This is a genomic window from Albidovulum marisflavi, assembly GCF_025751435.1.
Lineage (GTDB): Bacteria > Pseudomonadota > Alphaproteobacteria > Rhodobacterales > Rhodobacteraceae > Albidovulum > Albidovulum marisflavi.
Window position 1 is genome coordinate 52,945 of sequence record NZ_JAOWKY010000003.1, and the last position, 56,348, is coordinate 109,292.

The following is a 56,348-nucleotide window of genomic DNA, read 5'->3' on the forward strand; positions in this document are numbered from 1 at the left end:
CGGCCGCAGAGCCCACGCCGTCGCCCACGGCCTACCTGCGGCTGAACCGCTATCTGCGCTCCGGCGGCATGATCCTGTTCGACACCCGCGATGCCGATGTCGCAGGCTTCGGGACCGCGACGCCCGAGGGGCGGAGGCTGCAGGCTCTGGCGGCCCCGCTGGACATTCCGCCGCTCGAACCGATCCCCTCGGACCATGTGCTGACCCGGGCCTTCTACCTGTTGCAGGACTTTCCCGGCCGCCATGCCGGCCCGCCGGTCTGGGTAGAGGCCGCGCCCCCCGACGCCGAGCTGGCCGAGGGCATGCCCTTCCGCAACCTCAACGACGGCGTGACGCCCGTGATCATCGGCGGCAACGACTGGGCGTCGGCCTGGGCGGTGGACGATGGCGGCTGGCCGATGTTGCCGGTAGGGCGCGGGCTGAGCGGTGAACGTCAGCGCGAGATCGCCTATCGTTTCGGCGTGAACGTCGTGATGCATGTGCTGACCGGAAACTACAAGTCTGATCAGGTTCATGTGCCCGCGCTGCTGGAAAGGCTGGGGCAATGAACGGATCGACGATCATCTTCGACCCGCTTTTGCCCTGGCCCGCGATCTGGGTCGCCGTGGGATTGGGCCTGGCCTTCGCCGGGCTTGCGCTGTGGCGCGGCCTGTCGGGCTGGTGGCTGCGCGCGCTTGCCGCCGCGGCGCTGGTATTGGCGCTGACCCAGCCCGCGCTGCAGCGTGAAGACCGCAAGCCGCTGTCCGACATCGTCATCCTGGTTGTCGACCGCAGCGCGAGCCAGTCCCTGCCGGGACGGGCCGCGCAAACCGATGCAGCCGTCGCCCGCGTGACGGCCGAGGTGGCCGCGCTGCCAAATACCGAGCTGCGCGTCGTCGAACCAGGTGACGGTGACGGAGATTCCGGCACCCGAGCGATGACGGCGCTGTCACAGGCCCTTGCCGAAGAGCCGCGCGGGCGTGTCGCGGGCGCGATCCTGATCAGCGACGGCCAGGTCCATGACATCGACCTGGCCCCGGCCTTGCCCGCTCCGCTGAATGTCCTGCTGACGGGCCGCCAGACCGATTGGGACCGGCGCATCGGCGTCCTTTCCGCGCCGGCCTTCGGCATCATCGGCGAAGAGTTCTCGATACGGCTGAGGATCGAGGATCAGGGCAGCGTGCCCCAGGCCGAGGCAGGTGGAATCGTCCGGCTGACGGTCGCCGTCGACGGAGGAGAGCCGCAAACGGTGCTTGTTCCCGTCAACACGGATATCGAGCTGCCTCTTACCTTGGACCACGGCGGGCGCAACCTGATCCAGTTTTCCGTCGCCACCGCCGAGGGGGAACTGACGGACCGCAACAACATGGCGGTGGTCGAGATCAACGGGGTGCGCGACCGGCTGCGGGTGCTGCTGGTGTCCGGCGAACCGCACGCGGGCGAACGAACCTGGCGCAACCTTTTGAAATCTGACAGCGCCGTCGATCTTGTCCACTTCACGATCCTTCGCCCGCCCGACAAGCAGGACGGCGTGCCGGTCAGCGAGCTGTCGCTGATCGCCTTCCCAACGCGAGAGCTGTTCGTCGAGAAGATCAGCGAATTCGACCTGATCATCTTCGATCGCTACAAGCTTCGTGGCATCCTGCCCGCGTCCTACTTCGACAACATCCGTGACTATGTCCTGGGCGGCGGCGCGGTCCTGGTGGCTGCGGGGCCGGATTTCGCCTCGGCCGAGAGCATCTACTATTCGTCGCTTGCCGAGATATTGCCCGCCGCGCCGACCGGCCGCGTGATCGAAGGCGGATACAAGCCCGGCCTGACCGAGCTTGGCCATCGTCATCCCGTGACCGAAAGGCTTGAGGACTTCGCGCCCGGCCCGAAGGCTGCGGACGGGAGCCCCGGCTGGGGGCGCTGGCTGCGCATCATCGATCTTGACCCGCCCGAGGGCCAGGTTGTCATGCAGGGGTCGGACGCGCGGCCGCTGCTGGTTCTGAACCGGGTCGGAGAGGGCCGCATCGCGCTGATCGCCTCGGACCAGGCCTGGTTGTGGAATCGAGGATTCGAAGGCGGCGGACCGCAGCTTGAACTGCTGCGCCGGCTAGCGCACTGGATGATGAAGGAGCCAGAGCTCGAGGAAGAGGCGCTTCTGGCCGACGCGCAGGGCCTGGACCTGACCATCACGCGCAGGTCGCTCGCCGAAGGCGCGCGCGAGGTGACGGTGACGGGACCGGGCGGCTCGGAAACCGTTTTGCCGCTGGACGAAACAGAGCCAGGGCGTTTCACCACAACATGGGCCGCGCCCGGCATGGGGCTTTACCGTCTGAGCGATGGGGACATGACGCAGGTCGTCGTCCTTGGGCCCGCTTCCCCCAAGGAGTTCGAGGAGACGATCGCGACGCCTGACAAGCTTGCGCCCGTGGTGGATCCGACCAATGGCGGTTTCCTTAGGCTTGAGGAGGGAATGCCGGATCTGCGGCAGGTGCGCGCTGGCCGTCCGGCATCGGGGCGCGGATGGATCGGTGTCACGCCGCGCGAAGCCTTCGTGACGCAGGACATCCGCATCCTTCCGTTTCTGCCGGCGTGGTTGCTGCTGCTCCTGTCCGCCGGGCTCAGCATCGCGGCCTGGCTGCGCGAGGGGCGACGTTAGCCGGCGCGTCAGCGGGGCAGTTCCAGCCAGATCAATCGCGGCGACCATCCGTCAAGATTGCAGCGCACGCGGATCAGCACGTGATCGAAGCCTTCGGGGATGACGACGTGATCAATTGATCGCGTGAAGGGCTGCTCCTCGACATGCGGGTGCGTCAGCGTCCGGGTTCCAAGGACGCTGTCATCGGGGGCGAGGACCTGCCAGGCGTTGGCATAATGGTCCCAGCCGGTATCGGGATGGGAAAGCGTGACGGAAATCGACCAGGCATGATCCAGGCGGTTGGCTTTCGCGGCGATCACTTCGGGCGTGTCGGCCAGGACCGGAGCTCCGGCAAGGACGATGGACAGGGCGGCGATGGGCAGGACAAGGCTGAGCCGATTCATGCGCGCCATTCTGGCACAAGTTGGGCCGCCGTGGGCTTCACTTCGGCGTGCCCCGCATCAGCGCCTGCTTGGAGTGCGAGGCGAATTCGCGCCGCCAGAGGACCGAACCCGTCACGATCGTGCCAAAGACAAGCGCCCAGGGGCTTGCCAGCCAGGCAAGTGCCCCGAGGGAAAAGTAGATCGACCGCATTCCGCGATTGAAGTTCTTGGCGGCCGATATGTTGATCTCGGCCGCCTGTTCGACCCTGAGCGATGCGTCCGCGTGCCCCGCGTCGTTCGGGACCGCCGCCATGATGATCGCGCAATAGCCGAACAGCCTGTGCGCCCATACGAACTTCAGGAAACTGTTCGTCAGGAACAGAAGGACCAGCAGGATCTTGACCTCCCAAACGATGGCGGGGGCGCTGGACAGCGTCAGGTCCTGTGCCAGTCCCAGCAGCCGTTCGGTGTTGCCGATCAGGGCGAGCCCCCCGCCGATTGCGATCATGCAGGCGGATGCGAAGAAACTGGTTCCCTGCCGAAGGTTGGCCATGATCGCGGCATCGAACATGCGCGCGTCGCGGGCGACGAATTGGCGCATCCATTCGCGCCGGAATCCCACCATCAGCGTCGCGACAGAGGGGTTTCGGGTGGAGGGATTTTCGATTCGCCAGCCGATCGCCAGCCATGCGGCAAGGATGAAACCCACCGCGGCGAAGTCGATTGCGCCAAAATGCGCGAGTGCAGATTGCAGGTTCATTTGCGGGGACAGTATCGTGTCGCGAGTTTGCTTGCCATACGCTTATATTGGTAATATTATTTTACCAGATTATACAGGATTTCCAATGCACCTGCCCCAACCCGATCCTGCGGTCCTGTCGAACAAGGAGCGAATTGTCCGTCGCCTGAGGGAGGTACTGCCCGAGGACGCCGTGATCGATGATCCGTCGGAAACACGCGCCTATGAATGCGACGGCTTGTCGGCCTATCGCTGCCCGCCGCTGGCCGCGATCCTTCCAAGGACGACGGCGGAAGTGTCGGCTGCGCTGAGGATCTGCCATGAAGAGCGCGTTCCGGTCGTGCCCAGGGGGTCCGGCACCTCGCTTGCCGGGGGGGCGCTGCCGACGGCAGATTGCGTCGTGCTGGGCATTGCGCGCATGAACCGTGTGCTTGAGGTCGATTATCCCAACCGCTTCGTCCGGGTCGAGGCGGGACGAACGAACCTGTCGGTGACAGGGGCAGTGGAATCCGACGGCTTCTTCTATGCGCCAGACCCGTCAAGCCAGCTTGCCTGCGCGATCGCAGGCAACATAGCGATGAATTCGGGCGGGGCGCACTGCCTGAAATACGGTGTGACGACCAACAACCTGCTGGGTGTGACGCTCGTCCTTATGGACGGCACGGTCGTGGAACTGGGCGGCGCGCAGATGGATTCCGGCGGACTTGACCTTCTGGGCGTGGTCTGCGGATCGGAGGGACAGCTTGGGGTCGTGACCGAAGCAGTGCTGCGCATCCTGCCCAAGCCCGAGGGCGCGCGACCCGTGCTGATCGCCTTCGGTTCGAACGAGGTGGCCGGGGCCTGCGTCGCCGACATCATCAAGGCCGGCGTCCTGCCCGTCGCGATCGAGTTCATGGACCGCCCCTGCATCCGCGCCTGCGAGGATTTCGCCCATGCCGGCTATCCCGACTGCGAGGCGCTGCTGATCGTCGAGGTCGAGGGCAGCCCCGCCGAGATTGACGAGCAGCTTGGCCTGATCCGCCAGATCGCGACACGGCACGATCCGCTTGAGTTCCGCGAAAGCGGCTCCGAGGCCGAAAGCGCCAAGATCTGGCTGGGTCGCAAGTCGGCTTTCGGGGCGATGGGGCAGATCAACGACTACATGTGCCTTGACGGCACGATCCCGGTTTCGGCGCTGCCAGAGGTCTTGCGCCGCATCGCAGAGATGAGCCGCGACTACGGCCTGGATGTCGCCAACGTGTTCCATGCTGGCGATGGGAACATGCATCCGCTGATCCTGTTCGACGCCAACAGACCCGGCGATCTGGAACGGTGCGAATCGCTTGGGGCCGCGATCCTGAAACTATGCGTCGAGCTGGGCGGGTGCCTGACCGGCGAACACGGGGTGGGGATCGAGAAGCGCGATTTGATGACCGTGCAGTTTTCGCCGCAGGACATGGAGGCGCAGATGTGGGTGAAGGATGTCTTCGATCCGAAGTGGCTGCTGAATCCCGCCAAGGTCTTTCCGCTGTCGGTCAGCGCCGGACGGCGCGCGGCATGAGTTGCGGGTGGCAAGGGCGTCGGCTTGATCCGACCCAGGGAAAGTCCGCAATCAGGAAGGACAGCGCGTGAGGGTTTCAGACGAGGCGGAACTGGCCGACGCGGTGCGCGCCGCCAAGGGCCCCCTGATTGTCAGGGGCGGGGGCACGCGCGACATCGGCTGCCCGGTCGCGGGCGCGGTGATTGAAACGTCCGGTCTGACAGGGATCAGGCTTTACGAACCGGGCGCCCTGACGCTGGTCGCCGGTGCCGGCACGCCGCTTGCCGAAATCGAGGCGGCGCTGGCGTCTGAGGGCCAGCGGCTGGCCTTTGAGCCTGCGGACTGGAGCGCCCTGCTGGGAAGCCAGGGCACGCCGACCCTGGGCGGGATGGTGGCTGCCAATGCGTCCGGCCCCCGCCGGGTTCAGGCCGGCGCGTGCCGGGATTCGCTTTTGGGGGTGCGATTCGTCGATGGCGCGGGCACAATCATCAAGAACGGCGGCCGTGTGATGAAGAATGTCACCGGATACGACCTTGCCCGGCTGATGGCGGGGTCATGGGGCACGCTTGGCGTGCTGTCCGAGGTGTCGCTGAAGGTCCTGCCCGCAGCGGAAACCTCGGCCACGCTCGTCCTGCCCGGATTGACCGTCGCCAACGCCGTTGCCGCGTTGTCGGCGGCGCTCTCTTCCCCCTACGACATCACCGGCGCGGCGTTTCTTCCGGGCACCGGCGCGTTGGTCCGTGTCGAGGGTTTCGCCGGTTCTGTCGCCTATCGCGCTGGGCGTCTGGAAACGCTTTTGTCGCCGCATGGCGAGGTTCATCGTGCCGAGAATGGTGCAGCCCTGTGGCGCCAGGTGGCGGAGGTCACGCCTTTCCACGGGCGCGATGGCGATGTCTGGCGATTCTCTCTGAAGCCGTCCGAGGCGCCGGAGGTGGCCAATCGACTGGGCCAGCAGGTGATGCTGGACTGGGGCGGCGGGCTCTTGTGGGCGCTCATGCCCGAGGGCACCGACGCGCGTGCGCTTGCGCGCCCCTATCATGGGCATGCGACCCTGGTTCGCGCGGCAACGGAGACGCGCGCGCGTCTTTCCGTGTTCGAACCGGAAGCACCGGCGGTCGCGGCGATCACCAAGGGAATTCGGGCGCGTTTCGATCCCAGGGGCATATTGAATCCGGGGCGGATGGGCTGATGCAGACGAATTTCACCGAAGAACAACTCAAGGATCCGGGTATCGCGCGCGCGAACCAGATCCTGCGGTCCTGCGTGCATTGCGGGTTCTGCACCGCGACCTGCCCGACCTACCAGGTTCTTGGCGACGAACTGGACAGCCCGCGCGGGCGCATCTACCTGATCAAGGACATGCTGGAAAATGGACGGCCGGCCGATGCCAAGACCGTCAAGCATCTTGACCGCTGCCTGTCCTGCCTTGCCTGCATGACGACCTGTCCGTCGGGCGTGCACTACATGCACCTCATCGACCACGCCCGCGCGCATGTCGAGGCGACCTACCGCCGGCCCTGGCGCGACCGCGCGTTGCGCTGGGTTCTTGCCAGGGTGATCCCGAACCCGATGGTGTTCCGCCTTTCGTTGCTGGGGGCGAAGATCGCCCGGCCTTTCGCCGGGGTCCTGCCCGACGCGCGGCTCAGGGCGATGATCGCCATGGCGCCCAAGACCATTCCGCCGGTCAGCCGCAATGACGATCCGCAGGTCTTTCCGGCCCGGGGGGAGCGGAAGCTGCGCGTCGCCCTGATGACCGGCTGCGCGCAGAAGGCGCTGAACACGGACATCAATGACGCCACGATACGCCTGCTGCGCCGCCTTGGGTGCGAGGTGGTCGTGGCCAAGGGCGCGGGCTGCTGCGGGGCGCTGACCCACCACATGGGCCGGACCGACGACAGCCACAGGTCCGCCGAGGCCAACATCCACGCCTGGATGGCCGAAAAGCGCGCGGCCGGGCTGGACGCGATCGTGATCAACACATCGGGCTGCGGGACCACGGTCAAGGACTACGGGCACATGTTCCGCACCTCGGCGCTGGCCGATGAGGCGGCCGAGGTCGCGGGGCTTGCCTGCGACATCACCGAGCTTCTTGCGCGTCTGGCGCCCGAGGCCCGCGCGCCCGAGCGGCTGCGCGTGGCGTATCACGCGGCCTGCTCGCTCCAGCACGGGCAGAAGGTCAAGACCGCGCCGAAGGACCTGCTGAAGGCGGCGGGTTTCGAGGTGGTCGAACCGGCGGATTCCCACCTGTGCTGCGGGTCGGCGGGTACCTACAACCTGCTGCAGCCTGAGATTTCCGGCGAGTTGAAGCGGCGCAAGGTCGCCACGCTGGAAGCGAAGGCACCCGATCTGATTGCCGCCGGCAACATCGGCTGCATGATGCAGATCGGGTCGGGGACCAAGGTGCCCGTGGTCCACACCGTCGAACTGATCGACTGGGCGACTGGCGGGCCCAAGCCGCGCGCGCTGGCGTAGGGCTTGCGATTCGGCGGCTTGGCCATAATCTTGCCCGAACTGCCCGCCAGCATGGGGGCACGAAAAGGATGCCCGATGCGCCGCCTTGTCTGGACTCTTTTGCTGGCGTTGCTGCCGTCCTCTGCCCCGGCGCAGGACGCGGCGCTGCGCGCACTCACGACGCTGGATTCCGTGCGCGGCTGGGAAGCGGTCGGCCGGATCGACATCGGCCACGGCCGTGGCTTCTGCACTGGAACCCTGATCGAACCCGACCTTGTCCTGACCGCGGCGCACTGCCTTTACGATCCTGGCAGCAAGATGCTGATGCCGCCCGACGCGTTCGAGTTTCGCGCAGGCTGGCAGACCGGCCATGCCGCCGCCGTGCGAAAGGGACGGCGGGTGGTGCCGCATCCCGACTATGTCTTCGGGGCGGAAGACTGGGTTTCGAGGGTCTCGGCCGATCTTGCCTTCATCGAGCTTGACCTTCCGATCCGGGCGCCCACCGCCAATCCGCTCCCCACCGGATCCAGCCCGCGCCGGGGCGACAGGGTCGCGGTCCTGTCCTATGCGCGGGAGCGTTCCGAAACCCCGTCCTTCCAGTCCGAATGCCGGACCAGAGAGCGCGCCCGAGGCGTGATCATACTGACCTGCGAGGTTGATTTCGGCGCCTCCGGTTCACCCGTGCTGAGCTTGGCGGATGGCGCGCCGCGGGTCGTCTCGGTCCTTTCGGGCATGGCCGAGACCAAGGAGGGCACGGTGGCGCTTGGCATGTATCTTGACCAGCGGCTGGGCGAATTGCGCGCGGTTTTCGACCGGAGCGGAATCAAGGGCTTGCCGGCCTTCACCAAGGGCACTGCAGGGGCCAAGTTCCTCAAACCCTGAGGGCTTGAAAGCCCGCGCCTCATTTCCCAAATCCTGAGTGTCGGGACGCCACAACGGGTCCCGGAAAACCTGCCCGTCCCAAACCGGGAGGGCGTCAGCATCGCTCGATGGAGGATGAACATGCGCAGTTACGATTTCGCCCCGCTGTACCGTGCGACCGTCGGTTTCGACAGGATCGCCGACATGATGGACAGGGTCCTGTCCACCGATGGCGGGCAACAGACCTATCCCCCCTACAATATCGAGAAGACGGACGACAACGCCTATCGGATCTCGATCGCGGTGGCCGGATTTTCGGCCGATGAGCTGAACGTCGAGGTCAAGGAAGGCGCGCTTCTTGTGACGGCCCGCAAGTCGGCAGAGGAAAGCGAGCGCAAGTATCTTTACCGCGGCATCGCCACGCGCGCGTTCGAACGCCGTTTCGCGCTGGCCGATCATGTGCGGGTCACGGGCGCGAGCCACGTCGACGGCATGCTGCACATCGATCTCGTGCGCGAGGTGCCAGAGGCGCTCAAACCGCGCCGGATCGAGATCGCCAAAGGCGATACGGTCGAGGCGAAGGCCGTGGAAACGGTTCAGGGCTGATCCGCCCCTTTACGATGTCGAAGGGCGCGCGGTTGCGCGCCCTTTTTTCATTGCGCTGCACGGATGGCAGGGAAAGCGCCGGTCACTGGCGGGCAAGGCTTTGCGCAAGCCTCATCAGTTGCACGGCCTCTGCCCTGTAACCGAACGAGTCTTCGCCCTTGGCGCCGTTGGCCAGGCTGATCGCGTCATCCCAGCCCCAGTCGCCCAGATACCTGGCGCCTGTCAGAAGCTGCCCCATGCCGGCGACCGCCGCCGCGAACCGGGCGTCGTCGTCGGCGTTGTCCATCGCAGCAGGGATCCGCGTTTCGATCAGCACGGACGCGTTCTTGCCGGGCTCCTTGTAGCGCAGCTTGAGAAAGCCTAGTTCGCCTGCATCGCCCTGAACCGGCGTCAAGCCATACCGCAGCGGGTCGTTCAGGATGGCCGGGCTGCCGACGGGCGTCACCTCGTAAAGCGCGGTGACCTGATGGCCAGCGCCGATCTCGCCCGCGTCGACCTTGTCGTTGTTGAAGTCCTCGCGTGCCAGCGCGCGCGTCTCGTAGCCGATAAGACGGTATTCGGCGACGGCGGCGGGGTTGAATTCGACCTGGATCTTGACGTCGTTGGCGATCGGGAACAGCGCGCCCGAAAGCTGGTCGACCAGGACCTTCTGCGCCTCGGAAAGCGTGTCGATATAGGCTGCCGTCCCGTTGCCGTTCTGGGCAAGCGCCTGCATCGTGGCGTCGTCAAGATTGCCGCGCCCGAAGCCCAGGACGGACAGGTAGATGCCGCCGTCGCGCTTGGCCGCAACGAAGTCCTTCAATTCCTCGGGATCCGAGATGCCGACGTTGAAGTCGCCGTCGGTTGCCAGAAGGATCCGTCCGACATGCCCGTCGCCGCCCATCGTCTCTGCCACGCGATACGCGAGCGCCAGCCCCTCCGCCCCAGCGGTGGAGCCGCCCGCGTCAAGCCGGTCCAGCGCCGCCAGGATCTGTCCGCGGTCGGACGCCGCGGTGGCTTCGAGAACCTGGCCAGCGGACCCCGCGTAGGTGACGATCGCGATCCGGTCTTCGGGGCGCAGTTCGGACAGCATCAGGCGCAGCGACTGCTTGAGCAGGGGCAACTTGTTCGCGTCCTGCATCGACCCCGAGGTGTCGATCAGGAACACCAGGTTCAGCGGCGGGCGGTCGTCCGTGGCGGGCAGCGCCCCCTGGATGCCAATGCGAAGCAACCGCGTGTCCGCATTCCAGGGCGTCTGGAACAGGCTGACCGCAGCGCGGAAGGGCGCCGTGCCCGCTTCGGGGGCGGCGTAGTCGTAGGGGAAGTAGTTCACCATTTCCTCGATCCGCACCGCCGCGGGGTCCGGCAGATAACCGCTGCTGATCGAGGATCGCAGGACCGCCCAGGCCGCCGTGTCGGTATCGATCGAGAAGGTCGAAACCGGGTCCTCGACCGTGACCTTCACCGGGTTGCGATCAGCGTTGGCAAAGGTCTCGGTGTCGGCTTCGGGCATCGGCGCGATCACATCCGGCGCGATCCGTTTCGCGCCAAGTGTCGGGGGCGGGGCTGCGGGGGGGGCGGGCTGGGCCTCGGACGAAAGGCCGCTGGCGGCCAGTCCCTCTACCGGCGCCCGCAACTGCGCCTGCGGTGCCATTTCCATCGCGGGCTCGCCTACGGCAAACGCTTCGGCCGCGTCGCTTTCCGTCCGTTCCGCGGACTGGGGCGCGACCGACTTTTCCGCCTCGGACAGAACGGTGTCGTCCAACTGGGTTGTGGCCCCTGTCATCGTGCCGTCGGCCGGGGCCGTTGCGGGCCTGGGCTGGGAAGCCGTGGGCATCGGTGCTTCGGTCCGCAGTTGCGGATAGATCGTCAGCGCCACCGCGAGGGCGGCAAGCGAGGCGGTCATGGTCAGCGCGGGGCGTGTGGTCAGTTTCGTCAGCATCTCGCGTACTCCTGTCAGGAAGCCCGCCCGTTTGGGGCGGTCCGAGATGGGACGCCGGGCGTCCGCGGTTTCTTGGGCGCGGTCGAAACTTTCCATTGCGCGGGCCAGGGCTTTGGCCTTTGCCGTCTGGTCGGGCACCGGGTGCAGGGACTTGAGCCCCGCGCGCAGTTTTTCGAGATCGTCGGTCATAGCATTCCCTCCGCCCGCGCGAAGTCCCGCAGGCGTTTCTTCACCTCGCTCATCCGCCAGGCGACCGTGCCCTCGGAAACGCCGAGGATCTCGGCCGCCTCCTTCTGGTTCAGTTCCTCTCCCAGCGTCAGCGCAACCGTGTCCCTCAGTTCCGGGGAAAGCCGCGCCATCGTGGTGGTCAGCCAGTCCTGCGCCTCGGCCGCTTCGGCGATACCGGCGCGGCGATTGATCTCCCAGTCGCCCCAGCCGTCGGCGGCCCTGGCCTGGGTAGCAGCACGGCGGCGGCGATCGTGCGCGGCGTTCACCGTGACGCGGTAGAGCCAGGTCGTGAAGCGCGCCTCCTGTCGATAGCTTGCAAGTTTGGCGGGCAGGGCGCAGCAGATGTCCTGCGTCAGGTCCTCGGCCTCTGCCCGCCGTCCGGTCAGGCGGAACGACAGAGCGAAGACCCGGTCGTAATGCCGGGAAATGAGCGCCGCGAAAGCCTCGCGGTCTCCGTTCGAGGCGGCAATCGCCAGGGCTTCGTCCGGGGTTTGCATGCGCATGACGGAACTATGACGCGCGGGCCGCGTCAATCCTTGGGCGGCGTGACGCTTTTTTTGAAGTGTGCCGCAACGAACAAGGCGCCCGCCCTTTTCGGAGCGGACGCCGCGGGATGCGCTAGGGCAAACCGGTCAGTAAAGCAGGCTGTTGTAGACCTCGTAGGCGCCGTTGACCGACGAAAGTTTCTCGGTTCCCAGCGTTGCCCCGGCATAACCCGAGATCGCCTGGTAGGTCTGCGGTCCGAAGCTGCCGTCGATCGAGCCGCGATAGTAGCCGTAGGCCCGAAGCTTGTCCTGGATCCGGCGCCGCTCGGTCGCGGAATAGCTGTTGAAGGCCTGGGACGCGGCGCTGGTCGAATAGGCGGGCTGCGTCGGCTGGTAATAGGTCGGCTGCTGATAGGACGGCTGCCGGTAGGTCGGGGTCTGATAGGTGGGCGCACGGTAGGCTTGCTGCGCCTGCGCCTGCTGCTGGTTCTTCAGGTAGAGCGAGCCAAGCAGAAGCGCAGCGCCCGCGCCCAGAAGGAAATTCTTTTCGTTCTTGCCAAGCGCGTGAACGGGCGTGGCCGAGGCGGCCGCCAGCGACAGGGCAGCGGTCGCGGCGATGGCGGATTTGCGCAGGTTGATCTTCATGACTGTTCCTTTCGGGGTCGTGCGGCGCGTCCCCAGGTCTGTGCCTTTGCGCCGCGCTGTTGTTCGATGACCCCAACCTGCGATCGGGCGCCGTGATAGGCAAAATCGGGCGGCTGCTATCGGATAACGCTGGCGGTTTGACCGCCGGCGCGTTCTCTCAGTGCTTGAAGTCGCAGTTGCGCTCGAGATACCCGACGACCTTCGCCGTTTGCCTCGTGCTGAACTTGTAGCTCTTGCCGGAACCATCTGTCACAGAGACCCTGTTCTGACCGCCCTTCTCGGCGTCGAGCAGGGCATTCACGATCTGAATCGCTTCCTTCTCGTTGCGCGGCGTAAGCACCGGGTCGGGCCCTTCGGAACCGGTCCCCAGCTTGAAACCCGCCTTGCCAATCGTCAGGTCTGCCTGGGAATTCGGCGGAAAATCCGCTCGGCCCTGATACTGCACCCAGGGGCCGGGATCCTTGCCGCCTACGACCGACAGGATCGACAGTCGCGGCAAAGTGTAGTTTGCGCTCAGGTTGTGCGCGAAGCAGACGCGCGAACCGTCGGCAAAAGTGGTCTTGGTCATATACCACGGCCCGAACCAGCCGATGAGGGCCGAACCGCCCTTTGGCTTGATGGTTTCGGAAGACACGGGTGCGGCAGATATCGCCAGCGCAGTGGCAAGGGCCAGAAATCTAGTCAGTTTCATTCAAGAGAAGCCTCTCAAAAGGAAAGAAAATCATACGGGCCTTTACCGTAGGTCGGTCTGTGTTGCGTGTCTATGTGGCGAAACCGCAGGTGGTGCTGCCGGGTGATGCCGCAATCCGCCATCCCTCTCGGCGGGCATCTCAGGCTGAGGCAGGTCCGGTTCCAATCCGGCCTCTTGAAAATAAAACGGGGGCCAGGCGGCCCCCGCTTCGGGTCATGCTGTCGCCCGATCCGTCAGACCGACAGGCAGATGTATTTCATCTCCAGGTAGTCCTCGATCCCGTGGTGGGACCCTTCGCGGCCAAGGCCCGACTGCTTGACGCCGCCGAAGGGCGCGACCTCGGTCGAGATCAGGCCGGTGTTGACGCCGACCATGCCGTATTCCAGCGCCTCTTGCACGCGGGTGATACGGCCGATGTCGCGGGCGTAGAAGTAGGACGCGAGGCCGAAGATCGTGTCGTTGGCCAGCCGGATGGCCTCTTCCTCGGTCTCGAACTTGAAGAGCGGCGCGAGCGGGCCGAAGGTTTCCTCGGTCGAAACCTTCATGTCCTGGCGAATGCCGGTCACGACGGTCGGTTCGAAGAAGGTGCCGCCCAGCGAATGACGCTTGCCGCCCGTCACGATCTGGCCCCCGCCCGCCACCGCGTCGGCGATGTGTTCCTCGATCTTCACCACGGCGGCCTCGTTGATCAGCGGTCCGGTGGTCACACCGTCCTCAAGCCCGTCGCCGACGTTCAGCTTGTTGACCGCCGCCGCCAGCTTTTCGGCGAAGGCGTCGTAGACGCCCGCCTGCACATAGATCCGGTTGGCGCAGACGCAGGTCTGGCCGTTGTTGCGGAACTTGGAGATCATCGCGCCTTCGACCGCCTTGTCGAGGTCGGCGTCGTCGAAGACGATGAAGGGGGCGTTGCCGCCAAGCTCCATCGAACATTTCATGACCTGGTCGGCGGCCTGCTTCAGCAGGATGCGCCCGACCTCGGTCGAGCCGGTGAAGGTCAGCTTGCGCACGGCGTGGTTCTCGCAGAACTCCTTGCCGATGTCCGACGACCGGCTGGAGGTGATGACCGAGAAGACACCAGCCGGCAGGCCCGCGCGCTCGGCCAGAAGCGCCATGGCCAGCGCCGACAGCGGCGTTTCCGCAGCGGGGCGGGCGACGAAGCCGCAGCCGACCGCCAGCGCCGGGGCGACCTTGCGTGCGATCATCGCGTTGGGGAAGTTCCAGGGCGTGATCGAAGCAGCGACGCCGATCGGCTGCTTGATCACTGTGATACGCTTGTCGCGCTGGTGGCCCGGGATCGTCTCTCCATAGACGCGCTTGGCCTCTTCGGCGAACCATTCCACGAACGATGCGCCATACAGGATCTCACCCTTCGCCTCGGCCAGCGGCTTTCCCATCTCGGCGGTCAGGATCGCGCCCAGGTCATCGGCGTTGGCGACCATCAGGTCGAACCATTTGCGCAGCACTGCCGCGCGTTCCTTGCCGGTGCGGGCGGCCCATTCGTGGCGCGCCTCATCCGCGGCGGCGATCGCGCGCGCGGTTTCGGCGCGCGTCAGGTCCGGCACCGTGCAGATGACATCGCCGCGGGCGGGGTTGGTCACGGTAAAGGTCTTGCCGTCGTCCGCGTCGATCCATTGGCCGGCGACATAGGCTTTGGTAACCAGAAGCGACGGGTCCTTCAGACGCGCGCGAAGATCGGTGGCGGAATCGAGCATGGCAGCCCCCTCATGTTTGCATTTGATCATCTGCACCGGCATTGAGCTATTGTCCTGCGGTGCAACGAACGGGTGACTGCGATGAGATATGACGATGCGTTCGCAAATGCAAAATATATTATCAATGGTGCTAATTTTCCTCATCGCTGGACGGAGGCGGCGATGGCGTTCCGCGCGGCCTGCGGCGACCGCGCGCGCCTGGGGCTGACCTATGGCGACGCGCCCGCCGAGTGGTTCGACCTGTTCCTGCCAGAAGGTGAACCGCAGGGGCTGGCTGTCTTCATCCATGGGGGCTTTTGGCGCGCGTTCGGGCCGCGCGACTTTTCCCACCTTGCCAGCGGCGCCGTCGACCGTGGCTGGGCTTGCGCCTTGCCCGGCTACACGCTGGCGCCCGAAGCCCGGATTTCGCAGATCACCCGCCAGATGGCGCGGGCGCTGCCCCGCATCGCCGATCAGGTCGCCGGACCGATCGTCCTGACCGGCCATTCCGCCGGCGGGCACCTGGCGGCGCGACTGGGCAATATCGGCGCGCCGCTTGACCCGGATATCACCGCGCGCCTCAGACGGATCGTTCCGATCTCGCCGCTATCTGTTCTTTCTCCGCTGATCGAGACCGGGATGAACGCGGACCTGCGCCTGGACCGGGCAGAGGCGCGGTCTGAAAGCCCCGCGCTTCTGCCCCGTCGCCCGGGCGTCAAGGCGCATGTCTGGGTGGGCGGCGCGGAACGGCCCGCCTTCCTGGACCAGGCGCGCCGGCTTGGCAACGCCTGGACATGTCCCGTGACGATCGATCCCGGCCGCCACCATTTCGATGTGATCGAGGGGCTGGAAAGCCCCGAAACGCCGCTGATGCGCGCGCTCCTGGGCTGAGCGGCAAGTGCCGGAGCCGTGCTCTCAAAGGGCATCGAAACGGCTGCGCCAGGCAGGCAGCAGATCGCCCGCCATCGGCTCGGCCAGATAGGCCGCGCGGGCGATCGCGCGGGCAAGGCAGCACGCGGCGGCGTGGCCCAGTCGGAAGGGGCTGGCGACCGGATCGGGCAGCGGGCGAAGGCCGGTCGAGGCTGCGAAGACCAGGTCACCGTCAAAGGGCGTGTGCGACGGCACGATGGCGCGGGCCATCCCGTCATGCGCCGCGACAGCCATCCGCAGCGCTTCGGGCCGTGTCAGCTCGGCGTCCGTCGCGACGATGGCAATGGTCGTCGCAGCCCCGGGCTGCTTCTCGGGCAGGGGCTCCGCGCCCGGATCCAGGTCGCGGCCCAATCCCAGTCCCCCGAACTCTTCCCCCATTTCCCATGGCGCGGCCCAGAACTGTGGCCCCGCGCCGACCGTGACGGCTCCAAGCGCGTTAACGGCGACCAGCGCGCCGACGGTGATCCCCTCCTCCATCACGACCGAGGCGGAGCCAAGTCCGCCCTTCAGACCCTTCACCGTGGCGCCCGTTCCCGCGCCGGCGGTGCCCAGCTTGAACTCGCGCCCCGCCGCCTGCAGCGCGCGCTGGCCAAACCCGCGGTAGGGGTTTTCATGCCAGTCCTTGTCCCCGCCGTTCAAGAGGTCGAACAGGATCGCGCCCGGCACGATCGGCACCTTCTGCCCTCCCACGTCGAAACCACGCCCCGCCGCGCGCAGCGCGTCCGCCACGCCCGAGGCCGCGTCAAGCCCCATCGCGGACCCCCCCGACAGGACCAGCGCGTCCACCTTCTGGACCAGCCGGTCAGGCGACAGCAGGTCGGTTTCCCGCGTGCCCGGCGCGCCGCCCATCACATGGACCGCCGCCGTGAAGGGCCGTTCGCCCAGCAGCACCGTCGCGCCGGTGCGGACGTGATGATCTTCCGAGTTGCCGACAAGCAGCCCCTCGATGTCGGTGATCAGGTTCCTGGGGCCCGGACGCATTCTTGTCTCTCTTCTTTTCCCAAATATCCCGGGGGTCCGGGGGCAGCGCCCCCGGGGCGCGGTTTCATATGCAGCGACCGCCATCCACTTCCAGCGCGACGCCCGTGATCATGGACGCCTCGTCCGAACACAGGAAGGCGGCAGTATTGCCCATGTCCTCGGGTGTCGAGAAGCGCCCGATCGGGATGGTGGACAGGAACTTCCTGCGCATCTCTGGCGTATCCTCGCCCATGAAGCTTTTCAGAAGCGGGGTCTCGCCCGCGACCGGGCAGATCGCGTTGACGCGGACGCCATGGGGGGCCAGTTCCACCGCCATCGCCTTGGTCGCGGTGATCATCCAACCCTTGGAGGCGTTGTACCAGCTCAGCCGCGGCCGCGGCGAAAGCCCGGCGGTCGAGGCGACGTTCAGGATCGCGCCCGCTCCGCGCGCGCGCATCGCCCCGACAAGGACCCGCGCCGTCAGGTAGACCGACTTGCAATTGACCGCGAAGACGCGATCGAAATCCGCTTCGCCGACCTCGTCCAGGGCGGCCGGCAGATGGGTGACACCGGCGTTGTTGACCAGGATGTCGAGCGGACCGAGGCATTGGCGCGCGGCCTCGGCCATCGACGCGACGCTTGCCGCGTCAGAGACATCGACATGCCTGGCGTGCCCGCCGATCTCGGCTGCGACCGCCTGCGCTGCCTCGAGGTTGATGTCGGCCAGCATCACGCGTGCGCCTTCGGTGGCAAACTTGCGCGCGATCCCGGCGCCGAATCCCGATCCCGCCCCGGTTATGATGGCAGTCTTTCCGTCAAGCCGCATGTCCGCCATCCCTTCTTGCTGCGTCAGGGGCGTCGTCGGGCCTATCCATGCCTGGCCGCGACGGTCTTCAGCGTCGAGAACCCGTAAAGCGCCTCGAACCCCTTTTCGCGGCCGTGGCCCGACTTGCCGACCCCGCCGAACGGCAGTTCAACCCCGCCGCCCGCGCCGTAGTTGTTCACGAAAACCTGACCTGCCCGAAGCCGCCTGGCAAGTCGCATCTGACGCGCGCCGTTCTCTGTCCAGACCGAGGCGACCAGCCCGTAGTCGGTCCCGTTCGCGATCGCGACGGCCTCGTCCTCGTCCTCGAAGGGAAGCACGACCTGCGCGGGGCCGAAGATTTCCTCGCGCGCAAGCCGGTGATCGGGGCCGATGCCCGCTATCAGCGCGGGCGCGACGTAGTGTCCGGCTTGGGGCAGGTCGCTGGGCATGCGCGCACGCGACACGATCCGCGACGCATCGGCCAGCGCGAGATACCCCTCCACGACCTGCTTCTGCCGGTCCGAGATCAGCGGTCCGACGTCGCGGTCGGCCAGCGCCGGCCCCACGCTGAGCGCGCGGTAACGTTCTGCCATCCGCGCAACGACCTCGTCGTGGCGCGACCGCTCCACCAGGATCCGGGACGAGGCCGAACAGGTCTGGCCCGCGTTCTGGATGCCCGCGTTCACCAGGAACGGAAGCGCCGCGTCCAGATCGGCGTCGGCGAAGACGATCTGCGGCGACTTGCCGCCAAGCTCCAGCGTCACCGGCACGACGTTGCGTGCGGCCGCCGCCTGCACTTGCGCGCCCACCGCGACAGATCCCGTGAAGCTGATGTGGTTCACGCCGGGATGGGCGGCCAGCGCGGCGCCCGCTTCTTCGCCCAGCCCCGTCACGACGTTCAGGGCGCCGGGCGGCAGGCCCGCTTCCGCCGCGATCCGCGCAAAGGCAAGTGCGGTCAGAGACGCCTCTTCCGCAGGCTTCAGCACCGTCGCGTTGCCCATGGCCAGCGCCGCCCCGACAGACCGGCCGATGATCTGCATCGGATAGTTCCACGGCACGATATGCCCCGTGATGCCATGGGGTTCGCGCAGGGTATAGACCGTGTAGCCGTCCAGGTAGGGGATGGTTTCGCCCATCAGCTTGTCCGCCGCGCCGCCGTAGAATTCCATGTAGCGGGCCAGCGCAAGCGCATCCGCCAGGGCTTGCTTCAGCGGCTTGCCGACGTCCGTCGCCTCCAGAACGGCCAGATCCTCGGCGCGTTCCAGAACCAGCCGGCCGATCCGCGTCAGGACCCGGCCACGCTCTGCAGCCGTCATTCGGCCCCAGTCTCCGCGCCCCGCGGCTTGCGCCGCGGCCACGGCTTCGTCGATGTCGGCGGCGGTACCTCGCGCGATGGTCCCGATCTGACGCCCGGTCGAGGGATCCTCGATGGGCAGCGCATCCGGGGCCGGTCGCCAGGCCCCGCCGATGAGCAACTCGGTCGGGTCGAACCACAGGCGGTCAATCGGCATGGGCATGCTCCTTCCAGGCGTCGGGAATCGTTGGCGCCGCCGCGATCAGGCGGCGGGTGTAGGGATGTTCGGGGCTGGCAAAGACCCTTGCGGTCTCTCCCGCCTCGACGATGCGACCGGACTGCATCACAAGCACCCGGTCCGTCACCGCGCGCACCACCGACAGGTCGTGGCTGATGAACAGGTAGGCCAGCCCGTGGCTTTCCTGAAGACGGGCGAGCAGGTCCAGCACCTGCGCCCGGACGCGGACGTCAAGGGCCGATACCGCTTCATCAAGGACGATGAGGTCGGGCCGGATGATCAGCGCGCGGGCGATTGCGATGCGCTGGCGCTGTCCGCCGGAGAATTCGTGGATGTACTTGTGCCGGTCGGCAGCACTCAGCCCCACCTCTTCCAGCGCGGCGGCGATGCGATCCTCGGCATCCGGCGGCAACCCTATCAGGTGGAAGGGTTCCGCCACGAGCCGATCGACGCGGTGACGCGGGTTGAAGCTGCCGTAGGGGTCCTGGAACACCGCCTGAACCCGAGCCCGCAGCGTGGGCGACATGCTGCGGCCCGCGATCACGGGCGCGCCGCCCAGGCGGATGGTGCCGCCCTGCAGCGCATCAAGCCCCAGGATCGCGCGTGTCAGTGTGGACTTGCCGCAGCCGGATTCCCCCACCAGGCCCAGGCTTTCCCCCGGTCTGATGGCAAGGCTGACCCCGTCCACGGCGCGCAGGCGGGGATGCGCGGCAAACGCCGAAGGTCGCGGCAGGACGTATTCCCTGACCGCGTTGTCGACGCTAAGCAGCGCCTGGGGATTGGACGTGGGCATTTGCGGCTTGCGGGCCGGGCGGTGGTCGGAGGCCGCCAGAAGCTGGCGGGTATAGTCCTTGCCGGGCGCGCGAAAGATGCGTTCCACCGGCCCGGTTTCGACGATCCGGCCATGCTGCATGACGGCGACATGACGCGCCATGCCTGCGACGACGGCAAGATCATGCGTGATCAGCAGCAGCGCCAGCCCTTCGTCGCGCACCAGACCCTGAAGCAGGTCAAGGATCTGCGCCTGCGTGGTCACATCCAGCGCGGTTGTCGGCTCATCCGCGATCAGCAGCCTGGGGCGCAGAGCGATGGCCATGGCGATCGCGACGCGCTGGCGCTGACCGCCCGAAAGCTCGTGCGGATAAAGCGAGAGCGGGAAACGGTCGGGGGGCAATCCCACGCGCTCCAGCTTTTCCCGCGCGACCCGGCGCGCGTCTGCGCGCGAGGCGGCGCGGTGGATCAGCAGGGTTTCGGCGACCTGATCCCCGATCGTCTTCATCGGGTTTAGCGCGGTCATGGGCTCTTGGAAGATCATGCCGACGTCGCGCCCCCGCAGTCGGGTCATCGCCGCGTCGTCCTGCGCCAGAAGGTCGATATCCCCGAAGTGGGCCTGACCCTCGGTGCGGGCGGTTCCGGGCAGCAGCCCCATCAGGGCAAGGGCCGTCATCGACTTGCCCGAGCCACTTTCCCCGACCAGGCCGAAGACCTCGCCCGTAGCGATGTCGAAGGTGACATCGGACAGGATCGGCGTCGGACCGATGCGAAGCGACAGGTCGCGGACCGCCAGCAAGGTCATGCCCGCGCCCTCAGCCTTGGGTCCAGCCGGTCGCGAAGGCCATCGCCCAGCAGGTTCAGCCCGAACACCGTCAGCACGATGGCAAGGCCTGGGAAGATCGCGACATGGGGCGCGAGCGTCACCATCGTCTGCGCCTCGGCCAGCATGCGGCCCCAACTGGGCGTGGGCGGTTGCGCGCCCAGTCCGACATAGGACAGGCCCGCCTCGGCCAGGATGCCCAACGAAAACTGGATGGTCCCCTGAACGATCAGCAGGTTCGAGATGTTGGGCAGGATGTGCTCTGCGGAGATGCGCACCGCGCCCTTGCCCGCGACCTCGGCGGCGCGGATGAAATCAAGGGTCCAGAGAGACAGGGCCCCGCCCCGTGCGACGCGGGCGAAGACCGGGATGTTGAAGATCCCGATCGCCAGGATCGCATTGAACGCCGACGGACCGAAGACGGCGGTGATCAGGATCGCGATGACAAGCGAGGGGAAGGCGAAGATCAGGTCGTTGCCGCGCATCACGACCTCATCCGCCATGCCGCCGTGCCGGGCTGCGGCCAGAAGCCCCAAAGGCACGCCAAGGCCCATGCCGATGCCCACCGCGACCAGCGCCACCGCGATCGAGGTGCGCGCGCCCGCCATCAGCATCGCGGCGATGTCGCGCCCGAAGTGATCGGTGCCAAACCAATGGGCGGCGGAGGGCGGGCGAAGCTTTTCGGCGATGGAAAGGGCCGCGGGATCATAGGGCGTCCAGAGGAGCGACACGCCCGCTGCCAGAAGCGCCGCCAGCGTCAGGGCGAGACCGAGATGCAGCGAAAGCCTCATGCGCGCCGCCGAAGCCGGGGGTCGACCAGCGCATAGGCCAGATCGACGAGGAAGGTCACGAGGATCACCGCGAAGACAAGGATCATGACGACGGATTCCACCACGATCAGGTCGCGCTGGGTGATTGCCTGGAAAATAAGGCGGCCGAGGCCCGGAAGGTAGAAGACGTTCTCGATGATGATCGCGCCGGCGAGCAGGAAGGAAAACTGCATGCCAAGGATCGTCAGCACCGGGATCATCGCGTTTCGGAGCGCATGGCGGATCAGGGTCTGCGTGCGCGTCAGCCCCTTGGCACGGGCAGTGCGGATATAGTCCTGACCCTCGGTCTCGATCAGGGCCGAGCGCAGGACGCGCGCAAGGATCGCGGCCTGCGGCAGGGCCAGCGCGATCGCGGGTAGCGTCAGGGCGGCAAGCCCGGCCCCGATGCCGCCGTCCCATCCGGGAAAGCCGCCTGCCGGGAAGATCCGCCAGTGCAGCGCGAAGACCAGCACCAGCAGCATCGCGAACCAGAAGTTCGGCAGGGCAATGCCCAGTTGCGTCGCGCCCATGATCGCGGTGTCCGTGGCGCGCCCGCGCCGGGCGGCGGCCAGAAGTCCCGCCGGAAAGGCCACAAGTGCGCTCAGCGCCAGCGCGAACAGCGCCAGCGGCAAAGAAACCTGAAGCCGCTGCGCCACCAGATCGGCCACGGGCACCCTGTAGGTGTAGGATATCCCGAAGTCCCCGCGCATCATGCCGCCCACCCAGGAAAGGTAGCGCGCGGGTGGGGCGGCGTTCAGGCCCAGCTGGTCGCGCAGCGCCGCGACCGTTTCCGGGCTTGCGTTCAGGCCCAGCATGTAGGACGCGGGATCGCCCGGCACGATCTCGATCGCCAGGAAGATCACGAGACTTGCAGCCAGAAGGCTCAGGGCCAGTGAAAGCGTGCGTCTGAAAAGATATCGAGTCATGCCCGGCCCCTTCACGAGGCGAGGCTATGGCGAAGGGGCCGGGTGGTCCAGAGGGCGCGTGACGCGCCGGGTCCGTTCATCGTGCAGTCAAGATCGTGGACGCGCCCGCCGATGCCCAAGTCCCGCGACGGGAAGACAGCGGGAATGTCGTTTTTGGGCGTGCCAGACCACAGGATCGAAGCTAAGAACGGTGCCGAGCCCGTGGCGATGGCGTCGCCGCAGGGGTCTGTGCCCCAATGCTTGCGGAGCGATCCGCTCAAGTCCTGTACGCCGGGACCTTTCGGGGTTCCGCGACATATTCGGACCCCATCAAGTGAGGTCTGATGAAATGACGGAACGTCCCCAGCAATACCGTTTCCACCAGGGCGAGAAGATCCTGCCCTTCGCCGCATCCGAATACGAGGCGCGCCTGGCCGGTCTGCGCCGCAGCATGGCCGAGCAGGGCGTGGACGCCTGCGTGCTCACCTCGATGCACAACATCGCCTACTACTCGGGCTTCCTCTATTGCTCGTTCGGCCGGCCCTACGGCCTGGTCGTGACGGCAACGCAGGATGTCACGATATCGGCCGGGATCGACGCCGCGCAGCCCTGGCGGCGCTGCCACGGCGACAACATCACCTATACCGATTGGCAGCGCGACAACTACTGGCGCGCGATCCTTTCGGTGACTGGACCGGGCAAGGTCATCGGTTACGAGGCCGACCACCTGACGCTGCTGCAATCCGAAAAGCTCAAGGCGTTCCTGTCGCCGTCGAAGACGATCGACATCGCGCCCGCGACGATGAAGCAGCGGATGATAAAGTCGCCTGGAGAAATCGCGATGATCCGTGCCGGCGCCAACACCGCCGACGTGGGCGGCTATGCGATCCGCGAGGCCGTCGCGGTCGGCGCGCGGGAAATCGACGTAGCCATGGCGGGCCGCGACGCGATGGAGCGCGAGATCGCCCGCCGCTTCCCCAACGCCGAGTACCGTGACACCTGGGTCTGGTTTCAGTCGGGCATCAACACCGACGGCGCGCACAATCCCGTCACCGCGCGCAAGCTTGAGGTTGGCGACATCCTGTCGCTGAACACCTTCCCGATGATCTCGGGCTATTACACCGCGCTGGAACGCACGATGTTCGTGCGCGAGGTCGACGCCGCATCCCTGAGGATCTGGGAGGCGAACGTCGCGGCGCACGAATACGGGATGAGCCTGCTGAAGCCCGGCGCGTCCTGCGCCGAGATCACGTCCAAGATCAACGACTTCTTCGAAGAGCGTCAGTTGCTGCAGTACCGGACCTTTGGCTACGGCCATTCCTTCGGCGTTCTCAGCCACTACTACGGCCGCGAGGCGGGGCTGGAACTGCGCGAGGATATCGACACGGTGCTGGAACCCGGCATGGTTATCTCGATGGAGCCGATGCTGACGATCCCCGAGGGCCAGCCGGGTGCTGGCGGGTACCGGGAGCACGATATCCTTGTCATCACCGAGGACGGGGCAGAGGACATCACGCACTATCCCTACGGCCCCGATTTCAACGTCGTCGGCTGAACGAAGGAGGAGCGTCGCACAAGGGGTCTTTTGATTTGGGGCAAAATCTTGCTAGGGATGCGACTACAGACAAAAAGCGCGGACCCAAGATGCCTGACATGAACCCGAAGCCTTCGCGGCGCTCCTTCCTAGCCTTGACCGGATCAGCGGCGCTTGCGGCCTGCGCCCCCGCGCCGACGGTCAGCCCGGACGATCCGGTCAGCCGCTACGGCTTCGCGCCGATCGAAGGCTACGGGCCCTTGCAGGACGGTGGCTACGACCTGCCGCCGGTTCCGCCGCAGTATCTTGCCTGGCCGAACCGGCGTCAGCTTGTCTTCTATGAAGGCGAGCGCCCGGCCGGGACGATCGAGATCGATCCCTATGCCAAGTTCCTTTACTACATCCTGGGCGACGGCACCGCCTGGCGCTATCCGATTGCGGTTGGCCGTGCGGGACTGGCGCTGCGCGGGCAGACGACGATCCGGCAAAAGAAGGAATGGCCGGGCTGGACGCCGACCAAGAACATGCTGCGCACGCAGCCCGATGTCTACGGCCCCTTCGCGGGTGGCGTTCCCGGCGGCGTCGCGAGCCCACTGGGCGCGCGCGCGCTGTATCTTTATCGCGGCGGTCGTGACAGCTACTTCCGGATCCACGGAACGAACGACCTCAGGTCGATCGGCAACTCGGGGTCCGCCGGCTGCATACGGCTTTTCAACCACGACATCATCGACCTTTACGACAGGGTCTCGATCCCGACCGAGGTCAATGTGCGGACCGAGGCGGATTCGCTTCGCCTGCTCGGGCCCACGCTGTCACCAAGGGGTGTCGAGCTTCCGCCGACGATCGTGTCGCCGGAATCCATCTATGGCGCGACCGAGGTTGCGGTAGAGGATCCCGGCGTCTGAAGGATCTAGGAGCCTTTGACCCGGATCAGAGAAGGATGACGTACTCCTTGCGGATCGTCTCGATCACTTCCCATGTGCCCGAAAAGCCCGGCCGCAGGATGAAGCTGTCGCCGGGGCCCAGCGGGTATTCGGTGCCGTCGTCCAAGGTGATGACGGACCGGCCTTCGAGGATGCGGATGTATTCCCATTCCTCGTAGGAAATCCGCCACTTGCCGGGGGTCGCCTGCCAGATGCCACAGTAAAGGCCGCCGCGTTCCTCAAGGTTCCAGGTGGTGAACTGGGGATCGCCCGAGATCACCTTTTCGGGCTCGGGGCGTTCGTGTTCGGGCGTGGCCGCCTCGGCGGACATGCGCAGGAAGTTTGTCATGGTGTCTCCGTTGTTGCCGGGCGGACCCGAGCGTGCGGATCCGCTTGTGACCGCTTGCGGTCACTCTGTCCAGTGCACGGCCGTCAGATCGTTGGCCTGGGTGGGCGCGTTTTCCCAAAGCCCCTCGATCTTCGCATTCGCGACACCTGTCTTGGCAAACTGGAACAGGTATCCGTTCACGAAGTCCCTGGCGATCATCTCCTGCGCCTCCTTCACGATAGCGGAGCGTTCGGCGTCTTCGGTGGCCAGGTTCAGCCTGTCCATCAGCGCCACGAACTCCGGCTTTCCGTACTGGAAATAGTATTCAGGCCGGGCGTAGATGTTGATGTCGGCCGGTTCGGTATGGCTGACGATGGTCAGGTCGAAGTCCTTGCCCTTGAAGACCTGTTCCAGCCACTGCGCCCATTCGAGATTGGTGATCTCGGTCCCGATGCCGACCTCCGCGAGCTGCGCGGCGATGATCTCGCCCCCCCGGCGCGCGTATGTGGGCGGCGGCAGCGCAAGGCGCAGCGTCAACTCGCCGACCCCGGCCTCGGCCAGAAGCGCCTTCGATCTTTCCGGGTCGTAGGCCGAAATCCCGGTCAGGTCGACATAGTCGGGATTGTGAGGCGCGAAATGGGTGCCGATCGGCGTGCCGTAACCGAACATGGCGCCGTCGATGATGTCCTGACGGTTGATCGCATGGGCGATGGCTTCGCGCACGCGCATGTCGTCCAGCGGCGGCTGCTTGTTGTTCATCGCCAGGATCGTCTCGCCCTCGGTCGAGCCGACGATGACCTTGAAGCGCGGGTCGGCGGCAAGCTGCGGCAAGGTTTCGGGCGCTGGGAAGCTTGGGAAGGCATCCACATCGCCGGCCATCATCGCGGCGAACGCGGCGGTCGGATCCGAGATGAAGCGGAAGGTGGCCTTCGACAGGGCAGCGGGTTCGCCCCAGTAATCGGGGTTCCGCTCGATCGTCACGTGATCGCCTTGCACCCATTCGACGAACTTGAACGGCCCGGTGCCGACCGGCATGGTCGCGTCCGTTTCGACGGATTCGGGCGCGACGATCACCGCGTCGCCCCAGGCCATGTTGAAGGGAAAGTTGCCGTTCGGCGCGGAAAGCGTGACCCTGACGGTCAGCGGGTCCACCACCTCGACGTTCTCGATCCCCGCGAACAGCGCCTTCTGCGCGTTGGCGCTGTCCTCGGCCCGCGCCCGGTCAAGCGAGAACTTGACGTCCTCGGCGTCCATTGCCGTCCCGTCGTGGAAGGTCACGCCCTCGTGCAGGTGGAAGACGTAGGTGCGGGCGCCATCCTCGACATCCCAGCTTGCGGCCAGCGCGGGGCGGATCGAACCGTCGGGGCCGAAGCGCGTCAGGCCCTCGAAGATGTTGGCATAGACGACCTCGTCGATCGCGGCTGCCGCGCCCGCGGTCGGATCCAGGTTCGGCGGCTCAAGCACCATTCCCACGGTGATCGTGTCCTGCGCGGCAAGGGCCGCAGAGGCGGTCATCGCGATCAGCGCGCTCAGGCTCAGGCGGTTCAGCATGGGCGTCCCTCCATCCGGCCCGCGCCGTCCGGCGGGCGATGGTGCAAGAGTGTCGGGCATTCACGCTACGATCAAGTCCCGAGAAACAACGAAGGACTGGCGACAATGCTGCGTCGCAGCTAGAAAGGACCCGCAATTGCGAGGGGAGGGACCGCGATGAGCGCGACTTCAGACCAAAGGCACCTGACGCCGCCCGATATCCGCGCCCGCAAGGGCGGCACGCCTCTGGTCACGCTGACGGCCTACACGACGCCCATGGCGCGGCTGGTCGATGCGCATTGCGACATCGTTCTTGTGGGGGACAGCGTGGGCATGGTGCTGCATGGCCTGCCATCGACGCTGGGTGTGACGATGGAGATGATGATCCTGCACGGACAGGCCGTCGCGCGCGGGCTGTCGCGGGCGCTGATGGTCGTGGACATGCCCTTTGCCAGCTACGAGGAAGGCGCGGCCCAGGCGTTCCGGAACGCCGCCCGCCTGATCGCCGAAACGGGCGCCGCCGCCGTCAAGCTGGAAGGCGGGGCCCACATGGCCGAAACCGTGGCCTTCCTGACGGCGCGCGGCATCCCGGTCATGGGCCATGTCGGCCTGACGCCACAGGCCGTCAACCAGCTTGGCGGTTACCGGGTGCAGGGCCGCGGCGCGGACGCCGAGCGCATCCGCCATGATGCGGTCGCGGTTGCCGAGGCGGGCGCCTTCGCGGTCGTCCTGGAAAAGGTGCCCGACGCGCTGGCCCGCGAGATCACGCAAGGCCTGGATGTGCCCACGATCGGCATCGGCGCCTCGGCCGATTGCGACGGGCAGGTGCTGGTTGTCGATGACATGCTGGGCATGTTCACCGAGTTTCGGCCGAAGTTCGTTCGGCGCTACGCCGAACTGGGCGGCGAGGCCGACCGCGCCATCGCGGCCTATGCCGAGGACGTGCGCGCGCGCCGGTTTCCCGCGCCCGAGCACGTTTTTGGCGAGGAGCCCGGAAAATGACCGAGGTGATCCGAAGCGCCGAGGCACTGCGCGAGAAGGTCGCGGGATGGAAGCGGTCGGGCGCGCTGGTCGGCGTCGTGCCGACCATGGGCGCGCTGCATGACGGTCATCTCAGCCTGGCGCGGGCCGCAAGGTCCCAGTCGGACCGGGTGATCGTGACGATCTTCGTCAATCCCATGCAGTTCAACAATCCCGAGGACCTGAAGAAATACCCCCGCGACGAGGCGCATGACCTGGCGCTGCTGGAAGCGGACGGCGTCGACGTGCTGTTCGCGCCGGGCCCGGACGAGGTCTATCCGGAGGGCTTCGCCTCGAAGGTTTCGGTGACGGGCGTGTCCGGCCCGATGGAGGGGGCGCATCGCCCCGGCCACTTCGACGGGGTCGCGACGGTGGTGACGAAGCTGTTCGGGATGACCCAGGCCGGGCGGGCCTTCTTCGGCGAAAAGGACTGGCAACAACTTCAGGTCGTTCGCCGGCTGGTGAGGGATCTGAACATTCCGGTCCATGTCATCGGCTGCCCGACGAAAAGGGAGACCGACGGGCTTGCGATGTCATCGCGCAATGTCCGGCTAAGCGCGGCAGAGCGGGCGATCGCGCCGGCGCTGCACCGCGCCATGCAGGATGCCGCAAGGGCCATCAGGGACGGAGCGCCGGTCAAGGCGGCATTGGATGCGGCGCAAGGGGCCATCATCCGGGCGGGCTTCGCCACCGTCGAGTACCTGGACCTGCGCGACGCCGAAACGCTTGAGCCGCTGCAGGACCTTCGGGCGCCGGCGCGGCTTCTGGTAGCGGCAGTGCTGGGTGACGTTCGGCTGATCGACAACATCGCCGTCTGAGGTTTCGGCGTCGAGCCGGCCGTCCTGGGTGGGGGCGCTGCCCCCACGCCCCCGGGATATGTGTGAAAAGAAGAAGCTCAGGGGCCAAGAAGATCGGCAAGGACCAGCGCCATGACCTTTGCGCTGTCCATCATGTCGCCGATCCCAACCCATTCGTCCGGCTGGTGGGCAAGATCGAGGATGCCCGGCCCATAGGCGATGCAGTTCCCGAGCCGCCCGATCCGGTCGATGTGCTTCTGATCGTAGGTGCCGGGCGACACGACGTAGTCGGCGCTGCGGCCCAGCACGCGTTCGATCGCCGCGGCGGTGGAGCGAACCACGGGCGCATCGCGGTCCGTCATTGTCGGGCGCACCTCGAAAAGATCGCGGATTTCGTACAGAAACGATGGGCGCGCGGCCTTGACCCGTTCGAGCATGGCGGCGACCTCCCGCTTCACCTCGGCAAGGTCCTCCTCGATCAGGTAGCGGCGGTCGATGACGATGCGGCAGCGGTCGGGCACACAGGGCGCGGGCAGGCCCGTGTAGCCCTCCGCTTGTTCTTTCTCGCCGCCGTGGATCGAATTGATGTTCAGCGTGGATTGTTTCGCCCCTTCCGGGACCACGGGCATTTCGGTGCGCTTGGTGGCGAGAAGCGGAAAGAGCGTCGCCTCCATCTCGGCCAGGACCGCCCCCATGTGACGCACGGCGCTGTCGCCCAGGAAGGGCATCGAGCCATGGGCGATGCGGCCCTTGGTCTCGATCTCGGCCCACCAGACGCCGCGGTGGCCCAGGCAGATGCGGTCCTTGTTCAGGGGCTCGGGGATGATGACATGCTGGACGCGATCGGGCGAAAAACGCCCCTGTTCCGCCAGGTAGGCGACGCCGCCGTATCCGCCGGTTTCCTCGTCCGCCGTGGCGGAAATCTCGATCGCGCCGCGATATCCCGGGCAGGCCGCGATGAAAGCCTCTGCCGCGATGATCGAGGCCGCAAGGCCGCCCTTCATGTCGCAGGCGCCACGGCCGTAGATGCGATCGCCGGCAATCTCTGCGCCGAACGGGTCGCGGGTCCAGCCGTGGCCGACCTCCACCACGTCGTGATGCGAGTTGAAATGCACGCAGTCGCCGGCGCCTGCGCCCGTGGCGCGCGCGACAAGGTTCCAGCGCGGGTGATCGGGCCCGTCGCCCGGCGCGCCTTCGGCGCGGATCAGTTCGACCGAAAATCCCGATGCGCCGAGGCGGGCGGCCAGGAAATCGCAGATCTCGCGATAGTTGCGTCCAGGCGGATTGAGCGTGGGTATGCGGATCAGGTCACGGGCCAACCGGATCAGATCGTCGCGCCGGGCGGCGATTTCTTCGGCGATCCGTCTGTCCAGCGCTTGTTCCATGCTTCGACGCTAGCGTTCGGGCGATGAAGCCGCAACCCGGCGGCCAATTATGGCGTGACGGGGGGGAGGTGTTCTGGAATATTCCCCGCAAAGGGATCTTCATCGCGGCTTCCGGCTGCACATATTGTAACGATAATTAACATCGGAGGAGCAGATGGCCGATTTCGACGCACAGATCCGCGAAAGCCAGAAACAGGTCGCGGATGCGCAGGCCAGGATTGCCGAGCTGACCGGCAAGATCGACACCGCGCGCGCGAAGCTGAAGTCGGGCGATGATATTTCGATCGACATCGAGAACGCCACGCTGGAAGACGTGCATCGGCACGCCGAGGTCATGAACGCCAACATCGCCGAACTGATCATGGGGCTGGATGATGTGACGGCGGGCTTTTCCAAGGACTTCGACGAGATGCGCAACAAGACGGGCTGGGAAAGCTTCGTCGGCATCTTTTCGCGCGGCAAGTCGGAGTCGCTGCGCCAGGAACGCCTGAGAAGCGCCTCGATTGATGACAAGCTGCAGGACCTGATCGGCAAGTCCGATATCATCGTCAAGCTGCTGGAAGGTCAGCTTGCGGTCCTGAACGATCACAAGGGCCGGGTCGAGACGAACCTGACCGAGACCTTGGACGAGCGCGAGGCAACGGTGGGCGAGCTTGAGCAGTTGCGCGCCGACATCCAGGCATTGGACCCCAGGATCATCGATCTTGAGAACCGGATCAGCGTCGAACAGGACGCGGCGGCGCGCACGCGGCTGGAAAGCGAACTGGCCGAGCTGAACACGCGCTACAACGCAATGGTCCAGGACGAGCAGGTGAAACTGGCCAAGTCGCAGACGCTGGAGCGCTATATCGAGAAGGGCAAGACCTGGGTCGACAGCCTTCAGAACCAGGCGGCGACGCAGATGGTCCTGATCAACAAGCTTCAGACCGACACGCGCCAGCGGGTGGTGCTTTACGATGCGCTGACCAAGTCGCTCAAGACCGCGCAGCAGCAGGACGTGGCGCACCGGATCAACGAGATCGGGGTGAAGACCGACCAGGAGGCGCAAGCCGCCATGGCCGGGATCGGCACCGCGACCAACCAGCGCATGGCCGAGATGATGGAGGCGCACGAGGACCAGATGGTCTTCGCCCGCAAGGTGCTGGAGCAGAAGGCGAAGGCCGACGAACGCTTCGCCCGGCGCTTTGCCGCGATCGTCGAGAAGCACGACAAGAACCTGTATGGTGGGTAAGTGCCCGACCTGGACCTCACAACCGATCACAAGGCGCTGGACGACGACCTGGCCGCGCGGCGGTATTTTGCGAAGTTCGAGCAGATCACCCGGCGTCTTGCCGGGGTCGCGGAGGCGATGGAGCGGGACCGGGCGCTTTCCGCGCTCGAAAGCGATGTGGTGGAGGCCTATGTCCGCGCGATTGCGGCGAGCTTCAAGGCGTTGAGCCTGAAGTACCTCGTTTCCGGCCGGATCGCGGGGATCGGGCAGCGGCACCTGACCATCGACCTGCACGAAAGCGGCTTCCCGATCTTCCAGGAGATCGTGACCATGGCCAACGATGCGGCCCAGGCGGGCAAGCATCTGGCCGGGATGCCGGACGCGGCGCGCCTGAAGGACGAGATGGTGCGCCAGATCCTGGGCGAACGGACTGTGCCGACGCGCCTGCAATACGCCATGTCGCAGCGGCTTTACTACGAGGCGCTTGCGAAGGGCGGGCTGTATTTCGCGCAGATGCACCCCGAGGCGCAGTTCACCGAGGAAGGTCCGGGCGGGCGCCGGCGGTTTCTGATCCACTGGGGGATCTATGACAGCCAGTTGAACGTGCCGGTGCTTTACCTGATGGATGTCGAGGATTCCGGGCGCAAGGCGCTGCCGCTTGACGAGGGGCGCTGGCCGCAGGCGCAGGCGCATCTTCTGGCGCAGTCGGCGGGCGGGCTGAAGCTTCTGACCATGGCCAGGGGCTTTGACGCGGACTTTGCCGACCTGCACCCCAAGCGACTGCGCCGCCTGCATCTGGGGCCGATGTATTCCTCGGTCTTCACGCTGCAGACCGGTCCAATCCGAGAGGTGCTGGAAGAGGCGCGATCACCCGCGGGGGAGGACTGGGCCTTGGCCTGGACGGTCGAGGAGCTGGAAAGCGAGCGGGTCGAGGTCGAGAAGGGCTGGTTTTCCTCGACCGAGCGGGAGGTCTTTCGTCTCGACCCGCTGGCCGGTGTCGGTTTCGAGACGGGGGCCACGCGCATCACCCGGTCACTTATCCTGCCGCAAAGGCCGTTCCAGGTGCTGGCGGAAAAGGACCCGGAAGGGTTCCGGGCCGTCAGGAAGTTCGTGGTCGGCAAGGAAGGCCGAGTGCTGGTCTACGACTGAGGTCGCCGGGGGGCTGTCTGCCCCCCGGACCCCCCGAGGATATTTGTGAAAAGAAGAGCAGGATCGAGGGCATTGGATGACGACGCCGCTGAACGAGATGGAGCTGAAGGAAGAGGAGATCCGGGCGCATTATCCGGCCGCAACCGAGATGCTGATGGGGATCGACCATACGCCCCGGATCGGGACCGCGCGCCTGACCCTTACCTCTGCCGAGAAGTCGCCCGAGGTCGCCTCGATGCAGCGGCGCTTCCGCTCGACCACTCCGGGGCTTGTCACGCGGTCGATGGCGCGGACCGAGGGCGTGCGGATCCTTGATCGCATCGCGAACACCGATGACGACGACCCGCTGACCTCGGCCACGCAGGCGGCGGTGGCGCACGGTCTGCGCCGCGCACTTGCGATCGCGCTGGCTGTTGGCGAGCATTTTTCGGGTCAGACGGCGCTGGTCGAACTGAAGAAGGCCAACCTGGAAAACCGCATGCCGCGAGAGCGGGCGACCGAGTTTTCCGAGCTGCTTTCTGCCGAGGCGCTGGCGGTGCTTTACACCTTCGGCAATGCCCTTGCCTTTCTTCTGTCTGCGCAGGCGAGCGAGCAGGCGGTCGAGGTCGGCGCGGTCGAGGAGGTGCTGACCGACAATGCGCCGCTGGCCCTGCATGGCGCGCTTTGGGAGCTGGACCAGAAGATCGGCATCCACGCGACAAGCGAGGCGCTGCTGGTCGCGACGATCCTGGGCTATGCCGAGCAGTTGATGGCCCGGGTTCGTGCCCGTGCCGAGGGGGCGCCGCGGCTGGCCGCCTTTTCGGGTGCGAACTACCGCGTCAAGGCGGACGATTTTCCGATCTCTGGCTTCGAACCCGCCCGCAAGGCGCGGGGATCGACGCTTGTCATGTCGTTCAAGAGGCCGAACGAGGTCGTGGGCAACCACATCGCGAAGTACCAGGCGATGCGGCTGGCCAAGATGCTGATGGCCTACGACTTCGAAAAGCGCCTGAATCCCTTTGCCGAGATGGGCGGCTTCATCTTCACCTTCATGGGCGACGGCAAGCCGGGAACCGGCAAGACAACCCTGATCCAGATGATGGCCGGGCTTCTGAACGACTACTGCCAGGCCGCGAAATACCCGTTCCGCTACCAGAACCTGTCGATCGACAACGTCGACAGCTACCAGGGCAAGTCGGGACAGAACGCCAAGGCCTTCATCCAGAACGTCATGGACCCCGCCGTCATCGGATTCGGCACCATCGACGACATCGACCAGATCGCGGGCAAGCGTGGCGACCGGCAGTCGAGCGCCGGCCAGCAGGAGATCACCGCTGTGCTGATGGAGGCCTTCGCAGGCGCCAATACCGTCGTGCGCGGCAACTGCACCTTCGGCATGTTTTCGAACTTCCCCGAGAACGTGGACGACGCGCTGCGCCAGCGGGCGGGCGCGCGTTTCCTGGTCGATGGGCCCCAGACGCGGGAGGATTATGTCGACATCCTCGCGCTGCTGCTGGGGCGCAACCACCAGATCCCGCTGGGCGATCACGACCTTTACGCCGCGCAGGAGATCAAGCGGGCGGTGTCCGAAAGCTTCGAGAACCATTCCCGCCCCCACGAGGACGGCTTGGTGCGGGTCTATGAGGCGGTCCGCGGCCGGATCGGGGAGTTGGACACCATCGCCAAGCTTGGCACCTACCTCAAGGCGATCCAGGACGCGGACGAACGCTTCACCGGCCGCGCGATCAAGAACATCACCGACGCGGTCAAGGTCCGCGCGATGGACTTCGAGCTGCCCGACGAATGGATGGAGAACCCGGACCTGTTCCTCTTCAAGCCCTACGACGAAAAGCGCGCGATGATCGGCGAGCTGCGCCGCCCCATCACGGTCGAGATGGTGGTGCAGGAAATCAACCGCTACGCCGACAGCGAGTTCCGCTATGCCGACAAGTCCGACGAGGTGGCCATCGAGGGGGCAGTCAGGGACATGCGGCGGATGGACGAGGCGAAGAAGAGGTATTTGGAGGGGCGGGGGTGATGCGTCGTGAGTTGATAGCGGCTTTGTTTTTTGCGATTCTCGCGCTAGTCGCCCTTCTCCCGCCTGTTCTCATTGAGTTGGGGAGTTATGATGGTGGTAATCTTGAAAAGGTGGAGTCACTATTAAGCGACAGACAAAGCACGATAATTTCTCTAGGAACTCTTTTCTTGGTCTTGGGGCTCTCTGTTTGGAGTGCTCATTTGACCAACAAATCAGCAGAAAAACGCGAAAGTATTAATAGGCGCACGCAAGCTGAGATTAAGATTTCAGATTTTCGGCAAGCATGGATTAATGACCTAAGAGATGACTGCGCACGGTTGATATCGATAGCCGACGATGACATGGACCCAATAGAACTGCGGGAATATCAATACTTGTGGACGCGAATTCAGCTCCGTTTGAATACAGCGGATAAGGTGCATGCTGATCTGGTTGTGGCATTGAAGAATCTGACAGCAGCGATGCATTCCAAATCAAAAATCGCTGATGCGCAGTCAAATATCCAAATAGAAGTAAACTCGCTTCTGAAAAACGAGTGGGATCGCCTCAAGAGTGACTTAAAGAAGGCACAAGATAACGAGGTGAGCGAGCCATGAACCGCCTCATCGCCAAAGGCCTCATGTTCGGCAACCTCATCGCGGTGGACAGCCCCGCGCTGGTCGAACGGTATAACCGCGCGCTCAAGGCGTTGACGGGGAAGACCACGGGTCTGACGGACTTCCACATCGACCTGTCGGGCTATTCGCCGGAGGTGGGGGATGAGTTGGGCGATGACCTTTACCTCAACCCGAACGGCTGCAACCGGCAGTTCATCCTGCTGACCACCGACCAGAAGACCGCGCCGCTTCTGAATGCCAAGTTCTCGACCTCTCGCGGGATCCTCACCCGCTTCATCGAAGAGAACGAGACGGAGTTGTTCACGCTGACCGCCCGCGACGCCGTGGCGGGGGAGTTGGAGAACACCGTCTTCGACCTGACCGAGCCGAGGCGGCTTTTCGACATCCGCCGCGTCACCGTGGTGGCCGACACCACCGGCAACCACATCGCCGAGGGGCGCAAGCTCGCGGGTCTGATCGAGCGCTTCCGGACCGAGGAGGACGGCTGGTGGGACGACGTGCTGATCGCCGAGATGATCGGACTGGCGGAAAAGACCGGCGACGTGACCCGCAACCCGGTGACGCTGAAATCCACCACCTTCGACCAGGGCAACTTCTGGACGGCGCATTTCGGCGGCGTCTACCTGTTCCGCGATGTGGAGCATCCGGCGGCGATCTCGGTCGGGCCGAAGGAAAGGCTGGGCGCATTGCCGATCAGCTATGTCTTTGACCCGCGCGACCGGAAAGACATCGCGCAGTTCCTGGATCTGAACGATCTGGTGGAGCCGATCGCGACGGCGCGCGGCCTGGATGCGGGCGCGGTGCTGAGGCAGAAGATGGATTTCATCCTGATCGACGCGGCGACCCGTCTTGGCCTTGACACCGGCGCGGGCACGCGGCGCGAGCTGCGGCAGGTCGCGAACACCCTTGGCCACAGGTTGCCCGACGAATTCCAGGGGTTGGCAGCCCTTTTGCGATGGGTGGAAACCGGGGGGAAAAGGCCGCGCATCACGCCGTCGCATCCGGCCTACTTCTACACGCTGCGGTCGCGCCCCCACAAGGATCGGGACCTTGTGAACATGCTGCTGTCCGAGCTCGCGCCGCTGGACATCCGGCAGCTTTTCATCTGCCACAAGGAATTGTTCTACGACACCTACCGCAGCTGGCCCGAGGCGAAGAGGGCCTATGTCGCCGACTTCCTTGCCCGCGAATACCAGATGGACAAGGATGGGACGCGCCGCGCGCTGTTCGGGTCGGAGCCGCAGATGGCCCCCGGCCCCTGGGATCGCGATGACGTCGAGCTTGTCGGCCCCTGGGGTGCGGTCAGGAGGGAACGCAGATGATCGCCTTCGTCCGGCTTGCCGTCTTCGGCTTCATCGGCATGACGATCGCCTATGTCTTCATGTCGATCTATGCGCGTTCCGTTGAACGCGAGCGGTTGGAAAAGGAATGGGACGCCGACCCGGCGGCCGGGGATGACCCCGCGGCGCGCGACGCCTATATCGAAGCCGGAATGCGCGAGTACCAGACAAGCCTTCGACGCAAGCTGATCTGGCTGGTCTATGTGATCCCGACCGTGATCGTGCTGCTGCTGATTTATCTGAACGAAACCTGAGGCGAAGATGAAATACGCGAAATGGACCATCCTGACGCTCTTGGCGCTGACCGTCTTCGGCTTTTTCCACTACACCTTGCCGCAGCATGACATCGTCCGGATCGTGAACACCTACCAGGAACGGCAGGACCTGGATGACTGGACGCGGATTTTCTGGGCGACGCCTGACGACCAGGCGACCGGGCTTATCAACCGCGACGTGCAGTTCATCCAGGCGGTCGACGCTGACGGCGATCCCCATGTCTACCGCAACGAGGATACCGGCTGGCACTGGCCGCCCTATTTCAAGTTCGACACCGCCAACCTTCAGACCGAGGCGGAGGATTTCAAGTCGACGTCAGCGGCGCCGCAGTGGGTGTCGATCACTCACTACGGCTGGCGGATCGTCTACCTGTCGACATTCCCCAACGCCATCGCGATCACACCTGTCGACGGACCGGATGCGCGGATCATCCCCTGGGTGAACATTGTCATCCTGACGTTCCTTGCCGTGATCCTGTTCATGCTGCGACGCATGTGGCTCCAGTTCCGCGAACGCATGATCGACCCGGTGATCGAGGATGTGGAGGAGGCCTGGGACAACGTCGATGCGCAGGCCGACCAGGCGGCCGCGCGGGCGCGCGGGATCTGGGGCCGGTTCAAGGCCTGGCTGGCGACCTGGAAAAGCAAGCCTCGGCGCTGATTTCTGACCAATTGGTCAGGTGGCCGATTGCGGATCCGTGCGACTCTCGCTAGCCTCGAAGGCCACGATCCGTGCGATCGCGCACCCCAAAGGAAGTGCCCATGCAGGCCGAAGCGGTTCATTCCCTGTCCCGTAACGAGCGCAATCCGGGCGTTCCGCTTGCGCTGGACTGGTTTGATCATGTTGCCGTCAACACGCCCGCCGCCGAACGGCGCGCGGCGACGCTGACCACCCGGCGAACGGTCAAGAAGCAATGGCAGGCCGCATGGCTTGTGAACGCGATCCGCTGCATGGACCTCACGACCCTGTCGGGCGACGACACGCCCGACCGCGTCCGCAGGCTTTGCGCCAAGGCGCGCCAGCCGCTTGCGGATCACATCATGGAAGGGCTGGAACTTGACCGGCTTACGACCGGAGCGATCTGTGTTTACCCCACGATGGTTTCGGCGGCCGTCAGGGCGTTGGCGGGATCGGGCATTCCCGTGGCCTCGGTCGCGACCGGGTTTCCCGCGGGTCTGATGCCGCTGAACCTGAGGCTCGCAGAAATCCTGTACGCCGTGGATCAGGGCGCCGAGGAAATCGACATCGTCATCACGCGCGCCCATGTGCTCGACGGGAACTGGTCCGCGCTTTACGACGAGGTCGCCGCGATGCGCGAGGCCTGCGGCGCCGCGCATCTGAAGGTGATCCTTGCGACGGGCGATCTGAAGACGCTGCGCAACGTCTACAAGGCCTCGATGGTCGCGATGCAGGCGGGGGCGGATTTCATCAAGACCTCGACCGGGAAAGAGGGTGTCAACGCCACCCTTCCGGTTTCGCTGGTCATGGCGCGCGCGCTGCGCGACTACGGCGCCCGCGCGGGATACCGCATCGGCTTCAAGCCTGCGGGGGGGATGAAGACCGCCAAGGATGCCATCGCCTGGCAGATCCTGATGAAGGAGGAGCTGGGCAACGACTGGCTCCGCCCGGACCTGTTCAGGCTTGGCGCATCGTCGATGCTGGGCGACATCGAACGGCAACTGGAACACCACGTGACAGGGCGCTATGCGGCGTCCTCCCGTCACGCGCTTGCTTGAGGGATCCCATGGCTTCCGTCTCTGAAATCCTGGAAACGATGGACTACGGGCCTGCCCCCGAGGCCTCGGGCGAGGTGATGAAGTGGCTTTCCGCCCGCGGGGCCTTCGGCCACTTCATCGGCGGCCGCTTCACGGAACCGGGACCGACCTTCGACGTCATGAACCCCGCCACCGGAGAGCTTCTGGCCAAGGTCACCCAGGGAACCGGGTCCGACGTTCAGGCCGCCGTGAAGGCCGCGCGCGCAGCACTTCCCCGCTGGTCAAAACTTTCGGGGCACGACCGCGCGCGATACCTCTACGCGCTCGCCCGCCACATCCAGAAGCGCGAGCGGTTCCTGGCGGTGCTCGAGACCATCGACAACGGCAAGCCGATCCGCGAGTCGCGCGACATCGACGTGCCGCTGGCCGCCCGCCATTTCTATCACCACGCCGGCTGGGCCGAGATGCTGGCCGACGAGTTCCCCAGCCAGGGTCCGGTGGGTGTCTGCGGGCAGATCATCCCCTGGAACTTCCCCCTTCTGATGCTGGCCTGGAAAGTCGCGCCGGCGCTGGCCGCCGGGAATACCGTGGTCCTGAAACCCGCCGAGTACACGCCCCTGACCGCTCTTGCCTTCGCCGAGATCTGCGCCGAGGTCGGGTTGCCCAAGGGCGTCGTCAACATCGTCACCGGCGACGGTGCAACGGGTGCCGCGCTGGTCGAGGCCGATGTGGACAAGATCGCCTTCACCGGCTCGACCGAGGTCGGGCGCGCGATCCGCAAGGTCACCGCAGGTTCCGGCAAGAAGCTGACGCTGGAGTTGGGCGGCAAGTCGCCCTTCATCGTCTTCGCCGATGCCGACATCGACGCGGCGGTCGAAGGTGTGGTGGATGCGATCTGGTTCAATCAGGGCCAGGTGTGCTGCGCGGGGTCCCGTATCCTGGTCCAGGAACGCGTCGCGCGCGATTTCGCGGAACGGCTGGCAAGAAGGATGGCGCGGCTGCGCGTCGGCGATCCGCTGGACAAGTCGACGGACATGGGGGCGATCGTCGATCCCGTGCAGCTGCGCCGCATCCGGGACCTTGTCGCGCAGGGGGAAGCCGAGGGGGCCGTCCTGCACCAGGCCCCATGCCAGCTTCCTGCGACGGGCAACTACTTCGCGCCGGGCTTCTTCACCGAGGTCGCCCCCGCAAACATCGTGTCCGAGGTCGAAATCTTTGGTCCCGTCGCGACCTTGACGACCTTCCGTACCCCGGACGAGGCCGTGGCGCTGGCCAACAACACCCGCTATGGCCTTGCGGCTTCGGTCTGGTCGGAAAACGTCAACCTTGCACTCGATGTGGCGGCGCAGGTCAAGGCCGGGGTCGTCTGGGTGAACGCCACCAACATCTTCGACGCGGGCGCGGGCTTTGGCGGGTATCGCGAATCCGGTTTCGGACGCGAAGGCGGGCGTGAAGGCATGGAGGAATACCTGGCCGAGCCGCCGGTCCCGGCCAAGGCCGAACCGGTGCCCATCGCGCCCGAAACCGCCCCCACGCCAGAGGCACCGGCAGCTGCCGACGCCATCGACCGCACTGCCAAGCTTTACATCGGCGGCGCGCAGAAGCGGCCCGACAGCGGTTATTCCTATGCGGTACGGGGAAAGGCCGGCGTCATCGGCCTGGCAGGCCTTGGCAGCCGCAAGGACATCCGCAACGCGGTCGAGGCAGCCCACAAGGCGTCCGGTTGGGGCAGGGCAACCGGCCACAACCGCGCACAGGTGCTTTACTACCTTGCCGAGAACCTCGTGTCACGAGAGGCCGAGTTCGCCAATCGCCTGAAGTCCGCCGGAAGCCCCAAACCGGCCGAGGAGGTCGCGACCGCGATCCGCCGCGCGTTCTGGTACGCGGCACAGGCCGACAAGTATGACGGCGCCGTTCATGCCACGAAGTCGGCGCATGTGACGCTGGCCATGCCAGAGCCCTTTGGGGTCATGGGAATTGCCTGCCCGACCAGCGCGCCGCTTCTGGGGCTTCTAAGCCTCGTGCTTCCGGCGATCGCGATGGGCAACCGGGTGGTGGCGTTGCCCTCCCAGAACATGCCCCTGTCCGCGACCGACCTTTACCAGGTCTTCGATACCTCGGACCTGCCGGGCGGCGTGGTCAACATCGTCACCGGCGCGCGCGACGAACTGGCCAGAACGCTGGCGGCGCATGATGACATCGCGGCGATGTGGTACTGCGGCAGTACCGAGGGCGCGCGGATGGTCGAGACAGAGAGCGCCGGAAACCTCAAGGCCACCTGGACGGTGCGGAACCGCGACTGGCTGGGGGCAGAGGGGCAGGGGCGGTCTTTCCTGAAACATGCGACCCAGATCAAGAACATCTGGGTCCCCTACGGCGAGTGACGCGGCGGTTGCAGCAGGCTCCAGCTTGCGACACTGTCCGGGCATGAAAGTGATGGCGATCCGGTTCATGTTCCTGGGTCTCGCGGCACTGGGTTTGCCCGGGGTGGCGTTTGCACACGCGACGCAGCGTGCCGTGCTGCATGTCCTGCCGACGGCGCCCTACGTGATCGGCGCAGGGATTGCCGTCGCGCTGTCGGCACTGATCGTGGCCTTTGCCCCGCGCGTTCCCGCGCCGCGCGCGGTCACGCTGCTTTCCCGCCCGGTCGTTCCTCGCGACATCGGCAGCTGGCTTTCCGCGCTTCTTCTGGTTTTCCTTCTTGCCGCTGGCTTCTTCGGGAGCCGTGACCCCTATGGCAACATGCTGACCCTGACGGTCTGGGTTGTCCTGTGGGTCGCGCTGACGCTGGCCGTCGCGGTCTTCGGCGACCTCTGGCGCGGGCTCGATCCATGGAGCGGTCCGGTGCGCGCGGCACGCCGGATGCTGGGGCTGACCGGCGGCGTCGGTCTGTCGCGGCTGGGCCACTGGCCCGCGGTCGCTGGCTATCTGGCCTTTGCCTGGTTCGAAATCGTGTCGCTTGCGCCGGCGGATCCCGCGGTCTTGGCGCGAACGGCTCTTGCCTACTGGCTTGTCGTCTTCGCCCTTGCCGTGGCCGAGGGTGAGCACTGGCTGGAGAAGGGGGAGTTTCTGACCGTCTACTTCGGTTTCGTGTCAAAGATCGCGCCACTTTGGGCAGAGCGGCGCGATGGCCGGCTGACCTTCCACCTGGGCTGGCCCGGCGCGCAGATCCTCGGCATGCCGCCGCTTTCGTTGTCGCAGGCAGCCTTCGTCACCGCGATCCTCGCCTCGGTCAGTTTCGACGGCCTGCACGAGACGTTCTGGTGGCTGGCCCGGATCGGGATCAACCCGCTGGACGTGCCGGGACGGTCGGCGGTGATGGGCGTCAATACCGCGGGTCTGTTCCTGACCTGGGCCGCGATGGCGGGGCTGATCGCCGCGGCAATCCGGGCGGAACTGGCCCTGTCCAGCCCCGGCGCTCCCCGCTATGCCGACGCGGCGGGGCCATATGCCTTGTCCTTTCTACCCATCGCCACCGGTTACCATGTCGCGCACTACCTGGTCGCGCTGCTGACCTCGGGGCAATACGTCCTGGTCGCGCTGAACGATCCCTTCGATCTGGGCTGGGCGTTGCTGGGATTGCCGGAACACTGGGTGGGTTTCGGATTCCTGGCGCGCGAAAGCTCGGTCCGGCTCATCTGGCAGGCGCAATGGGCGATCATCCTGACGGCCCATCTGCTGGCGGTCCTGCTTGCTGCGCATCTTGCCCGAAGGTCCGGCCTCGAGCACCGCAGAATTGCACAACTTCCCGTCGCGGTGCTGATGGTACTTTACACCGTCTTCGGTCTGTGGCTCCTGTCGGCGCCTGCCGCAGGGTAGAAAAACATGGACTTTTTGTTCGTACACGCACAATCTTGAACCAAGGCGCGGGCGCGGAAAGCCGCGCGCCGGTTCCCAGCAGTGGAGATGACAGATGACATCCAGACTGATCGGAAAGACACCGAGCCGCCGCTCGGTTCTGACGGGAATGGCGGCAGGCGCGGGGGCGCTGGCGGTGCCGTCCTTCTTCCCCGGCTACACCCATGCGCAAAGCTCTGAGCCGATCCGGCTTGGCTTCCAGCTTCACCGCACCGGCATCGGCGCGTCCTATGGCCGGTGGTACGAACGCACAGCGACGGCTGCGCTCAACGTCCTGAACGAGGCCGGCGGCATCAACGGCCGCCCGGTCGAGATCCTGTTCGAGGATGACGGCACCGACCCGGCCCGCGGGGCCGAGGTCTTTGGCAAGCTCGCCACGCAGTCGAACTGCGACCTGGTGTTCGGCGCGCTCTTTTCCCACGTCGTCGTCGGAACCGCCCCGCGCGCGGCAGAGCTGAAGGTGCCATATCTTGTCTGTTCCGAAGGTCACCATGTCGCCTCGGGCATGCTGAACCGCTGGACGCTGCAGCCGGGCATCACCGACGTGAAAAGCCAGGTGCAGTCGATGGCACCCTGGGTGACGCAGAACCTTGGCAAGAAGGTCACGATGATCTTCCCCGACTATGCCTTCGGCCATGACCATCGTGACTTCTTCACCGCCGCGGTTGCGGCGCAGGGCGGCGAGGTGATCAAGCACATCGCGATCCCGCCGACCGAGACGTCCTTCACCCGCTACTTCCCGCAGATCCCCTCGGACACCGAGGTCCTGTATCATGTCATGGTCGGACCCGCCGTCCTGACCTTCGTCAAGGAACTGGGCGAATTCTACGGTTCGGGCGACCGGCCGCAGATCTTCGGCTTCATCGATTCGCTGGAAGCCGTCGACATCGCGTCGCCGGGGCTCGAATTCCTGGAAGGCACGCATTTCTGGGAAGGCCACCCGCGCTACAAGCAGGCCGACGCGTCCGAGCACGAGGTGTTCTATCGCGCCGCCGTCGGTGTCGACGACAACGGTGCCTCAGTGACCGATCCGGCGGATATCGCCACCTACGCCCACATGTTCTCTACCTGGGAGACACTATTCGTCATCAAGGCGGCGATGGAGGCTGCGGGCTACCAGGGTCCGGCGGATCGTCAGAAGCTGGTCGAGGCGATCGAGGCGATGACTGACTTCGCCGAAAGCCGGGAACATCCGCAGGGCGCCAAGACCTTCAACGGCAAGACCCATCAGGCCTTCGGACACCAGTCCATTTCGCAGGTCCAGGGCGGCAAGCTGATCCGCGTGCACCAGACCAGCCTTGAGGACGGCTACTATCCCGACGAAGTCGACTACACCACGCAGTCCTTCTGATACCCTTCGGACCCGCCGGGGGCGCTTGCCGCCCCCGGCATCCTGACGCCAAGAGACCTGTGTGAGCTTCGGACCCTTCCTGCTTCTGGCCCTGATGGAGGGCATGGTGACCTCGGCGGTGCTGGCGCTTGCCGCCGTGGGGCTGAGCCTGGTGTTCGGCATCATGCGCGTCGTGAACGTCGCGCATGGGGAATTCTTCATGCTGGGCGCGGTCTCGGCGTGGTTCGTGTCTCAATGGGTGCCGGGGCCGCCCGCGGTGGCCTTTGCCGCGGCGCTTGTCCTGTGCCCGCTGTTCGTCGGCGCCATCGCCGCGCTTGCCGACATGACCGTGCTCAAGCGCCTGAACTACGAACCCGAAGCGACGATCGTCGCGACCATCGGCCTTCTCTACATCCTGCAACAGGCGGCGCTGTCCTTCTACGGGCCCGACGCGCGCCCGGTGCCTGCGCCGTTCAGCTTTCGCGTCCAGCTGCCCTGGTTCGGCTATTCCGGTTACAAGATGGCGGTCGTGCTGGCCTCGGCGCTGGTGCTGCTGGGGGTTTGGCGGCTGCTGGCGAAAAGCCGCGTCGGGCTGATCATGCGGGCCACACAATACGACCGCGAAACCGCCCGCGCCTTCGGCATCAACGTGGACCGCGTCTATGCCGGGGTCTTTGCGCTGGGGGGCGGCCTGGCGGCGCTGGCCGCGGTGCTGATCGTGCCGATCCAGCAGGCGCATTACCTGATGGGCACGGAACCGCTGCTTCTGTCCTTCATCGTCGTGATCATCGGGGGGCTTGGGTCGCTGCGCGGGACCGTGATCGCGGCGCTGCTGATCGGTCTGTCGGATGGCGTCATTTCGACCTTCTTCGCGCCGACGCTGGCCAAGATCGTGGCGACGCTGGCCGTGGCGCTGGTGCTGGTCTTCCGCCCGCAGGGCCTGTTCGGGAGGCGCGCACTGTGACCGCAGCCACCCGCATCTGGGCGTTCCACCTGGCGGCGCTGTCCCTTTTGGCGGCGGGCGCGGCCTTCCTGCCCGCCTATCACCTGACCAACGTGGCCAAGGTGATGGTCCTTGCCACCTATGCGATGGGCTACAACATCGCCTTCGGCTACACCGGGCTCCTGAGCCTTGGGCACGCGCTTTTCTTCGGCGCGGGGCTTTACGGGGCGGGGATGCTGGTGCAGCACGCCGATCTGACTGCGGGGCCCGCGCTGCTGGCCGGGCTGCTGGCGGGGGGCGCGATGGCCGCGATCGCCGGGCTTCTGGCGCTGCGGACACAGGGCGTGGCCTTCATGATCGTCACGCTGATGTTCGCGCAGGCTGGCTATCTGACCATCCTTTACAACACCGCCTGGACCCGCGGGGACGAGGGCATCGTGATCGCGCGCGATGCCCGGGTCCTTCTGGGCTACGACCTGTCCGCCGATCTGCCGCGCTACTTCGCGGCTTTCGCACTGTTCGCCGCCGGGCTTGTGCTGAAGCTCTGGCTTGTGCGTTCGCCGGCCGGGCGGGTGATGATCGCGCTGCGCGAAAATGAGGAACGCAGCCGCATGCTGGGCTATGATCCCTACGCCCGCAAGCTTGTCGCGCTTGTCATCTCGGGGCTTTATGCGGGCGCGGCGGGGGCGGCCTACGGGCTTCTGTTCGGCTATGTCGGCGCCAGCCTTGCCTCGACCCAGTACTCGATCCTGCCGCTGCTGTGGGTGCTGCTTGGGGGCGCGGGCACGGTGCTTGGCCCCTTTGTGGGCGCGCTTCTGATGTTCTACCTGATCGACTATTCCAGCGCCTTCACCACCGCCAGCCTTCTGGTCGTCGGCGTGGCGCTTGTGCTTCTGGTGCTTTTCGCGCCCAAGGGCATCCTTGGCACGCTGCGTGAAAGGTGGCTGCGATGGCTCCCGTGACGTTGCTTGAGGCACGGGGCCTGACGCGCCACTTCGGCGGTCTCAAGGCCGTGGACGGCGTCGATTTCGACCTGGCGGAGGGGGAAGTGCACGCCCTCATCGGGCCGAACGGCGCGGGCAAGACCACCTTCGTCAGCCTGCTTTGCGGCCGCATCCCGGTCCAGTCCGGGGTGATCCGCTTTGACGGTGCCGACATCACGCGTCTGCCCGCACACAGCCGCGTCCGCCGGGGCATCGCCTATACTTTCCAGATAACGCAGGTGTTCGCCAACTTGACGGTCTTCGACAACGTCGCACTGGCCGTCCAGCGCCGGGGTGGTCCCCTGGACGGGGATACCCGCGCTGCCCTTGCCCGCGTCGGGCTTGCCGACCGGGCGGATCAGCGGGCGGGAACGCTGAGCTACGGGCACCAGCGCCTGCTGGAGATCGCCATGGGCCTGGCGCTGCATCCGCGGCTGCTGATCCTGGACGAGCCGACCCAGGGCCTTGCCAATGCCGAGATCGACACCTTCAAGGCGCTTGTGCGCCAGATCGTGTCCGACACCACGGTGCTGCTGATCGAACACAACATGGACGTCGTCATGGACCTTGCGCATCGGATCACGGTGCTGAACTTCGGTGAGGTCCTCTCAAGCGGCACGCCGGATGCGATCCGCGCCAACCCGGCGGTTCAAGCCGCCTATCTGGGGGGCTGAATGCTGACGCTGACAGGCATCGACGCGGGCTACGGATCCGTCCAGGTGCTTCGCCGCCTGACGCTTGAGGCGCGGACGGGCGAAGTGCTTTGCGTCATGGGCCGCAACGGCGCGGGCAAGTCCACCATGCTCAAGGCGATCATGGGGCTCGTCCCGGCTTCCGCCGGTTCGATCATGCTGGACGGTCTGGACATCATTCGGCTGCCCGCGCACGAAGTGCCCCGTCACGGCGTCGGCTATGTGCCGCAGGGCCGCCGGCTCTTCGCCGAACTGACGGTCGCCGAGAACATCGAGATCGGCCTGATGACCCGCCGCAGGGGCCAGCGCACGCGCGACGATGTGCTAAGCCTGTTCCCCCGCCTGCGCGAGCGTCTGAAACAGGTATCCGGCACCCTGTCGGGCGGCGAGCAGCAGATGCTGGCAATCGCCCGCGCATTGTGTCTTGAACCCAAGGTCTTGCTTCTGGACGAACCGACCGAGGGGTTGCAGCCCTCTATGATCGCGCTCATCCGCGACACGGTTGTCGCGCTGAAGTCGACGGGAGTCGCCACGATCCTTGTGGAACAGCGGGTTGATGCGGTCCTGTCCGTCGCGGATCGTGTGGCCTTCATGACCGGCGGCACGGTGGCCGAAACCGTCGAGGCCGCAGGTCTGACACCCACGGCGCCGCAGTTCGCGGCCTATGTCGGCGTCTGATCAGCTTCCGCGGTAGGTCGAATAGCCGAAGGGCGACAGCAGCAGCGGCACGTGGTAGTGCGCCGAGGCGTCCGAGATGCCGAAGCGGATCGGAACCACGTCCAGAAAGCGCGGCGATTCCGGCGGCGTGCCGATGGCATCCAGATAGGCGCCGGCGTGAAAGACCAGCTCATACTCCCCCGCGGCGAAGTCCCCCTTCGGCAGGATCGGCGCATCCGTCCGGCCGTCGTCGTTCGTGCGCATCCGTGCAAGCGGCACCCGCGCGCCGTTCTCAAGTCGGAAAAGCTCGATCTCCAGCCCCTCGGCGGGCAGGCCCCGCGCCGTGTCCAGCACATGCGTCGTCAGATAGCCTTGGGACATGATCCAAACTCCTTGCTTCCCCGGCATCATGCGATGGGCGCGGGCCGAATGCGACCACCTTCGGGCGCGAAAAGTCTTTCCGGTTTTTTTTGATAATCTTCCGGCCATGCCGGGCTTATGCCTAGGATGAGCAGAACCACCGGAGCCGTGCGATGAACCGATATCCCCGCGACATGTCCGGCTACGGTCCCGACGCGCCCGACGCGAACTGGCCGGGCGGCGCAAAGGTGGCGGTCAGCCTTGTCCTGAACTATGAGGAAGGCGGAGAGAACTGCATCCTGCACGGCGACGCGGCGTCCGAGGCATTCCTGTCGGACATACCGGGCGCGGCCATGTGGCCGGGCCAGCGTCACTGGAACATGGAGTCGATCTACGAATACGGTGCCCGGGCCGGATTCTGGCGTCTGCACCGGCTGTTCACCGAATTGGATGTCCCCGTCACGATCTATGGCGTGGCCACCGCGCTTGCCCGCTCGCCCGAGCAGGTCGCGGCGATGAAGGCGGCGGGATGGGAAATCGCTTCCCACGGCCTCAAGTGGGTCGAACACCGAGACATGCCCGAAGACGAGGAACGCCGCCAGATCGCCGAGGCGATCCGGCTTCACACCGAGGTCACCGGCAGCCGCCCGACCGGATGGTACACGGGGCGCTGTTCGCTCAACACCGTGCGACTGACCGCCGAGCAGGGGTTCGACTGGATCTCGGACACCTATGACGACGACCTGCCCTACTGGATCGAGGCGGGGGGGCGAGACCAGCTTGTGATCCCCTACACGCTGGAAGCCAACGACATGCGTTTCGCCACCGCGCCGGGCTACATCACCGGCGAACAGTTCTATCAGTATCTGAAGGACGCCTTCGACGAACTGTACCGCGAAGGCCAGGCGGGCCGCGCCAAGATGATGAGCGTGGGGCTGCACTGCCGCCTGATCGGCCGGCCTGGCAAGATCGCGGGACTTCGCCGCTTCCTCGACTATGCCCGCGGGCATGAGGGCGTCTGGTTTCCGCGCCGGATCGACATCGCGCGACACTGGGCCGCGACCCATCCGCCCTGCCGTTTCGACCGCCCGAGCCGGATGGACAAGGCCGCCTTCGTGGCCCGTTTCGGCGGCGTCTTCGAACATTCCCCGTGGATCGCCGAGCGCGCCTGGGACCTGGAACTCGGCCCCGCGCACGACACGGCCACCGGGCTTCACAGCGCGCTGGCCCGCATGTTCCGGTCGGCCAGCCGCGAAGAGCGCCTTGGCGTGCTGACGGCCCACCCCGACCTTGCCGGAAAACTGGCTCAGGCCCGACGTCTGACGGCCGAGTCCACGCACGAACAGTCCTCCGCGGGTCTCGACGCGCTGACCGACGCCGAACGCGCGAGCTTCACCGAGCTCAACGAAACCTACGTCAAGCGCCACGGCTTCCCCTTCATCATCGCCGTGCGCGACAACACCAAGGCGACGATCCTCGATGCCTTCCGACGCCGTATCGCCAACGACACCGATGCCGAGTTCGCCGAGGCCTGCGCCCAGGTCGAACGCATCGCCGAAATCCGCCTGAAGGACATGCTGCCACGATGACCGCACCCTATTTCGCCCCGACCGGAGGCCTGCCGCCCCAAACCGCGCTGATGACCGGCCGCGCCGTCTTTACCGAGGCCTACTGCTTCATTCCGAAGGGGTGCTTCTCGGACATCGTGACCAGCTACCTTCCGGGCTGGACGGGCACGCGCATGTGGCTGATCGCCCGACCGATGTCGGGCTTTTCCGAGACCTTCAGCCAATATGTGATGGAGGTCGCGCCCGGTGGCGGAGCGGACGCGCCCGAGAATGAACCGGGCGCCCAGTCCGTCATCTTCGTGACCCGGGGAACAGCAACGCTTTCCCTCGACGGCAAGGACCACGTGCTCGAAGCGGGCGGTTACGCCTATCTGCCCCCCGGCTGCGCCTGGCGTCTGTGGAACCGCTCCGATGACACGGCCCATTTCCACTGGGTCCGCAAGCTCTACGAGCCCGCTGCGGGCATTCCCACCCCAGATGCCTTCGTGACCTCGGACCGCGAAGTCGAACCGATTGCCATGCCCGACACCCAAGGCCGCTGGGCCACGACCCGCTTCGCCGACCCGTCCGACCTGCGCCACGACATGCATGTCAACATCGTGACCTTCCAACCCGGCGGCCTGATCCCGTTCGAGGAAACCCATGTGATGGAACACGGCCTCTACGTGCTTGAGGGCAAGGCCGTCTACAAGCTCAACCGCGACTGGGTCGAGGTCGAGGCAGGCGATTTCATGTGGCTGCGTGCCTATTGCCCTCAGGCCTGCTATGCCGCGGGTCCCGGTCCCTTCCGCTATCTGCTTTACAAGGATGTGAACCGCCACGCCAGGCTTCGCGGCCCGGGGGCGTTCGGCCGATGACACCCTGGCGCATGTCCCCTTTTCTTCTTTTCGGAAATATCCCGGGGGTCCGGGGGCAGAGCCCCCGGCGCGATATCGGGGCCACGGCATGAACCGAACGATCCATGCCGAACCTCTGAGCCGGACCAGCTTCGCGCCCTTCGGCGATGTGCTGGATGCGACGGGCGACTATCGGCTGATCAACGAGGGTCTGTGCCGCCGTCATCACGACCTCGCGCGGCTCGATTTCGGTTCCGGGTGTGCCGGAATTTCGATCTTCAATGCCGAACCGCGCGGCATTCCCTACGAATTCGACCTTGTCGAGCGCCATCCCGAGGGGTCGCAGGCGTTTCTGCCGATGACGGAACATCCGTTCCTCGTCATCGTGGCCCTTGATGAAGGTGGCGCGCCCGGACGGCCGCGCGCCTTCGTGACGGCGCCCGGACAGGGCATCAACCTGCACCGCGGCACCTGGCACGGGGTTCTGACTCCCCTGCGGGCACCAGGGCTTTTCGCCGTTGTCGACCGGATCGGCGATGGTCCCAACCTTGAGGAGTACAGGTATTCCGCGCCCTGGCGCGTGACGACCTGAGACACCGTCTAGCCCCAGGGAGGAAAGGGGCAAGGCGGGCGGACTAACCGGACCGCGTCCCCGGGGCGGCGCGCAGACGGCGCGAATAACAGCGGCCCCAGGGGAGAGTGACATGACCGATGTTTCGATCGGGACGCCGGATCAGCTCCGCGATCCGAACTATACGCCGCCGTTGGCCAGGGCGGTGCCGCTGGGTATCCAGCACGTGCTTGCGATGTTCGTCTCGAACGTCACGCCGGCGATCATCGTATGCGGCGCCGCCGGGATCGGCTTCGGGTCCGACCAGGGCGCGCTCGGTTTCCCGGACATGACCTACATGATCCAGATGTCGATGCTCTTTGCCGGCATCGCGACACTGTTCCAGACGATCGGCGCTGGTCCGGTCGGGGCCCGCCTGCCGATCGTGCAGGGCACATCCTTCGCCTTCGTTCCGATCATGATTCCGGCCGTCGCCGGGCTGGGGACGGCAGGCCTTGCGGGGCTGATGGCCGGCGTCTTCATCGGGGGTCTTTTCCACTTCTGCCTGGGTTTCATCGTCGGGCGCATCCGCTACGCGCTGCCGCCGCTGGTCACGGGCCTGATCGTGCTGATGATCGGGCTCGCACTCGTCAAGGTCGGGATCCAGTATGCCGCGGGCGGCGTGCCCGCGATGGACGCGGGCATGAGGGCGATCGCCGAGGCCAAAGCTGCCGGAACCGAAGTGGACTGGTCCACGATCAAGTTCGGCAGCTTTTCCCAGTGGCTGCCGGCGCTCGTGGTCATCGTCGTCACGCTGGCGATCAAGTTCTTTACCCGTGGCTTCATGGCCGTCGCGGCGGTGCTGATCGGCATCATGGCCGGCTACGCCGTGGCGCTGGTCATGGGCCAGGTCAGCTTCGCGTCGGTCGCCCGCGCAGGATACTTTGCGCTGCCCAATCCCTTCATGTGGGGGTTCCAGTTCAACGCCGCGATCATCGTCGGCATGTGCTTCATGGCAGTCGTCTCGGCGATCGAAACCGTCGGCGACGTGTCGGGCATCACCAAGGGCGGCGCGGGCCGCGAAGCGACGGACAAGGAGATCCAGGGCGCGACCTTCGCCGACGGCGCGGGCACGGCGGTCGCAGGCATCTTTGGCGGCCTGCCCAACACCTCGTTCAGCCAGAACGTCGGCCTTATCGCCATGACAGGCGTCATGAGCCGCCATGTCGTGACGATCGGCGCGCTGTTCCTGATCGTCTGCGGCCTGATCCCCAAGATCGGCGCGGCCATCAACACCGTTCCGATCAACGTGCTTGGCGGCGGTGTCGTCGTGATGTTCGGCATGGTCTGCGCGGCCGGTGTCAACATGCTGTCCGAAGTCAGGTGGAACCGCCGCAACATGGTGATCTTCGCCACCGCCCTGTCGGTCAGTCTTGGCCTGCAACTGGTGCCCGAGGCCCTGCAGCACATGGGCCGGACGGCGCAGATCCTGCTGACCTCTGGCCTGCTGCCCGCAGCGGCGATCGCCATCATCCTGAACCTGGCACTGCCCGAGCAGCTTGACGACTGACGCCGGGCGCGGCCAAGGCGGCCTCCGCTTGTGCGGGGGCCGCATCTGTGATTAGCTGCGTTCAAATTTTGATCAAATTAAGATGGACGCGAACGCCCCAAGCCTGACCGCCCCGCCACCGGCGCATTCGCCGGAAGACGCGCTTGCACTGGCCGAACGGCATTTCGGCCGGACCGGCCGGCTTGAGCCCCTGGCATCCGAACGGGACCTGAACTTTCGCCTGACGACGCCCTCGGGGGAAAGCTTCGTGCTGAAGATCGGCAACGCGGCCGAACCAGCCGTGGTTGTCGAGTTTCAGACCGGCGCACTTCTGCATATCGCGGCCCGAGACCCCGCACTGCCCGTTCCGCGAGTCGTCCGGTCCCTGGACGGGCGCACGGGCGTGCCCCTGCCAGGGGGGGAGATCCTGAGGCTGATGAGCTGGGTCGAGGGGCATCCGATGCACAGGGTTGCCTCTGGCCCCGCGCTGCGGCGCAGCCTGGGCACCACTGCCGCACGCCTTGCCCGCGCGCTTGAGGGGTTCGACCACCCGGCGGCAGGGCATGAGCTTCTGTGGGACATCCGGAACGCAGCCCGGCTGCGCCCGTTCCTGCACACGGTCACCGACGCGCGCCTTCGCGACCTTGCGGCGCTCTGGCTCGACCGGTTCGAGGATGAGATTGCCCCGGCTCTTGCGGGTCTTCCCTGGCAGGTCGTCCATGCCGACCTCAATCCCCACAACGTCCTGACCGACCCCATGGGTCGTGCCGTAACCGGTATCCTGGACTTCGGTGACATGGTTCGCACGCCGCGCGCCTGCGACCTGGCGGTTGCGGCGTCCTATCACGCCGATCCGGTGCGCCCCCTGGAAACGCTGACCGAGGTCGTCGCCGCCTGGCATTCGGTCCTGCCGCTGACCGGGGGAGAGGCGCGGCTGATCCCCGACCTGATCGCGATGCGGATGGTGCTGACCGTCGTCATCGCACACTGGCGGGCCGGGCTTTACCCCGGCAACGCCCCCTATATCCTGCGCAACGTCCCGTCCTCTGGCGCGGGACTGGCCGCACTGACCGAAACGGGCAGGGGGGCGGCGCGCCGCCACTTCGCCCGCGCACTGGAGATCCGCGAATGACCGCCCGCGAAGCCATGCCGAACGCCTATGTCGCGGGTAAGGGAAACCTGTCGGACGAAGATGCGACCCTTGTCGCCCGGCGCGACCGCGCGCTTGGCCCGGCCTACCGACTTTTCTATGAAACCCCGGTGCATCTGGTGCGCGGCGAAGGTGTCTGGCTCTACGACTCGGCGGGCAAAGCCTACCTGGACACCTACAACAACGTGGCCTCTGTCGGGCATTGCCACCCCCGCGTGGTCGCCGCCATGGCGTCGCAGGCAGCGACCTTCGCCAGCCACACCCGCTATTTGCACGAAGCGATCCTGGATTATTCCGAACGGCTGCTTGTGACCTTCCCCTCGGCGCTTTCGCACATGATGTTCACCTGCACCGGGTCCGAGGCAAACGATCTTGCCCTTCGGATCGCGCGGGAGCACACGGGCGGCACCGGGGTCATCGTGACGGAAAACGCCTATCATGGCGTGACGCTTGCGGTTTCTGGATTCTCGCCATCGCTTGGCCCCGGGGTCCCGCTGGGCGCGCATGTGCGCACCGTTCCGGCCCCCGATCCGGAACTGGGGGATCGCGCGGGCGAAGTGTTCGCCGCGGGCGTGCAGGCAGCGATCGACGACCTCAGGCGGCACGGCATTAGGCCCGCCGTGCTGATCGTCGACACGGTGTTTTCCTCGGACGGGGTGATCCCCGATCCTGCCGGGTTCCTGGCTCCTGCGGTCGCCGCGATCCGCGCGGCGGGCGGGCTGTTCATCGCGGATGAGGTGCAGCCCGGCTTCGGCCGCACCGGTGCGGGCATGTGGGGGTTTTCCCGCCACGGGATCGTCCCGGACATGGTCAGCCTCGGCAAGCCGATGGGCAACGGATATCCCGTCGCGGGCCTTGTGCTGCGGCCCGAGCCCGTTGAACGATTTGGCGCGAAAGGGCGCTACTTCAACACCTTCGGCGGAAATGCCGTGGCCGCCGCGACCGCCAGCGCGGTCCTGGACGTGATCGAGGATGAGGGATTGATCGGAAACGCCAAGGTGACCGGCGCCTACCTTGCGGATGGGTTGCGCGCCCTCGCCGGCCGCTTCGATGCCATCGGCTCCATCCGCGCCGCCGGGCTTTTCATCGGCGTCGACATCGTGGCGGCGGATCAGCCCGACGCGCGGCGGACCCACAGGATCGTCAACGCGCTGCGCGAGGCGGGCGTTCTGATCTCGGCCACGGGCAGGAATGCCAATACGCTGAAAATCCGTCCGCCGCTCGTCTTCGGTCGCGATCACGCCGACATCTTCGTGGATCGGCTCGACGGGGTGCTGCGCGCGCTTGCCTAATGCGCGGCCATCAGACGCGCGGCATCGAGCATACGATTGGAAAAGCCCCATTCGTTGTCATACCAGCCGAAGACCCGGATCAGGCCAGCCGCCGTCACATGCGTTTCCGGCAATGCCATGACGATGCTTTCGCGGCGGGCGCGCAGATCGCTTGAAACAAGTGGGCGGTCGGTCCAGCCGATCACCCCGCCCACGGCCTGAAGCGCTTCGTTCACCGCTTCCCGTCCGGGTTTCGCCCGCGTCATCACCGCCAGGTCCACGGCCGATACCGAGGCCGTGGGCACGCGGACAGCCGCGCCCTCGATGCGTCCCGCGATCTCTGGGAGCACCACGTCCAGAAGCCTTTGCGCCGAGGTCGTGGTCGGCACCATCGAAAGCGCCGCGGCCCGACTGCGGGCATAGTCGGCGCCCGGCGCGTCCACCGTGGGCTGTGATCCCGTGTAGCAATGGATCGTGGTCATCCACCCCGTCTCGACGCCCCATTCGGCATCGATCAGCCGGGCCAGCGGCGCCAGCGCGTTGGTGGTGCAGGACGCGTTGGACACGATGCGGTGATCCGGCGAAAGCCGGCTGTCGTTGGCGCCGATCACAAGGGTGAAGTCCGCCGTCCTTGAGGGACCGGACACCAGCACGCGCCCGGCCCCTGCCTTCAGCCCGGCTTCCGCGAAGGACCGTTCCCCGCCAAGGCCCGTGCATTCCATCACCAGGTCGATGCCGGACAGGTCCAGTGTCGACAGGTCGCGTGCCCCGGTCAGCGCGATGCGCTGGCCGTCCACGACAAGGGCGCCGGGCTCAAGCCGGACGTCGCCCTTCCATGGGCCGAAGGTGCTGTCGTACTCGAAAAGGTAAGCCGCCATTTCAGGCTTGGCGATGTCGTTCAGGGCGACGATCTCGATATCGGCATGTCGCGGGTCCGAAAGCGCGGCCCGCAGAACCGACCGCCCGATCCGGCCGAACCCGTTGATCGCAACCCGAACCGCCATCTGTGCCCTCCACCGCGCAAGCGGGTCAGTCAAACCACGAAGGCGCGCGGCCCGAAACCCCTAATTTGTAACCGATACGCGCCAGGCCGGTGGGGGATTTCAGACCTCGACCTTTTCCCCCAGGCCGCGTTCCTTGGCGCGGCGCACGGCCGCGCCTGCGACGGCGAGGTCCTGCAGGCCGACGCCGGTTCCGTCGAAGAGGGTGATTTCGTCCTTTGACATGCGCGCCTCGGCCAGCCCGGCGATGACGGCGCCGATGGGGGTGATGTCGCCCGCCGCGATCAGGCCGGCCGCGACGGCGTGCTGCGCCTCGCCGATGGTCACGGATTGCGCGACCTCGTCGGTGAAGACCCGCGCGCGGGCCAGAAGCGCGGGCTCGACCTCCTGCTTGCCCCTTGTGTCGGTGCCCATGCAGGCCAGGTGCGTCCCCGGCGCCACATGCGCGGCCATGAGCGTGGCCGCGGGCGAGGAGGTGATGGTCACGATCACGTCGGCCTCGACCATCCGCTCCAGCGGCACGGCTTCGAAGGGCAGGCCGAGTTCCGCCGCGACTTCGCCAAGCTTCGCCAGCATCTCCGGGTGCAGGTTCCAGGCGATGACCTTTTCGAAGCCGCGCGCCCGCGCGGCGGCGCGCAGCTGGAACGCGGCCTGGTGGCCGGCGCCGACCATGCCCAGCACCTTCGCATCCCGCCGTGCCAGCCGGTCGATCGAGATCGCGGAGGCCGCGGCGGTGCGCAGCGCCGTCAAGAGGTTTCCACCGACCATGGCGGTGGGGCGCCCAGTGTCGGGATCGAACAGGTAGACCGTCGACTGGTGGTTGGGGATGCCCTTCCCCGCATTGCCCGGAAAGTATCCCCCCGCCTTCACGCCCAGCATCCCGCCGGCGCGGTCCAGCCCAGACTTGAACCCGTATTGCCGGCCTTCGCCAAGCGCCTCCCGTACCACGGGGAAGTTGCAGGCCTCCTCCCGCGCCATCGCGGCGAAGGTCGCCTCGACCGCGGCGAAGGCATCCTCGGCCGAGACCAGATCGGCGATGAATTTCTCTGGCACGATCAGCATGCCGCTTCCTTTCATTCTGGCCCAAATACTCCGGGGGTGCGGGGGCAGCGTCCCCGCCGGCTGGGCGCTTCTGCGCGCTCAGTAAGCCTTGCCGCGCGCCGAAACCGGCCAGACGACCTCGACCTTGCCGTTGCGGACGCCGACGTACCAGTCGTGGACATTCGCGGTGGGATCGCAGTGGCCGGGAACCAGCTTCAGCTTCTCGTTGACCTTCAGCACGCCCTCGGGATCCGAGATGACGCCATGTTCGTCCGAGCACTTGATGTATGTCACGTCATCGCGCCCGTAGACGACCGGCAACCCGCTGTCGACCGACTGCGCCTTCAGCCCCGCGTCG

At 66.1% G+C, this 56,348-nt stretch carries 53 protein-coding genes (2 of these 53 only partly in view); 33 read left to right on the forward strand and 20 right to left on the reverse strand.

Annotated features, from left to right (window positions below):
- On the forward strand, positions 1–548 hold the 3' portion of the coding sequence (locus OEW28_RS12115; RefSeq protein ID WP_263735363.1) for a DUF4159 domain-containing protein. The gene continues 2,206 nt to the left of window position 1, outside the view; 548 of the gene's 2,754 nt are visible here — the last part of the coding sequence; its start codon lies beyond the left edge, outside the window; it ends in the stop codon at positions 546–548.
- A complete protein-coding gene (locus OEW28_RS12120; protein WP_263735033.1) occupies positions 545–2,626 on the forward strand; it encodes a hypothetical protein in 2,082 nt (693 codons plus the stop codon). Before OEW28_RS12115 ends, OEW28_RS12120 begins: the two co-directional genes overlap by 4 nt.
- 8 nt (positions 2,627–2,634) lie before the next feature.
- Here the strand turns inward: OEW28_RS12120 and OEW28_RS12125 are convergent, their stop codons facing one another.
- Together OEW28_RS12125 and OEW28_RS12130 are read right to left on the reverse strand one after the other, a co-directional pair.
- Positions 2,635–3,009: a hypothetical protein gene (locus tag OEW28_RS12125; RefSeq protein WP_263735034.1), complete on the reverse strand. Its 375-nt coding sequence runs from the start codon at positions 3,007–3,009 to the stop codon at positions 2,635–2,637.
- A 37-nt stretch (positions 3,010–3,046) separates the two neighbouring features.
- Complete coding sequence (locus OEW28_RS12130) at positions 3,047–3,748, reverse strand: DUF599 domain-containing protein (RefSeq protein ID WP_263735035.1); 702 nt, start codon at positions 3,746–3,748, stop codon at positions 3,047–3,049.
- An 85-nt stretch (positions 3,749–3,833) separates the two neighbouring features.
- On the opposite strand from OEW28_RS12130, the gene OEW28_RS12135 reads away from it, so the two are divergent.
- The 5 genes from OEW28_RS12135 (at position 3,834) to OEW28_RS12155 (ending at position 9,164) form a co-directional block, all read left to right on the forward strand.
- Positions 3,834–5,267 (forward strand): FAD-linked oxidase C-terminal domain-containing protein, encoded by a 1,434-nt coding sequence (locus OEW28_RS12135; RefSeq protein ID WP_263735036.1) that lies wholly within the window; start codon positions 3,834–3,836, stop codon positions 5,265–5,267.
- A 67-nt stretch (positions 5,268–5,334) separates the two neighbouring features.
- A complete protein-coding gene (gene glcE, locus OEW28_RS12140) occupies positions 5,335–6,435 on the forward strand; it encodes a glycolate oxidase subunit GlcE (RefSeq protein ID WP_263735037.1) in 1,101 nt (366 codons plus the stop codon).
- On the forward strand, positions 6,435–7,718 hold the full coding sequence (gene glcF, locus OEW28_RS12145) for a glycolate oxidase subunit GlcF (protein WP_263735038.1): 1,284 nt from the start codon (positions 6,435–6,437) through the stop codon (positions 7,716–7,718). Before glcE ends, glcF begins: the two co-directional genes overlap by 1 nt.
- 75 nt (positions 7,719–7,793) lie before the next feature.
- Positions 7,794–8,579, forward strand: a complete 786-nt coding sequence (locus OEW28_RS12150; protein ID WP_263735039.1) for a trypsin-like serine peptidase — start codon at positions 7,794–7,796, stop codon at positions 8,577–8,579.
- Positions 8,580–8,699: 120 nt separating this feature from the next.
- Positions 8,700–9,164: an Hsp20 family protein gene (locus OEW28_RS12155; protein ID WP_263735040.1), complete on the forward strand. Its 465-nt coding sequence runs from the start codon at positions 8,700–8,702 to the stop codon at positions 9,162–9,164.
- An 82-nt stretch (positions 9,165–9,246) separates the two neighbouring features.
- Here the strand turns inward: OEW28_RS12155 and OEW28_RS12160 are convergent, their stop codons facing one another.
- The 5 genes from OEW28_RS12160 to OEW28_RS12180 form a co-directional block, all read right to left on the reverse strand.
- On the reverse strand, positions 9,247–11,274 hold the full coding sequence (locus tag OEW28_RS12160; protein ID WP_263735041.1) for a vWA domain-containing protein: 2,028 nt from the start codon (positions 11,272–11,274) through the stop codon (positions 9,247–9,249).
- Positions 11,271–11,810: an RNA polymerase sigma factor gene (locus OEW28_RS12165; protein ID WP_263735364.1), complete on the reverse strand. Its 540-nt coding sequence runs from the start codon at positions 11,808–11,810 to the stop codon at positions 11,271–11,273. Before OEW28_RS12165 ends, OEW28_RS12160 begins: the two co-directional genes overlap by 4 nt.
- 135 nt (positions 11,811–11,945) lie before the next feature.
- Positions 11,946–12,443, reverse strand: coding sequence for a peptidoglycan-binding protein (locus OEW28_RS12170; RefSeq protein WP_263735042.1), 498 nt, complete (start codon positions 12,441–12,443; stop codon positions 11,946–11,948).
- A 157-nt stretch (positions 12,444–12,600) separates the two neighbouring features.
- Positions 12,601–13,134 (reverse strand): hypothetical protein, encoded by a 534-nt coding sequence (locus tag OEW28_RS12175; protein ID WP_263735043.1) that lies wholly within the window; start codon positions 13,132–13,134, stop codon positions 12,601–12,603.
- A 233-nt stretch (positions 13,135–13,367) separates the two neighbouring features.
- Entirely contained in the window at positions 13,368–14,846 is a 1,479-nt protein-coding gene (locus tag OEW28_RS12180; protein ID WP_263735044.1) for an NAD-dependent succinate-semialdehyde dehydrogenase, read from the reverse strand.
- Positions 14,847–14,927: 81 nt separating this feature from the next.
- Here OEW28_RS12180 and OEW28_RS12185 point away from each other — a divergent pair, with 81 nt between their 5' ends.
- The gene (locus OEW28_RS12185; RefSeq protein WP_263735045.1) at positions 14,928–15,716 is read left to right on the forward strand and encodes an alpha/beta hydrolase; all 789 of its coding nucleotides are present in this window, start codon (positions 14,928–14,930) and stop codon (positions 15,714–15,716) included.
- 24 nt (positions 15,717–15,740) lie between these two features.
- On the opposite strand, the gene OEW28_RS12190 is transcribed toward OEW28_RS12185, so the two are convergent.
- The 6 genes from OEW28_RS12190 to OEW28_RS12215 all read right to left on the reverse strand — a co-directional run bounded on the left by OEW28_RS12190 (position 15,741) and on the right by OEW28_RS12215 (position 22,381).
- Positions 15,741–16,736, reverse strand: coding sequence for a P1 family peptidase (locus tag OEW28_RS12190; RefSeq protein WP_263735046.1), 996 nt, complete (start codon positions 16,734–16,736; stop codon positions 15,741–15,743).
- A 64-nt stretch (positions 16,737–16,800) separates the two neighbouring features.
- Positions 16,801–17,541, reverse strand: a complete 741-nt coding sequence (locus OEW28_RS12195; protein ID WP_263735047.1) for an SDR family oxidoreductase — start codon at positions 17,539–17,541, stop codon at positions 16,801–16,803.
- Between the two features lie 41 nt (positions 17,542–17,582).
- Positions 17,583–19,031 carry an aldehyde dehydrogenase family protein gene (locus OEW28_RS12200; RefSeq protein WP_263735048.1) on the reverse strand — a complete coding sequence of 483 codons (1,449 nt, stop codon included), beginning with the start codon at positions 19,029–19,031 and terminating at the stop codon, positions 17,583–17,585.
- Positions 19,021–20,628: an ABC transporter ATP-binding protein gene (locus OEW28_RS12205; RefSeq protein ID WP_263735049.1), complete on the reverse strand. Its 1,608-nt coding sequence runs from the start codon at positions 20,626–20,628 to the stop codon at positions 19,021–19,023. Before OEW28_RS12205 ends, OEW28_RS12200 begins: the two co-directional genes overlap by 11 nt.
- Positions 20,625–21,437: an ABC transporter permease gene (locus tag OEW28_RS12210; RefSeq protein ID WP_263735050.1), complete on the reverse strand. Its 813-nt coding sequence runs from the start codon at positions 21,435–21,437 to the stop codon at positions 20,625–20,627. Before OEW28_RS12210 ends, OEW28_RS12205 begins: the two co-directional genes overlap by 4 nt.
- The gene (locus OEW28_RS12215) at positions 21,434–22,381 is read right to left on the reverse strand and encodes an ABC transporter permease (RefSeq protein ID WP_263735051.1); all 948 of its coding nucleotides are present in this window, start codon (positions 22,379–22,381) and stop codon (positions 21,434–21,436) included. The genes OEW28_RS12210 and OEW28_RS12215 overlap by 4 nt, the downstream gene beginning before the upstream one ends.
- Positions 22,382–22,709: 328 nt before the next feature.
- Between OEW28_RS12215 and OEW28_RS12220 the strand changes: the two genes are divergently transcribed.
- Positions 22,710–23,915, forward strand: coding sequence for an aminopeptidase P family protein (locus OEW28_RS12220; RefSeq protein WP_263735052.1), 1,206 nt, complete (start codon positions 22,710–22,712; stop codon positions 23,913–23,915).
- Between the two features lie 134 nt (positions 23,916–24,049).
- The gene (locus OEW28_RS12225) at positions 24,050–24,799 is read left to right on the forward strand and encodes a L,D-transpeptidase (RefSeq protein ID WP_263735053.1); all 750 of its coding nucleotides are present in this window, start codon (positions 24,050–24,052) and stop codon (positions 24,797–24,799) included.
- A 25-nt stretch (positions 24,800–24,824) separates the two neighbouring features.
- On the opposite strand, the gene OEW28_RS12230 is transcribed toward OEW28_RS12225, so the two are convergent.
- Together OEW28_RS12230 and OEW28_RS12235 are read right to left on the reverse strand one after the other, a co-directional pair.
- Positions 24,825–25,166 (reverse strand): cupin domain-containing protein, encoded by a 342-nt coding sequence (locus tag OEW28_RS12230; protein ID WP_263735054.1) that lies wholly within the window; start codon positions 25,164–25,166, stop codon positions 24,825–24,827.
- Positions 25,167–25,226: 60 nt separating this feature from the next.
- A complete protein-coding gene (locus tag OEW28_RS12235) occupies positions 25,227–26,696 on the reverse strand; it encodes an ABC transporter substrate-binding protein (protein WP_263735055.1) in 1,470 nt (489 codons plus the stop codon).
- Between the two features lie 156 nt (positions 26,697–26,852).
- On the opposite strand from OEW28_RS12235, the gene panB reads away from it, so the two are divergent.
- Both panB and panC read left to right on the forward strand, forming a co-directional pair.
- Positions 26,853–27,677, forward strand: a complete 825-nt coding sequence (panB, locus tag OEW28_RS12240; protein ID WP_263735056.1) for a 3-methyl-2-oxobutanoate hydroxymethyltransferase — start codon at positions 26,853–26,855, stop codon at positions 27,675–27,677.
- Positions 27,674–28,513, forward strand: a complete 840-nt coding sequence (gene panC, locus OEW28_RS12245; RefSeq protein ID WP_263735057.1) for a pantoate--beta-alanine ligase — start codon at positions 27,674–27,676, stop codon at positions 28,511–28,513. Before panB ends, panC begins: the two co-directional genes overlap by 4 nt.
- A 77-nt stretch (positions 28,514–28,590) precedes the next feature.
- Here panC and OEW28_RS12250 read toward each other — a convergent pair whose 3' ends face one another.
- Complete coding sequence (locus OEW28_RS12250) at positions 28,591–29,877, reverse strand: acetylornithine deacetylase/succinyl-diaminopimelate desuccinylase family protein (RefSeq protein WP_263735058.1); 1,287 nt, start codon at positions 29,875–29,877, stop codon at positions 28,591–28,593.
- Positions 29,878–30,031: 154 nt separating this feature from the next.
- Here OEW28_RS12250 and OEW28_RS12255 point away from each other — a divergent pair, with 154 nt between their 5' ends.
- The 15 genes from OEW28_RS12255 to OEW28_RS12325 all read left to right on the forward strand — a co-directional run bounded on the left by OEW28_RS12255 (position 30,032) and on the right by OEW28_RS12325 (position 46,685).
- On the forward strand, positions 30,032–31,108 hold the full coding sequence (locus OEW28_RS12255; RefSeq protein ID WP_263735059.1) for a coiled-coil domain-containing protein: 1,077 nt from the start codon (positions 30,032–30,034) through the stop codon (positions 31,106–31,108).
- Positions 31,109–32,236, forward strand: coding sequence for a hypothetical protein (locus OEW28_RS12260; RefSeq protein ID WP_263735060.1), 1,128 nt, complete (start codon positions 31,109–31,111; stop codon positions 32,234–32,236). It begins immediately after the preceding gene.
- Positions 32,237–32,312: 76 nt separating this feature from the next.
- Complete coding sequence (locus OEW28_RS12265; protein WP_263735061.1) at positions 32,313–34,253, forward strand: AAA family ATPase; 1,941 nt, start codon at positions 32,313–32,315, stop codon at positions 34,251–34,253.
- Positions 34,253–34,849, forward strand: a complete 597-nt coding sequence (locus OEW28_RS12270) for a hypothetical protein (RefSeq protein ID WP_263735062.1) — start codon at positions 34,253–34,255, stop codon at positions 34,847–34,849. Before OEW28_RS12265 ends, OEW28_RS12270 begins: the two co-directional genes overlap by 1 nt.
- Positions 34,846–36,192, forward strand: coding sequence for a DUF6638 family protein (locus tag OEW28_RS12275; RefSeq protein ID WP_263735063.1), 1,347 nt, complete (start codon positions 34,846–34,848; stop codon positions 36,190–36,192). Before OEW28_RS12270 ends, OEW28_RS12275 begins: the two co-directional genes overlap by 4 nt.
- Positions 36,189–36,464 carry a hypothetical protein gene (locus OEW28_RS12280; protein ID WP_263735064.1) on the forward strand — a complete coding sequence of 92 codons (276 nt, stop codon included), beginning with the start codon at positions 36,189–36,191 and terminating at the stop codon, positions 36,462–36,464. Before OEW28_RS12275 ends, OEW28_RS12280 begins: the two co-directional genes overlap by 4 nt.
- 7 nt (positions 36,465–36,471) lie before the next feature.
- On the forward strand, positions 36,472–37,146 hold the full coding sequence (locus tag OEW28_RS12285) for a DUF1523 family protein (protein WP_263735065.1): 675 nt from the start codon (positions 36,472–36,474) through the stop codon (positions 37,144–37,146).
- Between the two features lie 101 nt (positions 37,147–37,247).
- Positions 37,248–38,222 (forward strand): deoxyribose-phosphate aldolase, encoded by a 975-nt coding sequence (gene deoC, locus OEW28_RS12290; RefSeq protein WP_263735066.1) that lies wholly within the window; start codon positions 37,248–37,250, stop codon positions 38,220–38,222.
- An 8-nt stretch (positions 38,223–38,230) separates the two neighbouring features.
- The gene (locus OEW28_RS12295) at positions 38,231–40,585 is read left to right on the forward strand and encodes an aldehyde dehydrogenase family protein (protein WP_263735067.1); all 2,355 of its coding nucleotides are present in this window, start codon (positions 38,231–38,233) and stop codon (positions 40,583–40,585) included.
- 43 nt (positions 40,586–40,628) lie between these two features.
- A complete protein-coding gene (locus OEW28_RS12300) occupies positions 40,629–42,020 on the forward strand; it encodes a hypothetical protein (RefSeq protein ID WP_263735068.1) in 1,392 nt (463 codons plus the stop codon).
- A 94-nt stretch (positions 42,021–42,114) separates the two neighbouring features.
- Entirely contained in the window at positions 42,115–43,410 is a 1,296-nt protein-coding gene (locus OEW28_RS12305) for an ABC transporter substrate-binding protein (RefSeq protein WP_263735069.1), read from the forward strand.
- A 61-nt stretch (positions 43,411–43,471) separates the two neighbouring features.
- The gene (locus OEW28_RS12310; protein WP_263735070.1) at positions 43,472–44,353 is read left to right on the forward strand and encodes a branched-chain amino acid ABC transporter permease; all 882 of its coding nucleotides are present in this window, start codon (positions 43,472–43,474) and stop codon (positions 44,351–44,353) included.
- Complete coding sequence (locus OEW28_RS12315; protein ID WP_263735071.1) at positions 44,350–45,294, forward strand: branched-chain amino acid ABC transporter permease; 945 nt, start codon at positions 44,350–44,352, stop codon at positions 45,292–45,294. Before OEW28_RS12310 ends, OEW28_RS12315 begins: the two co-directional genes overlap by 4 nt.
- Positions 45,291–45,989 carry an ABC transporter ATP-binding protein gene (locus OEW28_RS12320; protein ID WP_263735365.1) on the forward strand — a complete coding sequence of 233 codons (699 nt, stop codon included), beginning with the start codon at positions 45,291–45,293 and terminating at the stop codon, positions 45,987–45,989. The genes OEW28_RS12315 and OEW28_RS12320 overlap by 4 nt, the downstream gene beginning before the upstream one ends.
- The gene (locus OEW28_RS12325; RefSeq protein WP_263735072.1) at positions 45,990–46,685 is read left to right on the forward strand and encodes an ABC transporter ATP-binding protein; all 696 of its coding nucleotides are present in this window, start codon (positions 45,990–45,992) and stop codon (positions 46,683–46,685) included.
- Here the strand turns inward: OEW28_RS12325 and uraH are convergent, their stop codons facing one another.
- A complete protein-coding gene (gene uraH, locus OEW28_RS12330) occupies positions 46,686–47,045 on the reverse strand; it encodes a hydroxyisourate hydrolase (protein ID WP_263735073.1) in 360 nt (119 codons plus the stop codon).
- 152 nt (positions 47,046–47,197) lie between these two features.
- On the opposite strand from uraH, the gene puuE reads away from it, so the two are divergent.
- From puuE to OEW28_RS12360, 6 genes are all read left to right on the forward strand, one after another.
- A complete protein-coding gene (gene puuE / locus OEW28_RS12335) occupies positions 47,198–48,613 on the forward strand; it encodes an allantoinase PuuE (protein WP_263735074.1) in 1,416 nt (471 codons plus the stop codon).
- Complete coding sequence (locus tag OEW28_RS12340; RefSeq protein ID WP_263735075.1) at positions 48,610–49,449, forward strand: bifunctional allantoicase/(S)-ureidoglycine aminohydrolase; 840 nt, start codon at positions 48,610–48,612, stop codon at positions 49,447–49,449. The genes puuE and OEW28_RS12340 overlap by 4 nt, the downstream gene beginning before the upstream one ends.
- An 88-nt stretch (positions 49,450–49,537) precedes the next feature.
- A complete protein-coding gene (locus OEW28_RS12345) occupies positions 49,538–50,020 on the forward strand; it encodes an ureidoglycolate lyase (protein WP_263735076.1) in 483 nt (160 codons plus the stop codon).
- A gap of 112 nt (positions 50,021–50,132) precedes the next feature.
- Entirely contained in the window at positions 50,133–51,548 is a 1,416-nt protein-coding gene (locus tag OEW28_RS12350; protein ID WP_263735077.1) for a uracil-xanthine permease family protein, read from the forward strand.
- An 82-nt stretch (positions 51,549–51,630) separates the two neighbouring features.
- Positions 51,631–52,659 carry a phosphotransferase gene (locus OEW28_RS12355; RefSeq protein ID WP_263735078.1) on the forward strand — a complete coding sequence of 343 codons (1,029 nt, stop codon included), beginning with the start codon at positions 51,631–51,633 and terminating at the stop codon, positions 52,657–52,659.
- Entirely contained in the window at positions 52,656–53,969 is a 1,314-nt protein-coding gene (locus tag OEW28_RS12360; protein WP_263735079.1) for an aspartate aminotransferase family protein, read from the forward strand. The genes OEW28_RS12355 and OEW28_RS12360 overlap by 4 nt, the downstream gene beginning before the upstream one ends.
- Here OEW28_RS12360 and OEW28_RS12365 read toward each other — a convergent pair.
- The 3 genes from OEW28_RS12365 to bhcC all read right to left on the reverse strand — a co-directional run.
- Entirely contained in the window at positions 53,966–54,952 is a 987-nt protein-coding gene (locus OEW28_RS12365; protein WP_263735080.1) for a type I glyceraldehyde-3-phosphate dehydrogenase, read from the reverse strand. The two genes, OEW28_RS12360 and OEW28_RS12365, sit on opposite strands and share 4 nt — an antisense overlap.
- Before the next feature lie 99 nt (positions 54,953–55,051).
- Positions 55,052–56,011, reverse strand: a complete 960-nt coding sequence (gene bhcD, locus OEW28_RS12370) for an iminosuccinate reductase BhcD (RefSeq protein WP_263735081.1) — start codon at positions 56,009–56,011, stop codon at positions 55,052–55,054.
- 78 nt (positions 56,012–56,089) lie between these two features.
- On the reverse strand, positions 56,090–56,348 hold the final stretch of the coding sequence (bhcC, locus tag OEW28_RS12375; RefSeq protein WP_263735082.1) for a 3-hydroxy-D-aspartate aldolase BhcC. It continues 908 nt past the right edge of the window; 259 of the gene's 1,167 nt are visible here — the last part of the coding sequence; the start codon falls outside the window, past its right edge — the gene reads right to left on this strand; it ends in the stop codon at positions 56,090–56,092.

What these genes read in the sequence shown, in the direction of transcription:
- OEW28_RS12120 (WP_263735033.1), top strand. Translation starts at nt 545, where the DNA reads ATGAACGGATCGACGATCATCTTCGACCCGCTTTTGCCCTGGCCCGCG.
- OEW28_RS12125 (WP_263735034.1), bottom strand. Translation starts at nt 3,009, where the DNA reads ATGAATCGGCTCAGCCTTGTCCTGCCCATCGCCGCCCTGTCCATCGTC.
- OEW28_RS12130 (WP_263735035.1), bottom strand. Translation starts at nt 3,748, where the DNA reads ATGAACCTGCAATCTGCACTCGCGCATTTTGGCGCAATCGACTTCGCC.
- OEW28_RS12135 (WP_263735036.1), top strand. Translation starts at nt 3,834, where the DNA reads ATGCACCTGCCCCAACCCGATCCTGCGGTCCTGTCGAACAAGGAGCGA.
- glcF (WP_263735038.1), top strand. Translation starts at nt 6,435, where the DNA reads ATGCAGACGAATTTCACCGAAGAACAACTCAAGGATCCGGGTATCGCG.
- OEW28_RS12150 (WP_263735039.1), top strand. Translation starts at nt 7,794, where the DNA reads ATGCGCCGCCTTGTCTGGACTCTTTTGCTGGCGTTGCTGCCGTCCTCT.
- OEW28_RS12155 (WP_263735040.1), top strand. Translation starts at nt 8,700, where the DNA reads ATGCGCAGTTACGATTTCGCCCCGCTGTACCGTGCGACCGTCGGTTTC.
- OEW28_RS12160 (WP_263735041.1), bottom strand. Translation starts at nt 11,274, where the DNA reads ATGACCGACGATCTCGAAAAACTGCGCGCGGGGCTCAAGTCCCTGCAC.
- OEW28_RS12165 (WP_263735364.1), bottom strand. Translation starts at nt 11,810, where the DNA reads ATGCAAACCCCGGACGAAGCCCTGGCGATTGCCGCCTCGAACGGAGAC.
- OEW28_RS12170 (WP_263735042.1), bottom strand. Translation starts at nt 12,443, where the DNA reads ATGAAGATCAACCTGCGCAAATCCGCCATCGCCGCGACCGCTGCCCTG.
- OEW28_RS12175 (WP_263735043.1), bottom strand. Translation starts at nt 13,134, where the DNA reads ATGAAACTGACTAGATTTCTGGCCCTTGCCACTGCGCTGGCGATATCT.
- OEW28_RS12180 (WP_263735044.1), bottom strand. Translation starts at nt 14,846, where the DNA reads ATGCTCGATTCCGCCACCGATCTTCGCGCGCGTCTGAAGGACCCGTCG.
- OEW28_RS12185 (WP_263735045.1), top strand. Translation starts at nt 14,928, where the DNA reads ATGAGATATGACGATGCGTTCGCAAATGCAAAATATATTATCAATGGT.
- OEW28_RS12190 (WP_263735046.1), bottom strand. Translation starts at nt 16,736, where the DNA reads ATGCGTCCGGGCCCCAGGAACCTGATCACCGACATCGAGGGGCTGCTT.
- OEW28_RS12195 (WP_263735047.1), bottom strand. Translation starts at nt 17,541, where the DNA reads ATGCGGCTTGACGGAAAGACTGCCATCATAACCGGGGCGGGATCGGGA.
- OEW28_RS12200 (WP_263735048.1), bottom strand. Translation starts at nt 19,031, where the DNA reads ATGCCGATTGACCGCCTGTGGTTCGACCCGACCGAGTTGCTCATCGGC.
- OEW28_RS12205 (WP_263735049.1), bottom strand. Translation starts at nt 20,628, where the DNA reads ATGACCTTGCTGGCGGTCCGCGACCTGTCGCTTCGCATCGGTCCGACG.
- OEW28_RS12210 (WP_263735050.1), bottom strand. Translation starts at nt 21,437, where the DNA reads ATGAGGCTTTCGCTGCATCTCGGTCTCGCCCTGACGCTGGCGGCGCTT.
- OEW28_RS12215 (WP_263735051.1), bottom strand. Translation starts at nt 22,381, where the DNA reads ATGACTCGATATCTTTTCAGACGCACGCTTTCACTGGCCCTGAGCCTT.
- OEW28_RS12220 (WP_263735052.1), top strand. Translation starts at nt 22,710, where the DNA reads ATGACGGAACGTCCCCAGCAATACCGTTTCCACCAGGGCGAGAAGATC.
- OEW28_RS12230 (WP_263735054.1), bottom strand. Translation starts at nt 25,166, where the DNA reads ATGACAAACTTCCTGCGCATGTCCGCCGAGGCGGCCACGCCCGAACAC.
- OEW28_RS12235 (WP_263735055.1), bottom strand. Translation starts at nt 26,696, where the DNA reads ATGCTGAACCGCCTGAGCCTGAGCGCGCTGATCGCGATGACCGCCTCT.
- panB (WP_263735056.1), top strand. Translation starts at nt 26,853, where the DNA reads ATGAGCGCGACTTCAGACCAAAGGCACCTGACGCCGCCCGATATCCGC.
- panC (WP_263735057.1), top strand. Translation starts at nt 27,674, where the DNA reads ATGACCGAGGTGATCCGAAGCGCCGAGGCACTGCGCGAGAAGGTCGCG.
- OEW28_RS12250 (WP_263735058.1), bottom strand. Translation starts at nt 29,877, where the DNA reads ATGGAACAAGCGCTGGACAGACGGATCGCCGAAGAAATCGCCGCCCGG.
- OEW28_RS12255 (WP_263735059.1), top strand. Translation starts at nt 30,032, where the DNA reads ATGGCCGATTTCGACGCACAGATCCGCGAAAGCCAGAAACAGGTCGCG.
- OEW28_RS12265 (WP_263735061.1), top strand. Translation starts at nt 32,313, where the DNA reads ATGACGACGCCGCTGAACGAGATGGAGCTGAAGGAAGAGGAGATCCGG.
- OEW28_RS12270 (WP_263735062.1), top strand. Translation starts at nt 34,253, where the DNA reads ATGCGTCGTGAGTTGATAGCGGCTTTGTTTTTTGCGATTCTCGCGCTA.
- OEW28_RS12275 (WP_263735063.1), top strand. Translation starts at nt 34,846, where the DNA reads ATGAACCGCCTCATCGCCAAAGGCCTCATGTTCGGCAACCTCATCGCG.
- OEW28_RS12280 (WP_263735064.1), top strand. Translation starts at nt 36,189, where the DNA reads ATGATCGCCTTCGTCCGGCTTGCCGTCTTCGGCTTCATCGGCATGACG.
- OEW28_RS12285 (WP_263735065.1), top strand. Translation starts at nt 36,472, where the DNA reads ATGAAATACGCGAAATGGACCATCCTGACGCTCTTGGCGCTGACCGTC.
- deoC (WP_263735066.1), top strand. Translation starts at nt 37,248, where the DNA reads ATGCAGGCCGAAGCGGTTCATTCCCTGTCCCGTAACGAGCGCAATCCG.
- OEW28_RS12295 (WP_263735067.1), top strand. Translation starts at nt 38,231, where the DNA reads ATGGCTTCCGTCTCTGAAATCCTGGAAACGATGGACTACGGGCCTGCC.
- OEW28_RS12300 (WP_263735068.1), top strand. Translation starts at nt 40,629, where the DNA reads ATGAAAGTGATGGCGATCCGGTTCATGTTCCTGGGTCTCGCGGCACTG.
- OEW28_RS12305 (WP_263735069.1), top strand. Translation starts at nt 42,115, where the DNA reads ATGACATCCAGACTGATCGGAAAGACACCGAGCCGCCGCTCGGTTCTG.
- OEW28_RS12325 (WP_263735072.1), top strand. Translation starts at nt 45,990, where the DNA reads ATGCTGACGCTGACAGGCATCGACGCGGGCTACGGATCCGTCCAGGTG.
- uraH (WP_263735073.1), bottom strand. Translation starts at nt 47,045, where the DNA reads ATGTCCCAAGGCTATCTGACGACGCATGTGCTGGACACGGCGCGGGGC.
- puuE (WP_263735074.1), top strand. Translation starts at nt 47,198, where the DNA reads ATGAACCGATATCCCCGCGACATGTCCGGCTACGGTCCCGACGCGCCC.
- OEW28_RS12340 (WP_263735075.1), top strand. Translation starts at nt 48,610, where the DNA reads ATGACCGCACCCTATTTCGCCCCGACCGGAGGCCTGCCGCCCCAAACC.
- OEW28_RS12345 (WP_263735076.1), top strand. Translation starts at nt 49,538, where the DNA reads ATGAACCGAACGATCCATGCCGAACCTCTGAGCCGGACCAGCTTCGCG.
- OEW28_RS12350 (WP_263735077.1), top strand. Translation starts at nt 50,133, where the DNA reads ATGACCGATGTTTCGATCGGGACGCCGGATCAGCTCCGCGATCCGAAC.
- OEW28_RS12355 (WP_263735078.1), top strand. Translation starts at nt 51,631, where the DNA reads ATGGACGCGAACGCCCCAAGCCTGACCGCCCCGCCACCGGCGCATTCG.
- OEW28_RS12360 (WP_263735079.1), top strand. Translation starts at nt 52,656, where the DNA reads ATGACCGCCCGCGAAGCCATGCCGAACGCCTATGTCGCGGGTAAGGGA.
- OEW28_RS12365 (WP_263735080.1), bottom strand. Translation starts at nt 54,952, where the DNA reads ATGGCGGTTCGGGTTGCGATCAACGGGTTCGGCCGGATCGGGCGGTCG.
- bhcD (WP_263735081.1), bottom strand. Translation starts at nt 56,011, where the DNA reads ATGCTGATCGTGCCAGAGAAATTCATCGCCGATCTGGTCTCGGCCGAG.